This is a genomic window from Mycobacterium sp. NGS15 (assembly GCF_059813245.1).
Genome location: NZ_JCALEF010000005.1, coordinates 1 through 55153 on the forward strand (window position 1 = coordinate 1; position 55153 = coordinate 55153).

The 55153-nt window shown below is 62.2% G+C and carries 61 protein-coding genes and 2 pseudogenes (1 of these 63 cut by a window edge); 37 read left to right on the plus strand and 26 right to left on the minus strand.

What is annotated here, in order from left to right; all coding sequences use genetic code 11:
- The 6 genes and pseudogenes from AC5Y5C_RS14400 to AC5Y5C_RS14425 form a co-directional block, all read left to right on the plus strand.
- Positions 1-577: pseudogene (locus AC5Y5C_RS14400) on the plus strand (mammalian cell entry protein); the annotation flags it as partial.
- A gap of 26 nt (positions 578-603) precedes the next feature.
- Complete coding sequence (locus AC5Y5C_RS14405; protein WP_499973280.1) at positions 604-1347, plus strand: SIR2 family NAD-dependent protein deacylase; 744 nt, start codon at positions 604-606, stop codon at positions 1345-1347.
- 26 nt (positions 1348-1373) lie between these two features.
- Positions 1374-2246, plus strand: a complete 873-nt coding sequence (locus AC5Y5C_RS14410; RefSeq protein ID WP_499973282.1) for a P1 family peptidase — start codon at positions 1374-1376, stop codon at positions 2244-2246.
- A 181-nt stretch (positions 2247-2427) separates the two neighbouring features.
- The gene (locus tag AC5Y5C_RS14415) at positions 2428-3561 is read left to right on the plus strand and encodes a phosphotransferase (RefSeq protein WP_499973284.1); all 1134 of its coding nucleotides are present in this window, start codon (positions 2428-2430) and stop codon (positions 3559-3561) included.
- A gap of 11 nt (positions 3562-3572) precedes the next feature.
- A complete protein-coding gene (locus AC5Y5C_RS14420) occupies positions 3573-4472 on the plus strand; it encodes a TIGR03619 family F420-dependent LLM class oxidoreductase (RefSeq protein ID WP_499973287.1) in 900 nt (299 codons plus the stop codon).
- On the plus strand, positions 4465-5382 hold the full coding sequence (locus tag AC5Y5C_RS14425; RefSeq protein WP_499973289.1) for an SDR family NAD(P)-dependent oxidoreductase: 918 nt from the start codon (positions 4465-4467) through the stop codon (positions 5380-5382). Before AC5Y5C_RS14420 ends, AC5Y5C_RS14425 begins: the two co-directional genes overlap by 8 nt.
- Before the next feature lie 36 nt (positions 5383-5418).
- Here the strand turns inward: AC5Y5C_RS14425 and AC5Y5C_RS14430 are convergent, their stop codons facing one another.
- Positions 5419-6306, minus strand: coding sequence for an SDR family NAD(P)-dependent oxidoreductase (locus AC5Y5C_RS14430; protein WP_499973291.1), 888 nt, complete (start codon positions 6304-6306; stop codon positions 5419-5421).
- A 127-nt stretch (positions 6307-6433) separates the two neighbouring features.
- On the opposite strand from AC5Y5C_RS14430, the gene AC5Y5C_RS14435 reads away from it, so the two are divergent.
- A complete protein-coding gene (locus AC5Y5C_RS14435) occupies positions 6434-7030 on the plus strand; it encodes a TetR/AcrR family transcriptional regulator (protein ID WP_499973293.1) in 597 nt (198 codons plus the stop codon).
- Positions 7031-7042: 12 nt separating this feature from the next.
- Here AC5Y5C_RS14435 and AC5Y5C_RS14440 read toward each other — a convergent pair whose 3' ends face one another.
- Complete coding sequence (locus AC5Y5C_RS14440) at positions 7043-7234, minus strand: PASTA domain-containing protein (protein WP_499974523.1); 192 nt, start codon at positions 7232-7234, stop codon at positions 7043-7045.
- A gap of 110 nt (positions 7235-7344) precedes the next feature.
- Positions 7345-8883: an acyl-CoA synthetase gene (locus AC5Y5C_RS14445; RefSeq protein WP_499973294.1), complete on the minus strand. Its 1539-nt coding sequence runs from the start codon at positions 8881-8883 to the stop codon at positions 7345-7347.
- A 144-nt stretch (positions 8884-9027) separates the two neighbouring features.
- Here AC5Y5C_RS14445 and AC5Y5C_RS14450 point away from each other — a divergent pair, with 144 nt between their 5' ends.
- From AC5Y5C_RS14450 to AC5Y5C_RS14460, 3 genes are all read left to right on the plus strand, one after another.
- Positions 9028-9183, plus strand: coding sequence for a hypothetical protein (locus tag AC5Y5C_RS14450; protein WP_499973296.1), 156 nt, complete (start codon positions 9028-9030; stop codon positions 9181-9183).
- Positions 9184-9187: 4 nt separating this feature from the next.
- Complete coding sequence (locus tag AC5Y5C_RS14455; RefSeq protein WP_499973298.1) at positions 9188-10318, plus strand: YeiH family protein; 1131 nt, start codon at positions 9188-9190, stop codon at positions 10316-10318.
- A gap of 128 nt (positions 10319-10446) precedes the next feature.
- The gene (locus AC5Y5C_RS14460; RefSeq protein WP_499973300.1) at positions 10447-11166 is read left to right on the plus strand and encodes a DUF2275 domain-containing protein; all 720 of its coding nucleotides are present in this window, start codon (positions 10447-10449) and stop codon (positions 11164-11166) included.
- On the opposite strand, the gene AC5Y5C_RS14465 is transcribed toward AC5Y5C_RS14460, so the two are convergent.
- Positions 11155-12564: a PepSY-associated TM helix domain-containing protein gene (locus AC5Y5C_RS14465; RefSeq protein ID WP_499973302.1), complete on the minus strand. Its 1410-nt coding sequence runs from the start codon at positions 12562-12564 to the stop codon at positions 11155-11157. The genes AC5Y5C_RS14460 and AC5Y5C_RS14465 overlap by 12 nt on opposite strands.
- A gap of 76 nt (positions 12565-12640) precedes the next feature.
- On the opposite strand from AC5Y5C_RS14465, the gene sigC reads away from it, so the two are divergent.
- Positions 12641-13192, plus strand: coding sequence for an RNA polymerase sigma factor SigC (gene sigC / locus AC5Y5C_RS14470; protein WP_499973303.1), 552 nt, complete (start codon positions 12641-12643; stop codon positions 13190-13192).
- A gap of 79 nt (positions 13193-13271) precedes the next feature.
- Here sigC and AC5Y5C_RS14475 read toward each other — a convergent pair whose 3' ends face one another.
- Positions 13272-13934 carry an NAD(P)H-binding protein gene (locus AC5Y5C_RS14475; RefSeq protein ID WP_499973305.1) on the minus strand — a complete coding sequence of 221 codons (663 nt, stop codon included), beginning with the start codon at positions 13932-13934 and terminating at the stop codon, positions 13272-13274.
- 138 nt (positions 13935-14072) lie between these two features.
- On the opposite strand from AC5Y5C_RS14475, the gene AC5Y5C_RS14480 reads away from it, so the two are divergent.
- Positions 14073-15065, plus strand: coding sequence for a CobW family GTP-binding protein (locus AC5Y5C_RS14480; protein ID WP_499973307.1), 993 nt, complete (start codon positions 14073-14075; stop codon positions 15063-15065).
- A 153-nt stretch (positions 15066-15218) separates the two neighbouring features.
- Positions 15219-15686 (plus strand): hypothetical protein, encoded by a 468-nt coding sequence (locus AC5Y5C_RS14485; protein ID WP_499973310.1) that lies wholly within the window; start codon positions 15219-15221, stop codon positions 15684-15686.
- Between the two features lie 30 nt (positions 15687-15716).
- Here the strand turns inward: AC5Y5C_RS14485 and AC5Y5C_RS14490 are convergent, their stop codons facing one another.
- Positions 15717-17195, minus strand: coding sequence for a cytochrome P450 (locus AC5Y5C_RS14490; protein ID WP_499973314.1), 1479 nt, complete (start codon positions 17193-17195; stop codon positions 15717-15719).
- 116 nt (positions 17196-17311) lie between these two features.
- On the opposite strand from AC5Y5C_RS14490, the gene AC5Y5C_RS14495 reads away from it, so the two are divergent.
- Entirely contained in the window at positions 17312-17935 is a 624-nt protein-coding gene (locus AC5Y5C_RS14495; RefSeq protein WP_499974527.1) for a TetR/AcrR family transcriptional regulator, read from the plus strand.
- On the opposite strand, the gene AC5Y5C_RS14500 is transcribed toward AC5Y5C_RS14495, so the two are convergent.
- Positions 17906-18781 (minus strand): DUF4349 domain-containing protein, encoded by an 876-nt coding sequence (locus AC5Y5C_RS14500; RefSeq protein WP_499974530.1) that lies wholly within the window; start codon positions 18779-18781, stop codon positions 17906-17908. The two genes, AC5Y5C_RS14495 and AC5Y5C_RS14500, sit on opposite strands and share 30 nt — an antisense overlap.
- A gap of 137 nt (positions 18782-18918) precedes the next feature.
- On the opposite strand from AC5Y5C_RS14500, the gene AC5Y5C_RS14505 reads away from it, so the two are divergent.
- Positions 18919-19803, plus strand: a complete 885-nt coding sequence (locus tag AC5Y5C_RS14505; RefSeq protein WP_499973317.1) for an SDR family oxidoreductase — start codon at positions 18919-18921, stop codon at positions 19801-19803.
- Here the strand turns inward: AC5Y5C_RS14505 and nadE are convergent.
- Both nadE and AC5Y5C_RS14515 read right to left on the minus strand, forming a co-directional pair.
- Positions 19800-20621: an NAD(+) synthase gene (gene nadE / locus AC5Y5C_RS14510; RefSeq protein WP_499973319.1), complete on the minus strand. Its 822-nt coding sequence runs from the start codon at positions 20619-20621 to the stop codon at positions 19800-19802. The genes AC5Y5C_RS14505 and nadE overlap by 4 nt on opposite strands.
- Before the next feature lie 22 nt (positions 20622-20643).
- On the minus strand, positions 20644-21258 hold the full coding sequence (locus AC5Y5C_RS14515) for a TetR/AcrR family transcriptional regulator (protein WP_499973321.1): 615 nt from the start codon (positions 21256-21258) through the stop codon (positions 20644-20646).
- Positions 21259-21373: 115 nt separating this feature from the next.
- On the opposite strand from AC5Y5C_RS14515, the gene AC5Y5C_RS14520 reads away from it, so the two are divergent.
- Positions 21374-21934 (plus strand): NAD(P)H-dependent oxidoreductase, encoded by a 561-nt coding sequence (locus AC5Y5C_RS14520; protein ID WP_499973323.1) that lies wholly within the window; start codon positions 21374-21376, stop codon positions 21932-21934.
- Positions 21935-21938: 4 nt separating this feature from the next.
- On the opposite strand, the gene AC5Y5C_RS14525 is transcribed toward AC5Y5C_RS14520, so the two are convergent.
- The gene (locus AC5Y5C_RS14525; protein WP_499973325.1) at positions 21939-23255 is read right to left on the minus strand and encodes an MFS transporter; all 1317 of its coding nucleotides are present in this window, start codon (positions 23253-23255) and stop codon (positions 21939-21941) included.
- 126 nt (positions 23256-23381) lie between these two features.
- On the opposite strand from AC5Y5C_RS14525, the gene AC5Y5C_RS14530 reads away from it, so the two are divergent.
- On the plus strand, positions 23382-23765 hold the full coding sequence (locus AC5Y5C_RS14530) for an SDR family oxidoreductase (RefSeq protein WP_499973327.1): 384 nt from the start codon (positions 23382-23384) through the stop codon (positions 23763-23765).
- A 19-nt stretch (positions 23766-23784) separates the two neighbouring features.
- On the opposite strand, the gene AC5Y5C_RS14535 is transcribed toward AC5Y5C_RS14530, so the two are convergent.
- Positions 23785-24981, minus strand: coding sequence for a tyrosine-type recombinase/integrase (locus tag AC5Y5C_RS14535; protein ID WP_499973330.1), 1197 nt, complete (start codon positions 24979-24981; stop codon positions 23785-23787).
- A 195-nt stretch (positions 24982-25176) separates the two neighbouring features.
- On the opposite strand from AC5Y5C_RS14535, the gene AC5Y5C_RS14540 reads away from it, so the two are divergent.
- On the plus strand, positions 25177-25788 hold the full coding sequence (locus tag AC5Y5C_RS14540) for a TetR/AcrR family transcriptional regulator (RefSeq protein ID WP_499973333.1): 612 nt from the start codon (positions 25177-25179) through the stop codon (positions 25786-25788).
- Between the two features lie 142 nt (positions 25789-25930).
- Here AC5Y5C_RS14540 and AC5Y5C_RS14545 read toward each other — a convergent pair whose 3' ends face one another.
- A complete protein-coding gene (locus AC5Y5C_RS14545) occupies positions 25931-26497 on the minus strand; it encodes a recombinase family protein (RefSeq protein WP_499973335.1) in 567 nt (188 codons plus the stop codon).
- Between the two features lie 262 nt (positions 26498-26759).
- On the opposite strand from AC5Y5C_RS14545, the gene AC5Y5C_RS14550 reads away from it, so the two are divergent.
- Together AC5Y5C_RS14550 and AC5Y5C_RS14555 are read left to right on the plus strand one after the other, a co-directional pair.
- Positions 26760-27242 carry a hypothetical protein gene (locus tag AC5Y5C_RS14550; protein ID WP_499973337.1) on the plus strand — a complete coding sequence of 161 codons (483 nt, stop codon included), beginning with the start codon at positions 26760-26762 and terminating at the stop codon, positions 27240-27242.
- A 128-nt stretch (positions 27243-27370) separates the two neighbouring features.
- Positions 27371-27514: pseudogene (locus AC5Y5C_RS14555) on the plus strand (helix-turn-helix domain-containing protein); the annotation flags it as partial.
- Positions 27515-27519: 5 nt separating this feature from the next.
- Here AC5Y5C_RS14555 and AC5Y5C_RS14560 read toward each other — a convergent pair.
- Together AC5Y5C_RS14560 and AC5Y5C_RS14565 are read right to left on the minus strand one after the other, a co-directional pair.
- Entirely contained in the window at positions 27520-28041 is a 522-nt protein-coding gene (locus tag AC5Y5C_RS14560; protein WP_499973340.1) for a hypothetical protein, read from the minus strand.
- A 282-nt stretch (positions 28042-28323) separates the two neighbouring features.
- Positions 28324-28830, minus strand: coding sequence for a hypothetical protein (locus AC5Y5C_RS14565; RefSeq protein ID WP_499973342.1), 507 nt, complete (start codon positions 28828-28830; stop codon positions 28324-28326).
- A gap of 269 nt (positions 28831-29099) precedes the next feature.
- On the opposite strand from AC5Y5C_RS14565, the gene AC5Y5C_RS14570 reads away from it, so the two are divergent.
- Complete coding sequence (locus tag AC5Y5C_RS14570) at positions 29100-29576, plus strand: YbaB/EbfC family nucleoid-associated protein (protein ID WP_499973345.1); 477 nt, start codon at positions 29100-29102, stop codon at positions 29574-29576.
- 51 nt (positions 29577-29627) lie between these two features.
- Here AC5Y5C_RS14570 and AC5Y5C_RS14575 read toward each other — a convergent pair whose 3' ends face one another.
- Both AC5Y5C_RS14575 and AC5Y5C_RS14580 read right to left on the minus strand, forming a co-directional pair.
- Positions 29628-29924 (minus strand): WXG100 family type VII secretion target, encoded by a 297-nt coding sequence (locus AC5Y5C_RS14575; RefSeq protein ID WP_499973349.1) that lies wholly within the window; start codon positions 29922-29924, stop codon positions 29628-29630.
- Positions 29925-30227, minus strand: coding sequence for a WXG100 family type VII secretion target (locus AC5Y5C_RS14580; protein ID WP_499973352.1), 303 nt, complete (start codon positions 30225-30227; stop codon positions 29925-29927).
- 117 nt (positions 30228-30344) lie between these two features.
- Between AC5Y5C_RS14580 and AC5Y5C_RS14585 the strand changes: the two genes are divergently transcribed.
- Both AC5Y5C_RS14585 and AC5Y5C_RS14590 read left to right on the plus strand, forming a co-directional pair.
- Complete coding sequence (locus AC5Y5C_RS14585) at positions 30345-31694, plus strand: WXG100-like domain-containing protein (RefSeq protein ID WP_499973354.1); 1350 nt, start codon at positions 30345-30347, stop codon at positions 31692-31694.
- Positions 31678-32640 (plus strand): pentapeptide repeat-containing protein, encoded by a 963-nt coding sequence (locus tag AC5Y5C_RS14590; RefSeq protein ID WP_499973357.1) that lies wholly within the window; start codon positions 31678-31680, stop codon positions 32638-32640. The genes AC5Y5C_RS14585 and AC5Y5C_RS14590 overlap by 17 nt, the downstream gene beginning before the upstream one ends.
- Before the next feature lie 153 nt (positions 32641-32793).
- On the opposite strand, the gene AC5Y5C_RS14595 is transcribed toward AC5Y5C_RS14590, so the two are convergent.
- From AC5Y5C_RS14595 to AC5Y5C_RS14605, 3 genes are read right to left on the minus strand one after another with little or no spacing between them, the layout of a single operon-like run.
- Positions 32794-33189: a hypothetical protein gene (locus tag AC5Y5C_RS14595; protein ID WP_499973359.1), complete on the minus strand. Its 396-nt coding sequence runs from the start codon at positions 33187-33189 to the stop codon at positions 32794-32796.
- Positions 33190-33192: 3 nt separating this feature from the next.
- Positions 33193-33612 carry a hypothetical protein gene (locus AC5Y5C_RS14600; protein WP_499973361.1) on the minus strand — a complete coding sequence of 140 codons (420 nt, stop codon included), beginning with the start codon at positions 33610-33612 and terminating at the stop codon, positions 33193-33195.
- 26 nt (positions 33613-33638) lie between these two features.
- Complete coding sequence (locus AC5Y5C_RS14605; protein WP_499973363.1) at positions 33639-33842, minus strand: helix-turn-helix transcriptional regulator; 204 nt, start codon at positions 33840-33842, stop codon at positions 33639-33641.
- Positions 33843-34450: 608 nt separating this feature from the next.
- Here AC5Y5C_RS14605 and AC5Y5C_RS14610 point away from each other — a divergent pair.
- The 10 genes from AC5Y5C_RS14610 to AC5Y5C_RS14655 all read left to right on the plus strand — a co-directional run bounded on the left by AC5Y5C_RS14610 (position 34451) and on the right by AC5Y5C_RS14655 (position 44444).
- The gene (locus AC5Y5C_RS14610) at positions 34451-34882 is read left to right on the plus strand and encodes a Rossmann-fold NAD(P)-binding domain-containing protein (protein WP_499973365.1); all 432 of its coding nucleotides are present in this window, start codon (positions 34451-34453) and stop codon (positions 34880-34882) included.
- Between the two features lie 447 nt (positions 34883-35329).
- Positions 35330-35572 carry a redoxin NrdH gene (locus tag AC5Y5C_RS14615; protein ID WP_043080283.1) on the plus strand — a complete coding sequence of 81 codons (243 nt, stop codon included), beginning with the start codon at positions 35330-35332 and terminating at the stop codon, positions 35570-35572.
- Between the two features lie 28 nt (positions 35573-35600).
- The gene (gene nrdI, locus AC5Y5C_RS14620) at positions 35601-36041 is read left to right on the plus strand and encodes a class Ib ribonucleoside-diphosphate reductase assembly flavoprotein NrdI (RefSeq protein ID WP_499973368.1); all 441 of its coding nucleotides are present in this window, start codon (positions 35601-35603) and stop codon (positions 36039-36041) included.
- A 62-nt stretch (positions 36042-36103) separates the two neighbouring features.
- Positions 36104-38185, plus strand: a complete 2082-nt coding sequence (gene nrdE / locus AC5Y5C_RS14625; protein ID WP_499974532.1) for a class 1b ribonucleoside-diphosphate reductase subunit alpha — start codon at positions 36104-36106, stop codon at positions 38183-38185.
- 403 nt (positions 38186-38588) lie between these two features.
- Entirely contained in the window at positions 38589-41792 is a 3204-nt protein-coding gene (locus AC5Y5C_RS14630; RefSeq protein ID WP_499973369.1) for a hypothetical protein, read from the plus strand.
- On the plus strand, positions 41789-42184 hold the full coding sequence (locus AC5Y5C_RS14635) for a hypothetical protein (RefSeq protein WP_499973371.1): 396 nt from the start codon (positions 41789-41791) through the stop codon (positions 42182-42184). Before AC5Y5C_RS14630 ends, AC5Y5C_RS14635 begins: the two co-directional genes overlap by 4 nt.
- Before the next feature lie 184 nt (positions 42185-42368).
- Positions 42369-42731, plus strand: coding sequence for a hypothetical protein (locus AC5Y5C_RS14640; protein ID WP_499973373.1), 363 nt, complete (start codon positions 42369-42371; stop codon positions 42729-42731).
- Between the two features lie 27 nt (positions 42732-42758).
- The gene (locus AC5Y5C_RS14645; protein ID WP_499973376.1) at positions 42759-43142 is read left to right on the plus strand and encodes a hypothetical protein; all 384 of its coding nucleotides are present in this window, start codon (positions 42759-42761) and stop codon (positions 43140-43142) included.
- Between the two features lie 76 nt (positions 43143-43218).
- A complete protein-coding gene (locus tag AC5Y5C_RS14650) occupies positions 43219-43650 on the plus strand; it encodes a DUF2628 domain-containing protein (protein ID WP_499974536.1) in 432 nt (143 codons plus the stop codon).
- A gap of 32 nt (positions 43651-43682) precedes the next feature.
- The gene (locus AC5Y5C_RS14655; RefSeq protein ID WP_499973378.1) at positions 43683-44444 is read left to right on the plus strand and encodes a DUF3298 domain-containing protein; all 762 of its coding nucleotides are present in this window, start codon (positions 43683-43685) and stop codon (positions 44442-44444) included.
- 40 nt (positions 44445-44484) lie between these two features.
- Here the strand turns inward: AC5Y5C_RS14655 and AC5Y5C_RS14660 are convergent, their stop codons facing one another.
- From AC5Y5C_RS14660 to AC5Y5C_RS14670, 3 genes are all read right to left on the minus strand, one after another.
- A complete protein-coding gene (locus tag AC5Y5C_RS14660) occupies positions 44485-44973 on the minus strand; it encodes a hypothetical protein (protein WP_499973381.1) in 489 nt (162 codons plus the stop codon).
- A 428-nt stretch (positions 44974-45401) separates the two neighbouring features.
- On the minus strand, positions 45402-45986 hold the full coding sequence (locus AC5Y5C_RS14665; protein WP_499973383.1) for a hypothetical protein: 585 nt from the start codon (positions 45984-45986) through the stop codon (positions 45402-45404).
- A 192-nt stretch (positions 45987-46178) separates the two neighbouring features.
- A complete protein-coding gene (locus AC5Y5C_RS14670) occupies positions 46179-46964 on the minus strand; it encodes a hypothetical protein (RefSeq protein WP_499973385.1) in 786 nt (261 codons plus the stop codon).
- Between the two features lie 360 nt (positions 46965-47324).
- Here AC5Y5C_RS14670 and AC5Y5C_RS14675 point away from each other — a divergent pair, with 360 nt between their 5' ends.
- Positions 47325-47819, plus strand: coding sequence for a TspO/MBR family protein (locus tag AC5Y5C_RS14675; protein ID WP_499973387.1), 495 nt, complete (start codon positions 47325-47327; stop codon positions 47817-47819).
- Here AC5Y5C_RS14675 and AC5Y5C_RS14680 read toward each other — a convergent pair.
- From AC5Y5C_RS14680 to AC5Y5C_RS14695, 4 genes are read right to left on the minus strand one after another with little or no spacing between them, the layout of a single operon-like run.
- Complete coding sequence (locus AC5Y5C_RS14680; protein WP_499973389.1) at positions 47816-49183, minus strand: cryptochrome/photolyase family protein; 1368 nt, start codon at positions 49181-49183, stop codon at positions 47816-47818. The two genes, AC5Y5C_RS14675 and AC5Y5C_RS14680, sit on opposite strands and share 4 nt — an antisense overlap.
- Complete coding sequence (locus AC5Y5C_RS14685; protein WP_499973391.1) at positions 49180-50538, minus strand: TIGR01777 family oxidoreductase; 1359 nt, start codon at positions 50536-50538, stop codon at positions 49180-49182. Before AC5Y5C_RS14685 ends, AC5Y5C_RS14680 begins: the two co-directional genes overlap by 4 nt.
- Positions 50539-50576: 38 nt before the next feature.
- Positions 50577-51239 (minus strand): SOUL family heme-binding protein, encoded by a 663-nt coding sequence (locus AC5Y5C_RS14690; RefSeq protein WP_499973395.1) that lies wholly within the window; start codon positions 51237-51239, stop codon positions 50577-50579.
- 22 nt (positions 51240-51261) lie between these two features.
- On the minus strand, positions 51262-52155 hold the full coding sequence (locus tag AC5Y5C_RS14695; RefSeq protein ID WP_499973397.1) for a cyclopropane mycolic acid synthase family methyltransferase: 894 nt from the start codon (positions 52153-52155) through the stop codon (positions 51262-51264).
- 195 nt (positions 52156-52350) lie between these two features.
- Between AC5Y5C_RS14695 and AC5Y5C_RS14700 the strand changes: the two genes are divergently transcribed.
- The 3 genes in view from AC5Y5C_RS14700 to AC5Y5C_RS14710 are tightly spaced (each overlapping or abutting the next) and all read left to right on the plus strand, a layout consistent with a single transcriptional unit that may run on beyond the window.
- Positions 52351-53664: an NAD(P)/FAD-dependent oxidoreductase gene (locus tag AC5Y5C_RS14700; protein ID WP_499974538.1), complete on the plus strand. Its 1314-nt coding sequence runs from the start codon at positions 52351-52353 to the stop codon at positions 53662-53664.
- On the plus strand, positions 53661-54398 hold the full coding sequence (locus tag AC5Y5C_RS14705; protein ID WP_499973399.1) for a DUF1365 domain-containing protein: 738 nt from the start codon (positions 53661-53663) through the stop codon (positions 54396-54398). Before AC5Y5C_RS14700 ends, AC5Y5C_RS14705 begins: the two co-directional genes overlap by 4 nt.
- A protein-coding gene (locus tag AC5Y5C_RS14710; RefSeq protein ID WP_499974541.1) for a class I SAM-dependent methyltransferase crosses the window boundary here: on the plus strand, positions 54395-55153 show its 5' portion. The gene runs 516 nt beyond the window's last position; 759 of the gene's 1275 nt are visible here — the first part of the coding sequence; it begins with the start codon at positions 54395-54397; its stop codon lies off the right edge, out of view. The genes AC5Y5C_RS14705 and AC5Y5C_RS14710 overlap by 4 nt, the downstream gene beginning before the upstream one ends.

The following is a 55153-nucleotide window of genomic DNA, read 5'->3' on the forward strand; positions in this document are numbered from 1 at the left end:
GGGTGTGATCCAGTCTTTGCAGGGCGATCAGGCCTCGATCACCGCGCTGGTGGATCAAACTTCTACGTTGACAAAGACATTCGCGGGCCGTGATCAGGTTCTGGGCAATGTGATCACCAGTTTGAGTACCGTGACGGGTAACTTGGCGCAGCAGAACGACAGTCTCGACAAGGCCATCACCAACACCAGGAAAGTGGTGGCCGACTTCGACTCTCGCCGCCCCGAGCTGGTCGACTCGGTGGGCTCGCTGGCACACAATCTGCACCGTCTCTCGGCAATAGCGAACGATATCTCGCCAGCGTCAGATGAGATCATTACTCGCCAACCCGGCTTCGCCAGACACATGGTCGAAATCGAGCCGAAACTGGCCTTCCTCGGCGGTAACCTGCCGCTGCTGCTCAAGGGCCTGGCCCGCATCACCGGTGACGGCGCCTACGGCAACGCCCACTTCTGCGATCTGAACATCACCGGCTTCTTCCCGGGCCTGAACGACGTGGTGCCGATCATCGTCAACGCGGCAACCCCAGGCAACGTCACCCAACACACCCCGCGATGCAGGAACCTCGCCGATGGATAGACCCGTCGTATAGCAAAATGGCTGTTGTGACACAGGTACCCGAGGCGCTAGTGGCCGCCGCGACGAAGGCACGCACTGTCACGGTGCTCACCGGCGCGGGCATGTCCGCCGAGAGCGGACTGCCCACCTTCCGCGACGCTCAGACGGGACTGTGGTCGAAGTACGATCCGATGACTCTGGCGACACCGGAAGCCTGGAACGAGGACCCGGGGCTCGTGTGGGCGTGGTATCAGAATCGACGCATCCAACTGATGGCCGTGCAGCCCAATGACGGGCATCGTGCCTTGGCGCAGTGGGGATCTCATCGCGATGTCCGGATCGTCACGCAGAACGTCGATGACCTCCACGAGCGCGCCGGCAGCACGGAAGTCACCCACGTTCACGGCAGCCTGCTCAAATCTCATTGCGACACCTGCCAGACCGGTTTTGACGTCAGTGTCGCGGTACCCGAATCCGAGCGGGTTGCTCCGCCCGGCTGCGATTGCGGCGGCAGAGTCCGGCCGAGCATCGTGTGGTTCGGGGAGATGCTGCCCGAGGTCGAGTTCGGGCATGCCGTCGCACATGCGCAGAACTGCGAATTGATGCTGCTCATCGGGACCTCCGGCATCGTGTATCCGGCCGCGGGCCTGCCGCAGTTGGCACTGAGTCGCGGGACGACGGTTGTCGAGATCAACCCACATGAGACCGACCTATCCGATCGTGCGGATCTCGTCTGGCGGGCCACCGCTGCCACGGCGCTGCCGGCACTGGTGGAGGCGCTGTCGCTCTAAGAGCGGGCTGAGTACCGTTGGCCTGTATGGGAAACACGCGAAGTATCGGCATCCCCCGAGTGGGTGTGGGGCACTGGACCAATGATGTAGCGGAGACCGGCTGTACCGTCATTTCCCTGCCGCCGGGCACGTGCGCGTCGTGCGAGGTGCGTGGTGGTGCGCCGGCCTCCCGCGAGCTCGCCGCCTTGGCTCCGGACAAGTCGGTGGTCGCGATCGACGCGGTGGTGCTGACGGGCGGTTCCGCCTTCGGGCTCGCCGCCGCCGACGGCGCCATGCGGTTCCTCGAGGAGTCGGGCAGGGGGGTGCCCACGCCGGGTGGGCTCGTCCCGGTGATTCCCACGCTTGCGCTCTTCGATCTGGCGGTCGGAGAAGCCTCGGTTCGCCCCACCGCAGACGACGGATATGCGGCGGCGCGAGACTCGGCCGACGGGCAACATTTCCAGGTTGGGCGAGTCGGCGCGGGTACCGGCGCCTACACCTCGCACTGGCGCGGCCCGGACGGACGCCGGCATGGCGGTATCCGGTACGCCGAGGTTGCTGCCCAGGGGGTGATCGTCGGTGCGCTGGTGGCGGTAAACGCCTACGGCGACGTCGACCAGGGTGGGCAGGACGTGTCGCTGGATCCGGTGGTGGCCCTGTCTGAGGTTTTCGGATTCGGCGATTCGCGTCAGCACACCACGATTGGCGTGGTCATCACCAACGCCCAGCTCGGCAAGGTGGGCTGCCATATCGTCAGCCAGGGCGCGCATGATGGACTATCGCGTGCGATCACGCCGCCGCACACGCGATTTGACGGTGACGCCTTCATTGCCGCCGCAACCGGGCAGGTGCCCGCGCATGTCGATGTGGTGCGGTTGATGGCCCTTGACGCGGTGGCGCGCGCGATCCGTTCTAGCTGAATACACATATTGAGGTGATTTTGTCGCGCGTAGCTGGGCGCTAACCCGTGGTCTTCCATAACCGTGCCCAGCGAGCCGCGCGCTCAAACCCACCCTTGCGCCGGATGCGTTATTTCGGATAACGTATCTGTTGAGGCGAGGATTCAACTCAATGTCGAGATGAATTCGAATGGAGGCGTGGGTGTTTGGGGCCGTCCGAGCTGCGGGATCACTGGTCGACCAGTCCGCCCGGTACGTCGTGGACCGCGCGCTTCCCGCCCGCACTATGCCGAAGACGGCCCAGGATGTCACCCCTGTATGGATGGCAACGGCCCTGGGATTTCGGCCGGGAGACGTCGAACGCGTCACCGTCGCCGACGAGCATCACGGCACCGCGAGCCGCGCTCGTCTCGCCATCGAATACCGAACACCGGGCATCGGTCCGGAGACGATCTTCCTCAAGTTTGCGCCCACTGCCTTCGTCGGTCGGCTGTTCCTGAACGCCCTCGGGCTCGGTGAGCGGGAAATCGACATCTACCGGAAAATACTGCCCGAGGTACCCGAGGTCGCCCCGAAAGGCTATGTCACTCAGTGGGATCGTCGTCGTGGTCGGGGAGTGCTGCTCATCGAAGACCTCGCCGCCCGCGGCTGCCGGCTCGATGACGTTCGCGCGGGCTGCGCGCCACAGGACGCCAGCCGGGTTCTCGCCACCCTCGCGGCGTTGCATGCTCGCTTTTGGAACAGTCTCCGTTTCGGGGGCGACCTGCACTGCCTCATCAACTCCGGGGCCCAGCGCGCCATCGCCGAGCAAGTGAAGGCGGCCGCACTGAAACGCTCGATTAACGGTGTGCCGCAGGATGTTCAGAAGGACGCTCGAATGCTGGACCAACGCGGTGATGCGGTGGACACCTTCTGGGCAGGCATGCCCGGGACGCTGACACACGGCGATACCCACCTGGGCAACATCTTCTTCAACCCGGACGGTAGCGCCGGCTTCTTCGACTGGCAGGTGGCTACCCGTGCTCCGGCAATACGGGACGTCGCGTACTTCCTGATCTCCTCGCTGACTCCGGGTATCGCACGGTCCCATGAACGCGAGCTGCTCGACGAGTATCGGGGACGCCTGGCAGAGCACGGCGGCCCGGATCTGGATCGCCGCGAGCTGTGGGAGCTGCACCGTGCAGCGGCCACCCATTTCTACATCGGCGCCATCGTCACCGCGGCCTTCGGGGATCGCTTGCAGGCAGGTGATATTGCCCGTGTCGGTGTCGAACGGGCCGTCGCTGCCGTCACGGCGCTCGACTCGTTCGACGTCCTAAGCCGTTTCCTCAACTGATCGGAGCACTCATGCGTTTCGGTGTCGCGCTACCGCACTTCTCACATCTGGCCGCGCCCGGTCCGATCACCGAGATCACCCGCGCCGCAGAAGACAGCGGCTACCACTCGGTGTGGGCAAGTGATCACGTGATCGTGCCCGCGGAAACACCCTTCCTGCCCGATGAACTGACCGAAATTCTGGCCACCCTGGCCTACCTCGCCGGTAAGACCACTCGGGTCACCCTGGGGACCAGTGTTCTTGTCTCGCCGTACCGCCCGGCGGTGTTCACCGCGAAATACCTGTCGACACTCGACGTCCTCGCGGAGGGACGGCTTGCCGTCGCCGTCGGGGTGGGTCGACTCGAGCCCGAATTTAAGGCGCTCGGAATAGCTTTCACTGACAAGTGGTCGCGGACCGATGAGGACCTCCGTGTCTGGCAGGACTTGTGGACTTCCGACACCTCGAGCTTCGACGGTCAGTGGACGAGTTATCACGACATCCGGATGTTCCCCAAGGGGCACGCAGGCCGGAACGGGCCGCCGGTCTACTTCGGCGGAGGCGGGCCACGCGCCATCCGCCGGGCGGCGCGCGCCGACGGATGGCACCCCATCGTGCTGGGTGCACCCGAACCGCCGTCGGAGATTTCTCAATACGTGCAGGCGTGCCGTGACGCCGGGCGCCCGCGGGGCCAGGTGCAGGTGCGGTACATGGCGGGATATCCGACCGTCGACGTCGACGCCTGGCCATTCAGCGGTGACCCCGACAAGCGCCGCCGACAGGCACAGCGTTTCGCCGAAGCCGGCGTGGACGAACTGATCATCGACGCCACCATGCTTGCTCTGTCGAATCTCTCAGCAGGACATATTACTTCGCTCCTCGAGCGATTCGCACATGAAGTCATCGAACCGATGGGAGCAGCCAATGAATGACATCCGATTCGACGGGCGGGTGGCGATCGTCACGGGTGCGGGCGGTGGGCTCGGGCGCGAGTACGCGCTGCTGCTCGCCGGCCGAGGTGCCAAAGTCGTTGTCAACGATATCGGTTCGCCCGACGAGCTTCTCGGCACGGGAAGCTCCGATAGCCCCGCCAATTCGGTGGTCGCCGAGATTCAAGCGCTCGGCGGTGAAGCGATCGCTGACACGAATACTGTCGCCACTGGGGATGGTGGACGTGCCATCGTCGGAACCGCACTGGACGCATGGGGTCGGGTCGACATCGTCATCAACAACGCGGGAATCATCGGGCCTATCAAGACATTCGCCGAACTCACCGATGAGGATGTCGATACCGTGCTCGGTGTTCAGCTGCGTGGGCCGTTCAACGTGTTGCGCCCGGCATGGAAGGCGATGGTCGACAAGGGATACGGACGGATCCTGAACATCTCCTCCAGCAGCATGTTCGGACAGGGTGAGGCCTGCACCTATCCGACGGCCAAGGCCGGAATGATCGGTATGACAACGAACTTGGGACTTGCTGGACCGGCGTACGGCATCAAGGTGAACGCGCTGCTTCCGGTGGGGTTCACGCGGATGGTGGAGAACATGCCCGAGCCGGCGCTGACCTGGCTTCGCGACACGTTTCCCGCCGCAGCCGTGGCGCCGGTGGCGGCCTTCCTGGTTTCTGCGGAGGTTCCATGTTCCGGTGTCAGTTTCAGTGCGGGCGGTGGGCGATTCGCGCGGGTGTTCCTTGGCGAGACGTACGGAGTTACCTCCGCGCAGCTCACCATCGAGCAGGTGCGCGACAGATTCGAGGCGGCCATGGAAACGGCCGGTGGCGTTACCGTTGCCAACGTTGGTGACGAACTCGCACTCTACGCAGCCGCGTTGGCGAAGCAGTGACGCCTCACGCCGGATAAGCCACGAAATGATCGCCTCCTAGAGACCCACGAGATCACCGGATCGCCGCCACAGCTCCTGCTGGGCTTGTTGGTCCGAGCGGATCCGGACGGCGGGTAGCGCGCCGAGGCCGGGGGTCGAGGTGAAGAACTGCCCAGTGGTCGTCGAGAGGTCGTCGTCGAGCACCAACCGGATGCCCATACGGGCTCCCTGATCGGGGCGCCGCACGAACGGTGTGCGCGAGGCCAGACCTGCCGCGGTGGTAAGGATGCGGCTGTCCCGAACCAGTCCCGTCGACACCATGCCGGGGCAGAAGCAGTTGGCCGTCACGTCGGTGCCCTCGAGCCGTTGAGCGAGTTCCTGGGTGAACAGGATGTTCATCAGTTTGGACTGTCCGTACCGGACCTCGGAGCCGATCGCGTTGTAGCGCCTCGGCTCGGCGAATCGCTCCAAGTCGATGCGTGGCCATGAGCGATGCGCTTCGGACGCGGTGATGACGATGCGTGCCCGATCCGCGGCGATGATCGATTCGAGCAGCAGGTTGGTCAGTAGAAACGGGCCGAGGTGGTTGGTCGCCGTCATCAGGTCAAAGCCGTCCACGCTGGGCTTGCCGGACAGCGAGTGCATGCCTGCGTTGTTCACCAGCGTATCGATCCGGGGGTGCGTTTCGGCGACCTCGCGGGCCGCTGCCCGCACCGACTCGAGATCGGCGAGGTCGGCTTGGATGTACTCCGGTGCCGTGATCGCGCCGTTCTCGGCCGCTAGTTCGCGGATGGTTGCGGTGGCCTTGTCCGGGTCCCGGGCCAGCAGGGTCAGCATCGCCCCGCGCCGCACCAGAGCACGGGCAATCTCCTTGCCGATCCCATTCGTCGCACCGGTGATGACGATCCGTGAACCGGCGATCGGGCGATCCGGGTATGTGTTCATTCCCCTCCTCAGTGAGTGAACCTTGCGTATTCAAATACAAGCTGTATGTGAATGCAGTGAGCATCCCAATGGGGTGCTGTCGTGTCAAGGGCCCTGATGGCCGAGCAGGTGTCGGTACATTGACCTGGTGCCGAAACGCCTCAGCCGAATGGAGTCACAGGAGCTGACTCGCGCCAAGCTGATTGAGTCGGCAACGCAGCTGTATTTGCAGAATGGATATGCGGCGACATCCACGGATCAGGTGGCTGAGGCGGCAGGGTTCAGTCGGGGCGCTCTGTACTCGAACTTCAAGAGCAAAGAGGACCTGGCGCTCGCCGTTCTCGACACGCATACGGAAGAGCAGTTCCAGGAGATCATGGCGGTGGCCGCTGATATGCCACCCGAGCGGTTCACCCGTTTTGAGACCTGGTTGACCAAGTCCATGGGGGATCGGCGGTGGGCATTACTCAAATCCGAAGTCGCACTGTCGGGCCGGGCCAACCCCGAACTGCGTCAGCAGCTCGCCGCGAGAGACCAAATGGCCAGGCAAGCTCTCGCGGCCCTGCTGGGGCACCTGGAGGCAGAAAGCGGAAATCCGCTGCCGGCGCCACCGGATACCCTGGCGCGCGCAATTCTCGCGTTGGCTAAGGGAATAGCGATCGAGGGATTGGTCGATGACGACCTTTCGCCTGACTGGATCATCGACCTGCTCAAGAAGAGCCTACCGCGGGCGATACTCGAATAGTGTTGTCGCGCCTTATATCCCGAAGGTCAGAGTGATCTTGGCTCCCGGCACAAGGTGCGCCCCGGCCGAGGGATCTTGCGCGATAATCCGGGATTTCTGATGGGCGTCATCGACGGGAACCTCTTTGGTCGCGACGCTCACTCGGCCCAACTTACGCAAAATCGGGTTCACATCGGTCCACTGCAACCCGACCAGCTGGGGCATGACGCCCGGCTGAATCGATGGGACGGTGGTACTCGATGGTCCTTGCTGAGTGGCGGGCATCGAGCATCCTCCGAGCAGCCCCCCGGCGATGCAGATCGCGGCCACTATTCTCATCGAGCCCCTTCCCAATACTTCTGGCGCAGCAGTCCTTTGGCCAGCTTACCGGTGGGGGTGCGCGGAAGGGTATCGGTGAAGTCGAAGCTGCGTGGCACCTTGTATCGGGCGATCCGTTCGCGCAGGAACTCGGTGAGCTCGGCGGCGAGCGCCTCCCGATTTGCTGACGGGTCGGCGGGCTGCACCACGGCCTTGACCGATTCGCCCATCTCGGCGTCGGGCACCCCGATGACGGCGACATCGAACACCTCAGGGTGTAATGCCAGGGAATTCTCGATCTCCTGCGGGTAGATGTTGACACCCCCGGAGATGATCATGAACGCCTTGCGGTCGGTGAGAAACAAGAATCCGTCGCCGTCGACGTACCCGATATCGCCCGTCGTCGTCCACGTGCTGTGCGTGGGATGGCAAGCACCACGGGTCTTTTCGTCGTCATTGTGATACGTGAAGGGTAACTCCTCGCGTTCGAAGTACACCAGCCCGGCCTCGCCGGTCGGCAGTTCGGCACCCTCTTCGTCGCAGATATGCAGCACCCCGAGTGCGGGGCTGCCGACCGAACCCGGGCGTTTGAGCCAGTTTTCGCAGTCGATGAAGGTGACGCCATTGCCTTCCGTCGACGAGTAGTACTCGTAGAGGATCGGCCCCCACCAGTCGATCATCGAATGCTTCACCTCGACCGGGCAGGGCGCGGCGGCATGGATTGCGACCTTCAGAGTGGAGACATCGTGCTGGTCACGAATTTCCTTGGGCAACTTAAGCATCCGCACGAACATCGTGGGCACCCATTGGCTGTGGGTAATGCGATACCGCTCGATCGCGGCCAGGGCGGCCTCGGGATCGAAACGTTCCATCACCACCACGGTGCCGCCCATCGATTGCACAAAACCGGAGAAGCGCAGCGGGGCCGCGTGATACGCGGGAGCGGGGGACAGGTACACCGTGTCGGCATCGAAGCCGTAGAGATGCGCGAAGAGCATGGACAGCGGGTTGGGCTCGTCGACCTGCCGGTTCGTCAGTGGCACCTTGATTCCCTTGGGGCGCCCAGTGGTTCCCGAGGAATACAGCATGTCCGATCCCGCGGGCTGGGAGGGCAGCGGTTCGCGTGCCGCGCCGGCGAGGGCGTCTTCGTATGAGTCGTAGCCGGTCACCTCTCCGCCGAAAGCGAGGCGCAGCGTTACCGCCGGGATATCCCCGAGAATCGCCGCGGCCTGTTCACGCACACCGGCGGCGGCGACGAGTGCGGTGGACCCCGAGTCGTTGATGATGTAGCTGATTTCCGCCGGAGCCAGATGATGATTCACCGCGGTGATGTAGAGGCCCGACCGCAGGGCAGCCCAGTACACGACGAACACCTCGGGGACGTTGTCGCTGAGCAGGGCAACATGATCGCCCGTGCGCAGCCCGCTGTCGTACCAATGCCGGGCCAGCCGTCGGGACTGCTCGTCCAATTCTCCGTAGGTGAGCGTGGTCCCGGAACCTGCCATCACGACGGCGGGTTTGTCGGGGAACTGGGCGGCGTGGGTACCTGGATACACGGACGAGGACCTTCCGACGGCGTTGTCTGCGGGCGTCGTCGACTGTACTTGACAGGGTGTCAAGTTTTGATGCCGCACCCCGCCTCGACTCAATGCGAGCGGATGTCTTGTGAGCCTGGTGGCGCCCCACGAAGATTCTGGTCCGTGACCGACGAACAGCCCGGCGCCGCGGCACCCGCCGACGGCCAGCCCGCGACCTCTCTCCTCGCGCGCATCGGCGTCGACTGGTGGGCAACCATCATCGCCGGTGCGATCGCGCTACTCGCGGTGGCCAACGTGCTGCCCAAGATTCCGTGGTGACCCGATGACGTCAAAGACCGAGACGCAGACCGCCGACGACGCCTACGACAACCCTGAGGCGAGCTTCACCTCCACCCGTCCTCTCGACTACGTACCCGGCATCCTGCTGCTCGTCGGTGTGGGTCTACTAGGCAAGTACGCGCAGATCTGGTGGAAGGACCTGGCGAAGGCACAGCACTGGACCGTCCCCGACGTCGAATATGTGTTGTGGGCCATCGTGATCGGCCTGCTGATCACCAACACCATCGGGCTGCATCGCATCTTCCGGCCCGGCGTGCAGACGTATGAGTTCTGGCTTAAGATCGGCATCGTCGCGCTGGGTGCACGGTTCGTGCTGGGCGATGTCCTCAAATTGGGTGGCACCAGTCTGGTGCAGATCCTGATCGACATGACGGTCGCGGGCGCTATCATTCTGCTGGCGGCCAAGTGGTTTGGTCTGAGCGGCAAGCTGGGATCTCTGCTGGCCATCGGAACCTCGATCTGCGGGGTATCGGCCATCATCGCGGCTAAAGGCGCCATCCGAGCGCGCAATTCGGATGTCAGCTACGCCATCGCCGCTATCCTTGCGCTCGGTGCGGTGGCGCTGTTCACTCTGCCGGCGATCGGCCACGGGCTGGGCCTGACCGACTACGAGTTCGGACTGTGGGCCGGCCTGGCCGTCGACAACACCGCCGAGACCGTCGCCACCGGACGTCTCTACTCCGAGCATGCCGGCGACATCGCGACGGTGGTCAAATCCACGCGCAACGCGCTCATCGGATTCGTGGTGCTCGGGTTCGCTCTTTACTGGGCGGCCCGGGGCGAGGCGGACACCCTCGCGCCGGGGATCAAGGCCAAGGCCGCGTTCGTATGGGACAAGTTCCCGAAGTTCGTGCTGGGCTTCCTGGCGGTGTCCACCGTCGTCACTCTCGGGTGGCTGACTAAGGGCCAAGTCAACAACCTCGTGAACGTCTCCAAGTGGGCATTTCTGCTGACCTTCGCCGGGGTGGGACTGAACACCAACTTCCGGGAAATCGCCCGCAGTGGCTGGCGTCCGCTTGTGGTCGCGGTAATCGGTCTCGTGGTCGTGGCTGCGGTGTCTCTGGGCCTGGTTCTGTTGACCTCGCGGGTGTTCGGGTGGGGAGCGCACGTATAGATCCCCTGCGGCCGCGCTGAAGATGGTGACCATGCAGCGGACTCGAATCAGCTGCTCGCGGCGCTTTAGGCGCCCGCAGATCAGGGGGTCTTTACACCCAACTTCACGCGATAGGCGACGATGGAGCGGTGAACTGTCAGGAAGTGCGCGAGCAGCTGTCGGCGTGGGTCGACGGTGAGCAGGCAAGCGTCGCGCGCAAGCGTCTGGATGAGCATGTGCTCTCCTGCGCGTCCTGCCGGGAATGGCTGGGGCGGGCACGGGGGCTGGACCGTCAGTTCGCCTACGCGCGTTCGGCTCCGACCCACGACCTGACCGGGCAGATCTTGGCTGCCGCCGCTGTCGAACCCCTCACCCGTACGGCCCGGTATGCGCACTGGGCCCGTCACAACATCAACCGGTGCGCGCTGGTGCTCATCGGGCTGCTCCAGCTCGGTGTAGCCGGTATGCAGGTCGCCGGCATCGACTTCGGAATGGTGTCCTCGCATCACCACGGTGCGATGACCGGTGCGCACCTGATGAACGAATCCACCGCCTGGGTGGTGGCCCTCGGTGTGGCCATGGTGATCGCCGGTGTACGTCCCGCCGCCGCAGCCGGAATGGCAACAGTGCTGGGCGCATTCGCGCTTGTACTGACCGGATATGTCATCAACGATGCCGTCAATGGCCAGGTCACGCTGGCGCGCATCATCAGTCATTCGCCGGTGCTACTCGGATTGATCTTCGCGCTGCTGGTCCTGCGCGACTACCGCGCCGGACGCACTCCGCCCAATCAGCACCGTGCCGTGTTCCTTGATGAAGTGGCTTCGGGGGAGCGGCATCTGCGCTCCACGGATAACTCAGCCGCCTGATACCCCGGCCCGGCGGGCGGCCACGAACCCCCATACGAGGTCGATGGCGAGGAACACGGCCAGCGAGATTCCCAGCAGCGGCGTGAACCAGCCAATCCCGATGACCACCACGGCAAGGGCCAGCAGCTCCAGCGGCTTGAGGGCGAGCAAACCGCCGCGTCGCGGGGGCACCGGCCAGCGCTTGCTCGTGGTCGGGCGCCTGCGCCACCACATCAGGTAGCCGCGCGTGATGACAGTGATGAGCCCAATCACAATGAGCGCCACCAATATCTGGTTCGGGATCCCGAACAGGATGCCCATATGGCCGTCGATCGCCCACTCGGTCGACTTCTGCAGTAGCGACCAGTCGGCGAAATTGCTGCGCCCGGTGATCTCCCCGTTGGCTGGATTCACCGTGACGGCATCGAGGTAGGTAGGGAGATCGCGCTTGCGCTCCGATACCAGCCAGGCCGTGTTGGCCTCGGGAGGTGGCGTCATCCACAACGGGCCGCGCAGCCCGGCTTCGCGCACCGTCTGCAGTACCGTGTTGACGCCGGCGAGCGGATCGCCTGTTGATGTGGGGACGGCGCCGTGGTGTTCGTGTCCGGTCATCGGCTTGGCTACCGTCGGGTCGAGCTCCGTGGACAGTGCGGGCCGGATCGCCTGGGTGATGTTGCCAATATTGGTGCCCGCATACCGCGACCAGGTGAGGCCGGTCACCGAAAGCGCCAGCAGTCCAACGACTATCCAGATACCGATGGCGCCGTGCCACGTCAATCTGCGACGGCGTGGGGTGGCGTCGCGATCGGGGAGGGCGATCCTGCTCAGCCGCCCGGTGCGGCGGCGATAGCCGATCCACAGGAACAGTCCGCCGAGAGCGACCACCCACAGCCAGCTGGCAGCGAGCTCGCTGTAGTTGCGCCCGAACGCGTCCAGATGCAGGTTCCGGTGAAGTTCGTCGAACCAGGCGCGCACCGGCAGCCACTCACCGTACGTGGTCAATGTTCCGCGGATCTGCCCGTTGTAGGGGTCGACGAATACCGTGCGCGAGTAATCGGCGGGAACGTCGGCGTTGTCGGGGACGGCCAGCACCACCCGGGTGGTGTCGTCGGGGAGTGCTGGTGGGCGGATGGACGTCACCGTGCCTGCCGGCTGTGCCGCCGTTGCCGCCGCCACCTGTTGAGACATCGGCAGCTGCTGGGATCCGACGGAATCGACCTTGAGCTCGTGTCGGTACACCGCGGCGTCGACCTGCCCCACCAGTGCGTATGCGAGCCCGGTCAGCGCTGCAACCAGCAGGAATGGTCCGACCAGCAGCCCTGCATAAAAGTGCAGGCGCAACACGATCGGTGCGAATCGTCCCCACACGCTGTCGGGTTGGGACTCTTGAGCCTCCGGCCGATCCTCGGTATATGTCACGGGAGATTGGTCGGATGAAACAGCTAAAGAGTTCCCGCTGTTCACCCCGGAAGGTCTACGACATAGAGTAGGAGTCGTGGCCACCGGCACCGACGACGAGCAGCTACTTGAGCTTGCGCTGTCCGCCGGTCGTGGTGACCAATCCGCCCTCGAATCTCTGGTGAAGGCAACCCAGTCCGACGTGTGGCGATTCGTCGCCTATCTGGCCGATACCGGTGTCGCCGACGATCTCACCCAGGAGACGTACCTGAGGGCACTCGGCGCCCTCCCACGCTTCGCCGGACGCTCGACGGTGCGCACCTGGCTGCTGTCCATCGCGCGCCGCGTGGTGGCCGACCACATTCGCCACCTGAAGTCTCGGCCGCGTATCGCACACGGGGCCGATCTCGAGGAAGCCTCACTGCGTCGCCCGGCGCACCGGTTCGAGGAGTTGGTGGAACTCAAGGCGCTTCTCGCCGCGCTCGATGATGATCGACGCGAGGCGTTGGTGCTGACCCAGGTTGTCGGGTTGTCCTACGCGGAGACGGCCGACGTGTGCGGCTGTGCGATCGGCACCATCCGGTCGCGGGTGGCCCGTGCCCGCGACGAGCTGATCGGCTGGGCCGAGCCCGAGAATTTGACCGGCTAGCGCGACAAGCGCTCGGCGATCTCCCGGAGGTTGGCCTCCATTCCCGCGCCAGTCCTGAGGGGCCGGGACCGAGCCTGCTCTAGAGTGCGTGCACCGCGCTGGGGATCGGGGTGGCCCCCTCGGTGAGAAACAGGATGTCGTGCGCCGAGTTCGGCGCGGTCAGCAGTTCGGCGGTCACCGCCGCTACGTCGGCGCGGGGTACCGAACCACGCTCAATCCTGCTCGCCGACAAGGTGACCGAACCGGTGGGCTCCTGGTCGGTGAGCAGACCGGGACGCAGGACGGTCCAATCCAGGCCGTCACGAGCGCGCAGGTCCTCCTCGGCGGCCGTCTTGGCGATCACGTAGGCGATCCACGACTCGTCACCTTCGGTTGGCGGGGGTTCACCGGCGCCGAAAGCGCTGATCTGAATGAATCGGCGCACCTGCGCATGCTCCGCGGCGTCGGCGAGTAGTACGGCGGCGGCGCGGTCCACGGTGTCCTTGCGTGCTGGACCGCTGCCCGGTCCGGCGCCCGCAGCGAAGACGGCCGCATCGGCCCCCGCCAGGGCGTCGGCGACTGTTCTCACGTCGGCCGATTCCAGGTCGAGAACCAGCGGTTGCCCGCCCCATGCCCGGACATCGGCGGCATGGTCAGGATTGCGAATCAGCGCGACGGCGGCATCGCCACGCGCAGCGAGCAGGCGGATCAGATGCGCGGCGATCTGTCCGTGGCCACCGGCGATGACGACTTTCTGCGGCATGGTGTTCCTCTCGTAAGTCCACGACCGGTAACTCCGACGGTACTTCGCGCATTCCCGTCCAGGGGGTCATCTCCACCATGAACTAGTTGCCGGCCTTACCTACACTGGTGGCGTGCGGAGAAGTGTCGAGAACCCAGCTTGATCCCGGTCACCATCGTCTCCGGTTTCCTGGGTGCCGGTAAGACGACGCTGCTGAACAACCTGTTGCGCAACACCCTGGGTGTGCGAATCGGTGTCGTAGTCAACGACTTCGGGGCCATCAATATCGACGCCATGCTGGTTGCCGGTCAAGTTGACTCGACCATGACGATGTCCAATGGATGCCTGTGTTGCACCGCTGACGACGATGAGCTCGCCGGCATGCTGACAGCTCTCGCCAGCCGCGATATCGATGCCATCGTCATCGAGGCGAGCGGGCTCGCTGAGCCCTTGCCGCTGGTGCGCATGGTGCTCGCGGCGGCGGCCGAGGACAGCCGGATCGGTTACGGGGGACTGGTCACCGTCGTCGATACCGCCCAATACGAGGACGTCGCGGCCCGGCACCCGGAGATCGCCCAGCACCTCTCCCTCGCAGATCTAGTGGTCCTCAACAAGATTGACCTGGCCGATGCAGCAGACCGCACTCACCTGCGCGCTGTCGTCAAGGAACGCAACCCTCGCGCGTCGCTCGTGGAGACCACCGGCGCCGATGTCGACCCCCGGCTGCTGTTCGATAAGAAGGAACGCCCCGCGCCGATCGGTCAGCTCTCGCTGGAGGACCTCATCCGCGAGGATCACGGCCACCATCAGCATGCGCATCACCATTACGAGACCGTCGAATTCGCGACAGAGCAAGCTCTGCATCCTCGGCGCCTGATTGAGTTCCTCGACAGCCAGCCCGCCGGTGTGTACCGCATCAAGGGCGTGGTGCGGTTCGGTGACAAGACGCTCGCCGTGCACACTGTGGGGGACCACATCAGCGTTGAGGACGCAGCGAAGGCAACAGGTTTCTCACAGGGGGCGAGTTTCGTGCTCATCGGCACGCACCTGGATGGCGACACCATCACCGAGCGCCTACACGCTCTCGTCGACGATCCGCCGGATCCCGATCACGAACGATCGATGCTGGTCCTGGGAAAGTATTTGCGCTAATCAGAGGCCGCGTCTAGTGTTTCCTCTGTGCAGCACTTCTCCGGTCAACTCGTAGTAGCAACCCGCAGCGGGGTCTGATTCAGACCGACCCCTCGCTGTGGGTCGAAGCTACTGCCTGTCGGTCACCTTCCCTTTCGGATGAAAGACCGGCACATGCACTCCTCAACAACAATTTCCCCGCAGCTCGATCCTTCAACAGGTCCTGATCCGTTCGCGGACCGCTTCGGCGTCCCGTTGCCGCGCGGTCTGCGCGAAGAGGCCGGCGACATGTCGTGGGCCTCGTTCTGTCAGACGTACGAGCGCAGCGGGGGATCGTTGAGGCTGGGCCAGTGGTCCGAAACCGACGGGGTCTACCAAGCGACGCTCGCGATCGGTGAGCACATCGAATCATCGACGGCTGCCGCGTGCGGGCCCATGGCGGCGCTGACCGCCATGCTGTCCGAGCGCGGGATACCGATGGAGACTCTCAGCTTTCATCAACTACATGACGGCGACCAGACGTGCACCTTCGTGTGCGGTACCAACGGCACCAGCACCGCCTGGGCGATGGGCCGTGCGCACGATGCCACCACGTCGTCGCTCAAGGCGGTCACTGCCTGCGCCAACCGTCTTGGTTGCTAGCCTCCAGCGCACTCAGCGCACTCAGCGCACTCAGCGCAAGGGGCGCAGGACGATTGGCATGCCGTCGATCGGCAGCGGCATACCGGCGTAGTCCCACTTGGCCTCGTAGTCGGGATGGGCCAACTCAAAACGGTACTGCCGCAACAGTCGGTGCATGACGGCCTTGATCTCCAGCTGGCCGAACACCATGCCGATGCACTTGTGCGCACCCCCGCCGAACGGCGAGAAGGCATATCGGTGACGTTTGTGCTCGTTTCGCGGTTCCGCGAACCGGTCGGGATCGAACTTGTCCGGATCCGTCCACAATTCGGGCAGCCGGTGGTTCATACCGGGCCAGATGTTGATCATGGTTCCGGCCGGAATGTGGAACCCGAGCAGATCGGTATCGCGCACCGCGGAGCGGATGTTGAAGGGCAGTGGCGTCACGAGACGCAACGCCTCGTTCATCACCAGATCGAGGCTTTCCAGCTTCTCCAGTGCGTCGATGTCCAGCGGGCCGTCGCCGAGACGGTCCGACTCGTCCCGAACCCGTTCTTGCCATTCGGGATTCGCGGCCAGGTAATAGGCCATCGTCGTGGTGGTCGACGTGGTGGTGTCGTGCGCCGCCATCATCAAGAAGATCATGTGGTTGACGATGTCGGTGTCCGTGAAGGCATCGCCCTCATCGGTCTCGGCGTGACACAGCGCCGTCAACATATCCGCACCTGATTCCTTGTGGCGTGCAATGCCGACACGCTCGGCGAAGTACTCCTCGAGCAGCTTGCGTCCCTGCAATCCCTGCCACCATTTGAAGGGAGGCAGGCCGAAGCGGAAGATGGCGCCACCGGCGCGGGTCGTCGCGACGAACGCCTTGTTGACCTTCTCGAGCCGCTCATGTTGGGAATGCGGCTCATTGCCCATGAACACCACCGAGGCCACATCCAGGGTCAGTTCCTTGATGGCCGGATAGAACAGGAAGCGGTTGTCGTTGGTCGGCCACTGGGCGACGATCTCGGTTGCGACCGAATCGATCTGCTCCACGTAGCCGGCCAGACGGCTGCGCAGGAACGCCTGCTGCATGATCAGACGATGTTCGCGGTGCTCCTGGAAGTCCAGCAGCATCAGCCCGCGGCTGAAGAAGGGCCCGATGACCGGAACCCAGCCTTGCTGTGAGAAGTCCTTGTTGGCATTGCTGAATACCGCCTGGGTGGCGTCGGGGCCCAGCGCGGCGACGATCTTGCCGATGGGGGTCTGTGACCAGCTCACCGGGCCGCGTTCTTGATACATGTTGAGGACCCAGTCGATTCCCCCGCGGAACATCTCGATCATGTGCCCGAGCATCGGCAGGCCCTGATCACCCATTACCGGCTTCAAACCGCTTCCGGGCGGCGGCGGCGCCAGTTCGGTCAGTGGCCAGTCGCGATTGTTGAGGTAGTTCTCGACGTATGCCATGCCCGGCAGGGTGTTCATGGTGGGAAGACGTCGTTTGGCCTGGTCGATGAGGTAATCGGTGCTGCTGATCGTCGCCATTGGGCGTGGCTCCTTCGCTCGCGACGAGCACTTCGGTGTGCTCTAGATCATCTTCGCCACAGAACTTGACGGGTGTCAAGTTCTGTTCATACGGTGTTTCAGTGCAAACTGTGCAAGTGGTCAGTCCAGCGCGCAGTGGCACGCAGACCCGTGGTGATCGTCAGCGCGACGCGATCATGACGGCTGTTGCCGAACTCATCGCGGAAAACCACAGCTTCGCCGAGCTGTCGGTGAGTGCGATCAGTGAGCGAGCCGGCGTCGGCAGGTCGGGGTTCTACTTCTACTTCGACAGCAAGTATTCGGTGCTCGCGCAGATGGTCGGCGACGCCTTTGCGGAACTCGACGAGCTCACGCACTACTTCGCGCCGCGGGGCGAGGAGGAGACTCCCGAACAGTTCGCCAACCGCATGGTGGGTAGCGCCGCGGCCTCCTTCGCGCATAACGACCCGTTGATGAAGGCGTGCCAGGAGGCGCGCATCACCGATCCGACGATTGCCGGTTTGCTCGACGACCTCACCGACGTGGTCATCGAGAAGATCATCAAGATCGCCGAGATTGAAGTGAATGAACGTGGCGCGCAGCCGATTTCGGAGGATCTGCCCGCGCTCGTGCGATCATTGGTGGCGCTCACCGCGTCCACCGTGTCGGGCGACAGCTCATTCGTCGGGCGTGACACTGATCCCGCGCGGGCGCTTAGGGTTATCGAGACCCTATGGCGTGTCAGTCTTTTGGGGCGATAGCGGCGCGGTCCCTGATCGACGCTGCTGCACTGCCCGGCGAGCGCCGTAACCGATTCCGCCGAGCACGGCCAGCGCGCCGAGCCAGGGGAGCAGCAACCCGAACAGCAGCAGCACGCTATTGCCCGCCGCGACGAGCCCATCCCAGCCACGCTCGATCTGTCCGGAGAATCCCTGGTACTCGGGAGGTGTCGGAGGCAGGCCGGCTTCTTCGGCGAGGAATGTGACGGTGACCGAGCTGTAGGCCACTTGTTCTCCGAGCTGGTTGCGCTGTGCCCGCAGGCTGTCGAGGTCGGCTTGACGCTTGGACAACTCGGTTTCGGCCCGAATCAGGGCTTCGGTGTCCTTGGAATCGCGCATGATCCCCAGGAGCCTGTCGACGGAGGTCTGTAACGCGGCGATTCTGGCATCCAGATCGACTCGCTGCGAGGTCACGTCATCGCTCTTGGTGTCGGCCGACTTGACCTTGCCCAGTTCCTTGAGATCGCGAAGAGCGCCGTCAAGCTTGGCGGCGGGCACTCGCAGCACGATGGAGGTGCGCGCACGGCTTGATCCGGATCCGGCGTCCTCGGAGCGGCTCTCCACCCGGCCGTTGGCCGATTCGGCGAGGGCGGCCGCCTTGTCGGCGGCTTCGGACGGGTTGGGCACGGTGATCGTCATGGTCCCGGTTTTGACGATGTCCCGTGTGGCCGCTGTCGGCGGGCCGTATTGCGGGGCCTGTTGCATCGAGCCACGCATGGGCGCCGCCGGGGGTTGGGTGTAGGTGGGAGCCGCGGTGGCGGAGGGGCCACCTTCCTGAGGAGCTTGGCTAAGGCTGCGTGAGCCGCCCCCGCATGCCATGGCGGCTATCAGCACTACTGCAATTGTAGTTGCCCAGGGTAACCAACTGCGGCGAGATCGGGTGCCATCCATCGTCATATTCCGAAGGTACCGTTTGCTAGTGGACCGCGCAGAAATTCAGGAATCACGGCCGGTACGGTTCAGTAATGGCATACGACTTCACCGGTAAGCGATGCTTCGTCACCGGGGCCGCCAGCGGGATCGGCCGGGCCACCGCGCTGCGTCTGGGGCGCGAGGGCGCCGAGCTGTTTTTGACCGATCGCGCCGCAGACGGGCTCGAGTCCGTTGTCGAGGAGATCAAGGCCGCCGGAGGGAAGGTCAGTGCCTACCGGGCGCTCGATATCTCCGACTATGACGCGGTGGCCGCCTTCGCGGCCGACATCCTGGCGACGCATCCGAGCATGGATGTCCTACTCAATATCGCGGGGATCTCCGTGTGGGGATCCGTGGACAGGCTTTCCCATCAGCAGTGGCGCTCCGTGGTGGATATCAACCTGATGGGGCCCATCCACGTCATCGAGAGTTTTGTGCCCGCGATGATCAAGGCGCGTGGCGGTGGTCAGATCGTGAACGTGTCCTCGGCGGCCGGGCTTGTCGCCCTGCCGTGGCATGCCGCCTACAGCGCCAGCAAGTATGGACTGCGTGGCGTTTCGGAGGTGCTGCGCTTCGATCTGGCTCGCTACAAGATCGGCGTCACCGTGGTGGTGCCCGGCGCCGTCAACACTCCACTGGTACGCACCGTCGACATTGCCGGAGTGGACCGCGAGAACGAGAACGTGGCCAAGTGGATGAATCGGTTCGTCGGCCACGCGGCCACGCCCGAGACGGTGGCCGACTGCATTGTCAAAGGCATCCGCCACAACCGCTACCTGGTGTACACGGGGATCGACATCCGCGCGCTCTATCTGTTCAAGCGAACGCTGTGGTGGCCCTATAGCGTTGCGATGCGGCTCGTCAATCACGCCTTCACGAATGCGCTGCGTCCCGGATTCCAGAAATCGGATTCCAATCCGCCCTCGCCGGGCTCCTAGCGCCACCAGCCGTCGAACGGGGTGACCGGCACGGTCCGCTTATGCCGGGTCTGCAGGTACCACCGTTCGATACGGTCGGCGGCCTCGACGGTGACCGCTTTGCCCTCCAGGTAATCGTCGATCTGTGCGTACGTCACGCCGAGTGCGGCCTCGTCGGGGAGTGCGGGCCGGTCATCTTCCAGATCGGCAGTGGGCACCTTGTGGGAGATGCTCTCCGGGGCGCCGAGATGAGAAAGAATTTGTGCGCCTTGTCGTTTGGTGAGTCCGGTGAGCGGGGTGACGTCGACACCGCCATCGCCGAACTTGGTGAAGAATCCCGTGACGGCCTCGGCGGCGTGATCGGTGCCGACCACGAGCAACCGGTGCTGACCGGCGACGGCGTACTGGACGACCATGCGTTCCCGGGCCTTGATGTTTCCGCGCACGAAGTCCGACGGTGTCTCGCCGAGTGCATCGGCGACAGCATCGGCTGCGGCATCGGAGGCGCCCTTGACGTTGATGACGAGGGAGCGGTCGGGATCGATAAACCTAAGGGCCACTTGGGCATCGCTCTCGTCGGCCTGGACGCCGTAGGGCAACCGCACGGCGATGAACTCGGCCTGCGTCCCTTCGAGCCGTGACTCCTGCGCCGCCAGCTGGCATAACCGCCCGGCCAGGGCGCTGTCCTGTCCACCGGAGATGCCGAGCACGAATCCCGCTGTCCCGCTGACTCTTAGATAGTCCTTGAGGAATCCCACCCGTCGCGACACCTCGGCTGCCGGATCGATCGTGGGGGAGACGTCGAGGGCAGACCGGATCTCTTCGCGAAGGGTGCTCATTGCCCGACTGTAGAACGCTCGGTCAGCGTGCGCACACCTTGCACGCCAGGTCCTCCCACGCGTCGCCGAGCTGGGTCAGTGACTGGCCGTTGGCGGTGGTGGCGAAGTGCACGTACCCCGGATCGATGATCGACATCAGGGCATGGGTCTGTGCGTCGAGGTCTCCGGTGCATTCGAGCTGGCTCAGCAGCATCCGGATGTGCGCGCGGACCAGCAGGGTGGGCGGTGCGTTGTGCCAGGCGTCGGCATCGGCGGTGGTGGCGCGTGCGAGGTCGAGGTGGCGTTCCAGGAAGGCGAGCCGGGCGCGTCCGAACGCTATGAGCCGGGTCAGCGGAGGTGCATCGGGTCCCAGGGGCGGTGGCCCGAACATGAATGCTTGCTGTTCGATGTGCTCTTCGTGGTCGAGCAGTGCCAGCAGCAGTCCGGTGCGGCTGCCGAATCGGCGGAAGAGGGTCCCCTTGCCGACGCCTGCCGCGTTGGCGACGGCATCCATGGACATATTGTCCGGACCGACGTCGTCGAGGATCTGCTGTGCAGCTTCCAGGAGGAGAACGCGGTTGCGCGTGGCAACGGCACGTTCCCGGGCAGGATTCTGCGCAAGGTCGACAGAAAGCAGGGGTATTTCTTGACCAGGCATAACTCCTCGATAATAGCGCCGGGGAACAATGCGGACCGCAGTCCGTATTATAGAACGTGACAGAGACACAGGATGTAGGTACGACAAACGTGCCGTTCTGGTGAAAGGTGTTCCCATGGCCGAGAAAGTGGCAGAGAAGAACGTGCTGGCAATTGTCGGAAGCCTGCGTAAGGCATCGGTCAATCGGCAGCTTGCTGAGGCTGCGGCTGAGAACGCGCCGGCGGGTGTGAGTGTGAGTATTTATGAGGGGTTGGGCGATCTTCCGCATTACAACGAGGACTTAGATGGTGTGGGTGGTGCACCTGCGGCCGCCGAGGCTTTGCGGGTGGCTGTTGCCGCTGCTGATGCGGTGTTGTTGGTCAGCCCCGAGAACAACGGCACTATCTCGAGCTCGCTGAAGAATGCGATCGACTGGTTGTCGCGCCCCTTCGGTTCTAGCGTCTTCAAGGGCAAGCCGACCGTCGTGATCGGGACTTCGGCGGGCCGCTACGGCGGTATCTGGGCGATCGATGAGACGCGCAAGGCGGCCGGGATTGCGACGGCGAACGTGCTCGAGGACGTCAAGCTCGCGGTGGCCTCCTCGGCTTTCGATGGTAAGCACCCGCGTGAGCATGCCGAGACGGTTGCCGAGCTGACCAAGGCACTGGACGCATTGACAGCCGATTCTGACAGCTAATGTGTCACCCGCTTGTTGATCCGGCCCATGTTTCTTTCATGGCGGAGACGGAGGCGACGCTGATGGCGCATATCACCAGCAGCATCAGTCCGACGGCCCAGCTGCCCAGAGTGCTCTGCAGGGGGCCGGCGATCAACGGCGGGATGGCGCCCCCGAATACGCCGGCCACGTTGAACGCCACGCCGGTGCCGCTGTATCGGGTGCCCACGGGATAGGACTCTGGAAGGAAGCTCGCCATCGGTCCGAACGCGAGCCCGAACAGCACATAGGTGAGCACCATGGCTGTCAGGTAGGCCCAGAATGGACCACTTGCCAGCAGTGGAGTGACCAGTAGGGTCCACGGGAGTATCAGCGCCATGCTGGTCAAGATCACCCGGCGCCGGCCCAGTCGGTCGCTGAGGATTCCACCCACCGCGGCGGACACCATGAGGATCACGGCCCCGAGCACACCGGCGGTGAGTATGGCCGCGCGAGAGAAGTGCAACTCCGATCTCGCGAATCCGGGGAAGTAGGTATTGGTCATAAAGGACAGCGTGAAGATGATCAGCATCGTGCCGCAGGTCAGCACCAGGGTGCGCGGGCTCTCCGTCATCACGTGCCGCAGAGGTGATTTCACCAGCTTGTCCTGAGCCTTCGCCTGGGCGAACTCGGGTGTTTCGGCGATGTGGAGCCGGATGTACAAACCGACCGCGACCAGGAGGCCACTGGCGATGAAGGGCACCCGCCATCCCCACGACAGGAACGCCGGGCTGTCTTCCCCGACCGTGACGCTGACGATGAGGAACACGAGACTGCTGAGCAGTAGCCCGGTTGAGCTTCCGATGGGCACGGCCGTCGCGGCGCGGCCGCGAGCACGGCTTGGTGAATACTCGGAGGAGAGTAATGCTGCCCCACTCCATTCGCCGCCGACCGCGACGCCTTGCACGAGTCGCAGCAAGACAATGGTCGCCGGTGCGGCCGCCCCGATCGAGGCGGCGCCGGGAACCATGCCGACCGCCATGGTGGCGAGCCCCATGGCGATGAGGGTGACTACCAAGGTGCCTTTACGGCTGAATCGATCTCCGTAGTGGCCGAACAGAGCGGCGCCTACTGGCCGGGCCAGAAAGGCCGTGCTGAAGGTGGCTATGGAGGCGAAGAGCGCCAGTGAATGGCTGAGATTTGGGAAAAAGACGGCCGGGAAGACGAGTGCGGCCGCTGTGCCATAGATATAGAAGTCGTAGAACTCGATGGCCGACCCGACCGCACTGGCCATGAACACTCTGCGGGAGCTGACGTCTCCGCCCGTCAAGGGCTGCTGCGGCTCCGCGGGGGCTGACGTCATCGCGGGGTGATCGGGCTCGGTTCCATGCGTGGCAGCTTAGGGTGCGCTGGCGCTAGGCCCTGAACCTGCGGAACCTCTGACTGAGGCCAACGGCGAGTGTCGGTGATGCCCAGTAGCCTGCCGGGCATGACCGTTCTCGTCACCGGCGCTACCGGAAACATCGGCCGGAAGGTTGTCGACCATCTCGTTGCGCTGGGCGTCAGCGATATTCGAGCCTTGACTACCTCGCCGGAGAAGGCCGCGTTGCCGGATGGCGTGACGCCGGTCCTCGGGTATCTCGGCAAGCCCGAGAGCCTTCAGGGCGTGTTCGAGGGCGTCGAACGGATGTATTTGGCGCCGCTGCCGTCCACGGCGGCGGTGGTGCTGGAGATGGCGCACGCCGCTGGGGTGCGGCACGTGGTGGCGCTGGCGGGCGATGCGTCGTGGTGGGCCGAACAGGCCTCGGTCGTCGAGAACAGTGGCGTCGGCTGGACACAACTCGGTCCGGGGGAGTTCATGGAGAACTTTTAAAATACCTGTTCATGGCGGATTATGCAGCTTTCGTACGCACTACGTACGCACTGCCGTTGGCTTGGTCGAAGATGTCGGCGGCTGCGGCGCGGGTGCGGTCGGCGGCGTTGGGCCACAGGTGTGCGTAGGTGTTGAGGGTGACGCTGGCCGAACTGTGTCCTAGTGCCCGTTGGACGGTGACGACATCGCATCCTGCCGCGATGAGACCGGAGGCGAAGTAGTGCCGCAGGTCGTGCAGGCGGTAATCGGCGTTCGCTGTCGTACGGGCTTGGCCCCACCACTGCTCGATGACATGGAAATGGACGGGGAGTTCGGCTGTCTTGCCCGGAAATAGCCATGCATCGGGCTTGGCGTCCGGTAGGTAGGTGTCGATGTGTGCGCGCAGCAGTTTGAGTAGGCCATCGGGTGCGTAGACGGTGCGTTCTGACTCGTACTTGGGTGCCCGAATCTCCAAGCCGCCGTCACCGCGTTGGAGTTGGCGCAGAACGTGTATTTCGCGCTTGTCGAAGTCGATGTCACCTATTTGGGGTGCGGCTGCCTCTCCAGGGCGCAGACCGGCGAAGGCGCACAACGCGACATAGGCGACGTAATTGTCCGTGGTGCCCGCAAGCAAGCTGTCCACTTCCGTAGGGGCAGGAATGGTCATCGCCGCTGAGGCCTTGCGCTGCCGGGGCAGTTTCACGCCGTCTGAGACATCGTGGGCGAGTTTGCGTTCCCGGACAGCGGCCCGGATGACATTGCGTACATTGGTGACTCTGGTGCTGATGGTGGATGCCTCTAAGGGCTTATCCTGCATGGTCTTTACCCATGCCTGCACATGGGCTAGTTCCAGGTCCGAGAACGGGATGTCTTTGAACGTCGCGCAGTTCACGGCAAGGTCCATCGCGCGCCGCGTGCCGTGCACCCACACTTGATCCTTCGACCATTGTTTGTAGAACACGGCCAGAGTGGTTTTGCGGTGCTTGGCGTCGATATGGGTACCCGAGACGATGGCTGCGGTTTGATCATTGAGCCATGCCTCAGCGGGTGCTTTGGTGGCGAATCGTTTGGTTTGTTCCTTGCCTTGCGGGGTGATGTACCAAGCGCGCCAGCGCGATTGCTTGCCCTTGGGGTTGCGTGGGGAGCTGCCGGGTACGGCCAGTTTGGTGGGGGTGCCGTCTGGCCGGTACCACATGTCGGCTATCCCGCGTTTCCCTGGTGTGCGCTGTGCTGCCATGAACAGAAACCGTACGCACATACGCACATAAAACGCAATATCGCAGTCAATCACCTGAATTGAAATTGAAAGTGTGCGGACTGTTTTTGGGTGGGGAGAGAAGCACTGATTTGCAGCAGTGTCAGGGTGTGCGCGGCTCTGGGGGTACCCGCCAGGCAAACGTCGGGTTGGGCGATGGCGCTTTATGCTGGTGGTATGGATGAGCAGGGGCAAAGTGTTGTGGTGGGTGCCGTGGGCAAGATGCGTCGTAGGCAGGCCCTCGATACTGCTGTTGTGTTGTTGGGCACCGGGGGTGAGCGGGCGATGGCGTTTCACGGTGTGGATGATGCGGCGGGAATGCCGAGGGGTAGCACGTCGAATCATTTCCGCACGAGGGAATTGCTGTTGGTGGGGGTGTGTGCCGAGGTGTTGGCGCGACGAGCACGCATATTCATCGACTCAGCGTGGCCCAACGGACTGGGCAACCCCCTGGCGGCAGGCGAGCTGGTCAAGTCCCTAACGGGTTACGTGCTTGATGCCACCGACCCGTCAATGACCGCTAAGGGTGTGGTGGCGCGTGCACATCTGTCATTGGCCGTGCTGGCTCAATTCCACCCTGAGCTACGCCAGATGCTCGCGGCCAGCGATCAACGTCTACAGCACTCCCTACACACGGCTCGACGTGTCATCAATCCAGCTGCCCTCGAATGGCATACCGCGATGATCACCGACTACCTCTTCGGTGTCATCACGGCCCAGATCACCACCCCACGCGAGAAGTTCAACCCGCGCCGTGGAATCGCAGCCCAGCTCGCCGCTTTCTCCTGACCCGGCACGGGTGCACAAGCACCGGCACCTCATGCCGACTTCTTGCCCGGTAAAGGGCGCTCACAGTATGAGGACCCTTGCGCGGCTATACCGAGTCGTTGCAGGGCATTCCGCACCGGAAGGGAACCGGCGCAGGTCAGCCCTACCGGGCGGCGGGTTGGGTGGTTTTGTAGTTGTAGACCGATTGACGGCTGATCCCGTACTCACGCGCCAACGCCGTCACCGGTTCGTGGCTGTCCAGTCGTGCCCGCAACTCGTCGGCCTGCGCATCGGACAGAGCGGCTTTGCGGCCCTTGTACTTCCCGGCAGCCTTAGCCAACGCGATGCCCTCACGCTGGCGTTCTAGGATCATGGACCGTTCGAATTCGGCTACCGCCCCGAGCATCGAGAGCAGTAGCGTGTTCATGGGTGAGTCTTCTCCGGTGAAGGTCAAAGATTCTTTGACGAACTCCACCCGCACACCCTGTCCGGTCAGCTCCCGCACGATGCGCCGTAAGTCCTCCAGATTGCGTGCTAGCCGGTCCATGGAATGCACCACCAGCGTGTCCCCGGTACGCAGGTATTCGACCGCACGCGCCAACTCAGGACGATGCACGTCTTTACCGCTGGCTTTGTCCGTGAACATCTTGTCTACCGCGATGCCGTCAAGTTGGCGGTCGGTGTTCTGATCCACCGTGCTCACTCGCTGGTATCCGACACGCTCACCCATCGCACTGCCCTTTCGCCGCTATCCACACCAAACTGTCCAATAGGACTCTAAGATATGCATAGACACATGTCAATCAATGCCGATAAATACTCTATTTGGACACTTCGTGATGGCTGCTGAGGTGTCAGGTATGGGTGTACCCCAGATCGACACCGCTGCGAAGTCGGCGGGGCGCAGCGTTACAGGTTGGGCGACCTGAGGCCCCTTAGCGCTGATACGCAGCCCGGCTTTCGTTGTCATAACCGGTCGTTAGCATCCGGGTATGACTCAATCACTGGCTACATTGATCGCTGCAATCGTTGCCGCCGCTGGTGCTGTGTGTACAGGTGCTATGTCATGGAGAGCGAGTTCTCGCAATAGTCAACTTCGTGCGGATGAGGCTCACCGAGACGAGCTGAGAGAACAGCGTGAAGCGGCGATAGAACGGGTTCTATCCGACGATTTGGTGCGACAGCACATGGGGCTTATTCAGTTGCGACACCTGAAAGAGAATCCTTCGTCGTCCGTGAGGGAAGTCGAGTTGATTCAGAAAATCGGTGACCGTGCGTGCCAGGCCATAATAGGCAAGATTGTCCTGCGCACTGCCGACGAGATGTCAGAGTTGGCACAGGAAAACTCAGAATATCGAGAGGGTATAGAGGCGGCTGCTCAGAACCTGCGGAGACAGGCCCACGTGCTAATTGGAGGCGGAAAGATCGCATCTTGCGATACTGGCGATACTGGGATCAGTCAAATCCCGGCATGAACATTGGTACAGCTATCTAGTTTCTATGACTCGCGGGCGGATCTGCGAAAGCTAAACTTTGAGGCGGTCGGCTAAGTGGGGAGCAACAAATAGCCCCTTTGTGGAGCTTCCGTTGGTCCAACTCCCCGCTTGGTCGGCCGATGTCCCTTAGCGCCCAAAACATCGCCTTAGCGGCCCGTATGTACGCCTCGGGGGAATCAGCCACCACCATCGCTAAAGCGGTAGGTGTCAGCAGGGCCACCGTGTACTGGGTGTTGACAGACGGGAAATGATCAGATTAGTCCCAGATATTCCACAAGTCGTTGTAGTTCAGACGCCTGAATTTTGAGCCCCTAAGAGAGCGTCGTTCTATTGCGCGGAGAAATCGCACATAAAAGGGAATCACTCCTTCTTTATCTTCGTAAGAACTGTTGCCGCGATCCAATCCTGTTGAGCCTGGTTTGTGTGGGTACTCGACCTCAATTCGACGAAGTTTACGACGCAATTGTCGATGACGGCTACGGACAGGTGCTGTAGTCCAAACAACAATTACGGTTGCTCGACGTCTTTCCCAATGCCATTGATCAAGTTTGCCTTCATACGTGAAACCTATATCAAGTTTCACGGCCGAGCCTGATTTCAGGACAGGAATACGATGTGTCCAGTAGTCAATTGAGAATGGCGCATCATCGCGGCCTTCTGGTGATATTGCTACGTCGCAATATGAACCGAACACTCGCACGTCGTATGCGATTCCATCGCCGTGATTGCTGAGCAACAACCCACCCGAAAGGATTTTCTGGTGCCACTTGCTGTCCACCCTGAATAGTCGATAGTGACCTTCTGAGGTAATATATGGAATTCCCTCTAGTGTGATCATCGGCCGAGCGCGATCATAATATCGAATTGCCAGCGTAACAGACACCGATACTAGTGCGGACAAGGGCAGCGCTTGCAAGAGGTAGTGACTTGTCATGCCTTAGTGTAGTGCGCCGAGTAGACGCTAATCCATTTGGTGCAAGCATCATTCGATGAGAAGGTTGGCACCGAACAGCCCACCGTACTTCGGCAACCTTTTCACCAACGATCAGTGCACGGGCGATTACTCCCGGATTTTTCCGCCGTCGATGTCATTGAGAAGATCACGTATGAGGCGAATCTTTCCTACAACGCCCATGCGTTGACCATTTACTAATGAGAAGTTTTCTTTGGTAGGAGGATCGGGGTATCGAATTCCGATGATCCCGTTTCTTAGGCTGTCTATTTCCGCTCTTAGCGGGTCGGATTTGTAGGATCGGGCATTCCAACGTACTCCTCGTTGATATTCGATCTTGAGTGGCCCAGCTATACCGTTTGCCAGTATGCTGCCCAGCGCATCAGCGTAGTTGTATCGTTCGGCAACTAGGCTTTCTAGAACTGGTTGGTAATCGATGGTAATGCCATCTTTTGCTACGTCATTGATGGTATCTAACAGGGTGCGCAGCTCCCTGCGCAGGCGAAGTTGCTCATCATCGACAGGTTTTCTCTTATTGAGTTTGTGTTCTGACCAACTGATGATCAAACTCAGAATACTTATCAAGATCGCGGCTATAGACAGCACGTTAGACACGTGGGTATTGTACGAGTTTGTTCATGCCGAGGCAGCCGGAACATGCCGGTTTCCATCCCCTTGGGCTAATTGGGCGGCACCCTCGCGCGCACCGATTGGGCTAATTGAGCGACACCTCGCGCGCACTGAGAGGGGGTGGGGAGGTACCCCTCAAGGCCCTTAGTGCACGCCTCACTCGGCCAGCGCCCCGTCTCTCTCTATCAAAATAGCTGGTGGAGGCACTAGGGCCTACCTTGGCGGGCTTAGGTTTGCGGTTGTAGCGTCATGGTATGGACTTTGACGTGTCGGTGGACGTGGATGCGGCACGTCGGGTGGGGGACTGGCTTGCCGATGCGGTCGGCAAGATCGAGGGAACTGCCAAGGTCGGTGCGCATGCGATCACTGGTGGGGTGGGCAAGGTCACGGTGTCGGCGCAGGGCCGCTTGCTGAGACTTGAACTGACGCCGCAGTCCGCGCCGCCACGTGCGGATCGGTTGGCGGCGTGGATTGAGCAGGCTTATGTGCAGGCGTGTGAGTCTGCGGTGACGCAGGTGCGTGAGCAGATCAAACGGGTAACCGACGCCAACCCGGAATTGGCAGGCATGTTTGATCAGCTGGACCGCGATTTCGGGAAGCTGTCCACGACGCTGCGTGCCCCTAAGCCTCGTGCGGTACGGGAACGCGAGGAACAAGCGCCGCCTGGGGATTGGGACGAGCAGGAGTGGAATCCGGGGGCAGATCCGTTCGGGCGCAACCGAACCCGATAAAACACCACCTGTACCCGTAACCCTTAGCGGCTTAGCGCTTAGCTGTTTGGGTTAGTGGCCCCACATTTTCAGGTTGGCGTTGATCGCGCTGCTGTAGTTGCCGTGCGCGGTCTGGGCACCTTCTCGGATCTTGCGCAGTCCCTCTTGTAGATCCTCGACTCCGGAGCGCCATTGGGCTTGCCAGGCTTTGTGGGCGCGTTCGGTTTCTCCGGTCCAGGGCATCGTGTTCACGTAGCCGTCGATGAGTTCGACGTTGGCGTCGGTGCCTTTGGTGAACTGATCCATATGGGTGATCAGCGCATCGAGTGCTTCCAGATCGACTTTGTAGGCGTCATCGTCGCTGCCCATCTACAGCCCCTGTTCGTCAACAGTTTTGAAAGTGTTGGCCCCTGCGGTGACTACGTTGAGCACCCAATCCAGGGCGCCGGTGATCTCGTGCACGCCGCGTTGCCACTGCTGCCAGCCTTCATCGAGTTTGTCGGCAGCGGTGCCGGTCCAGGACCCACCCACCACCTCGTCACCATCGGTTTTGAGCCGGGTGAACGCGCCCTTGATCTCGGTGTTCACATCGGCGATGTCGTTGGTTGACCCGATCACGCCCGCGTACTGCACATACAACCCGTCACCGGACCCGGTATCTGGTGCTGCCATTGCTGCCTGTCCGCCCCTCTGTGGTGGTGTGTGCAAACTAGTCGTGTTGCCTGGTGCTGGTTTACGCTGACCTGAGCAACTAGCAGTCTAAGGCCGGACGTGGAAGGGGGCGCGGGGATGGCTCCGGTTGATGTTGATCCTGAGGTCTATTACGCCGCCTCGAACTGGGTCACGTTCAGCGGTTTCAACTTCGAGTCTCTGCTCAAAAGTATGCACACCAGCATGTCCCAATCAGCCGGGATGGCGGGTACCGATAACACCGGCAAAGAGTTCAGTACGGGCTATGACCAGGCGGTCAAAGACGCCGTGACGATTCTGGCTGGTCTAGCGGATATGACCAACAATGCCGGGGACATCATCAAGGTCAACGGCGATAACCACAAAGCCGCTAACCAGGCCTCTACCGGAAACGGCGGAACCACCCCGCAAGCATCGGTGCCATCACGCTCTACGACCCAGGTACCGAGTATTCCATCCGCTTATGGGGGTGGTGGTTCGCAGCCTACGGGGCTCGCGGCGAAGGCGTGGAGCTTCATTGAAAGCATGGTCGGCTACATCTGGCCCGATGGTGATGAGCACACACTGACCTTTGTCGGTGGGGTGTGGACCGGCACCGGCAGCGCCATCGAAGATGCCGCAAGCTATCTGGACAAAGCCAAAGCGATGCTCGCCACTCAACAATCCCCCGAGATTGCGCCTGCCACCGCCTATTTGGATGATCTCAAAGGCAAGTACAGCCAAGTAGCCTCTGCGTGCCGGGAGCTGGGCACCAGCTGCACCGATCTCGCCAAAGCCATCGAAGACGCTCACCGAGAACTCATCTCCGAGCTAGAACAATTCGCCGCAGAGTTTCTGGTCGGTGAAGTCATCTCCCTGGTCCTAATCGAGGTTGGCGGGGAACTATGGGGCAACGCCATACTCGCGGCCCGCGCCACCGCCGTGGCCCGCCGCTGCGCCGCCATTATCGAAAAACTCATCGAACTCGGCAGGGCAGCCGCCCGCGCTGCTAAAGCCGCCGCCGAAAAAATCGCCCACCTACTCGGCCAAATGAAAAGCGTCGTCGCCGCGCTTGTTAAGCGCTCCAATGTCGACCGAAATGTTGAAGCCCTCACTAAATACACCAAACAAGCACTCGATGAGTTTGCAAAGGGCGATATTAGGCTAACGGATAAGCAGCTTGCAGACACTGCCCGATACAACGCCCACAAGGGTACTGTGTTAGATATGCGTGTGAAACAGCTGGTAAGTCAAGATCATAGCTTGGATGATCTGACTAGCACCGGGCAATTCAAATATGGCCCTGACTTCGTAAATACAAATCCAAAGGCTGGCGAGTTGCCTTGGTATGATGTGACGACAATGAAGAGTTGGGCAGCCCACGCCAAGTATGAAGCTACGCATGGCGGACCTGGTGGAGGAATTATCTATGACGCGCCAGAAGGAGTGATCTTTGTCCCGCCAAAGTAAGGAGTTGCAGACTCGCTGGGATAGTTACGACGCCGAGGACGTACTCCAAGCATTGATCAAAGGCAAGCCGGTGTCGCCCTTTGGCGCCATAGATGGGCGTGTTGATCTGCGCGGCATCACGATTGATCAGCCCGGCTCCGTGCGTGAGAGTGAATATTTTAATCGAATATCTAAAGTGTTCCGGTTCACAGGGCGATCTATTTCTAATGTAGATTTATCCTACTCGGTACTTCCTGAATGGCGAATTGCTGACACAAGAATTGAAAATTCCGTTTTCGCAGGAAGTCGATTGCCATCCTTGCGTGTGTACTCATCCGAGTTTGCGGATTGCACGTTTATGGATAGTGCGTTAACCGGGGCGTCTTTGACAGGTAGGTCAGGCCGTTCTACTGAAGCTAGCTCTAAATATCTTAAATGTGACTTTACGCGAGCCGATTTACGTAAGGTTAGTGTTGATGGCGGATATTTCGTTGGCTGTAGTTTCCGCCAGAGTCGTTGGCGAGATACCCGGACGATGTCGGCTGTTTTCGAAGACTGCGATTTCAGTGGAGCTCTTCTGCAATCTGTCCATTTCGACGGAAGAATGTTGGGCGGGCCAGGTAAACCTAATCAACTTGGCCATAATTCCATGCGAGGATGCAATTTTTCAACTGCTAAATTAGAGGATACAAGCTTCTACGGGGTGGATTTCCGAAATTTAACCCCTCCTGCAGGTGAACAGTATCTGCTGTATAGCCAATTTCCCTCGCGGACGGCTCACGCATTAGAGCTTTTGAAAGCTAAGTCAAACGATAGTCAAATTGATGAACTTGCTTATCGCCTATTGGAGAATACAACGACAGGGTACGATCTGTTGCCTGGTGACGCAGTTGGGTTGATTAGCCGTGACAATTTCCCGCCCGACATAGCTGGGAAAATTCTCACGGCAATGGGTTCGGCCACATAAGTAGTAGTAGGTCCCCTATTGAGAAGACTTAAGAGAGCGTGTGTGTTGTTGCTGGTCAGGGGCTTGGTGATGGGTGCTGAACACCCATGTGGTGGGTACTGAACACCCATAAACAGGCTGTTCGTGGGTGCTCAGTACCCATGTCGGGGGTTTCTAGGCTGCCGATACCCGCCGCTTAGCGCGTTTCTGTGCGTTCTTACGTTCGTGCACCGGGCAGGGCTTGGACTCATTGCCCAGTGGCCCGGAAATTTCGTGGCTAGGCACGATCAAACACTCATTGCAGGAACCCTCCGCCAACCATCCGTGCCGGACGGCGACCTTGATCGCGTCGCGGATGGTGGCGGAGTCGCGTCTTTTGAATGGTTTCCCGTCCTTGGGCGGTGTGCCCAGAATCCACGACAAGCCGCCACGTTCGAAGACGGCATGCCCGTTAGCCTCATGGCGTCCGTAGGCCAGGCTGGCAAGGCGCAGCCACAACGGAATGTTGGGATTGGCAGATTTGTCCTCCCATCCCCGCTGGTAGTGCTTGGCCCACATTCGCATGCCCATGAACTATGAACCTTCGGTCTGTGTGTGATCGGCGTCGATGTGCTGACGGGAAAACAGCGGCATGCTCGCCCCGGCACTCGGCGTGTACGAACCTGTCACAGGCATGCCGTAGGCGCGGAACGCTGCCAGCGTCACGCCCATGTGTTGTGCGGCCTCGGTCTCGGTCAACAGCGCCGGTGTGTGTTCGTCGGTGCACTGATGGCACCACCGTGGACTTACCCGCCCGTAGCGGTCACGGGGAAACTCGCCTGCGGGCTTGCGTGTGCGGCAGTCCTGGCACACCTTGCCCGGCAACTGGTTCTCCCCGAACAATGCACGCTGTTCACAGCCTCGCGTTCCTGAAAAATTGCGCTGTGCCGCACGCGTAGCGGGGGCCGAGGCATAGGACACCGGAGACGCAATCGCGTTGGCTGTGGCGGTCACTGGGGGCGCAAGAATCGTAGTCGCAGTCACGACACCGCACCCACGGGCATACCGCCGATCTTGGCGTGTCGCCAGGTGTCGATGTCGGCGCGCAGCCACTTGCGACGGCGACCGAACTTGCCAGATGGCGGCAAGGTGCCGCGTTGTTGCCAATATCGGACAGAATGAACGCTGACCCCGAGAAGATCAGCGATACCTTGGGCGTCAATGTAATCAGTGGTGTTACTCATAGTCGAACTTCCTTGTCTTACTGTGTGGTTCACCGGAAGGCACGCCAAACACACCCCCTGTGCGGGAAGGCTGTCCCACGGCGCGAAACCGGCAGCAGGCGGCACGGTGCCGCTGCTCAACTGCTCTCAGTAGGAAGTTGCTGTATGTGTCCACCAACTGGACACCAGGTGAACCAGACACCCCGAGCCCCGATGGTCCGACGTGCTGACTGCGGATCGCCCTTGCGAGCGTTCACCATTAACCGCGACTACCCACCCTAGTCGAACTAGCGTTCGAGTTCTAGCGGACACGCCAGCGGCATCACGGCTCTCGACGCTAGGCGCGCCTTGCTCCGTTCACTGCAACCTCCTTGCGTGGGCCTTCGTATCGGCTCAAGCCCCTCACGCGACCCAGAGTTTCATGGCATCCGGGGTTCATGTGGGTGCCAGTAGGACGGGACGGTGGCGCCTTGCTGCGGACGCAAGTCCGTACGCAAAACATACGCACAATAGCCACCAATACCCGTCACCGCCCCATCGTTTCCAGCAGCAATATATGTCCATTGAACTGCATAGATAGGACATTTCCGTCAGTATCCATTATTTGCCATTCCTCAACTAATGAGTTCATGGAGAACTACGCGATGTGGGCTGAACAGATCAACCGCACCGGCGCGGTCCACGAACCGGAGCGCCACGTGGTCCAATCGCCCATCGCCATGGATGACATCGCGCGGGTGGCCGCGGCGGTTCTGTGTTCGGGAGATGGGCACCTGGGCAAGAAGTACCCGATTACCGGTCCAGAGGCGGTGACCCGCCAGCAGCTGGTGCAGACCATCGCCGAGGTCGCCGGTGTGGATGTGCGCTATGTGGTCAGCTCACCTGAAGAGGCGGTACGCGAGCTGAGGCCGACGATGGGGGATCGGGCTCAGTGGTACGTCGACACCCTGACCGACCCTGAAGGCGAACAGCCGGCGAACACGTTGGTGGCCGATCTGACTGGGTACCCGGGTACCACTTTCGCGCAGTGGGTTGCCGCCAACGTGGGACTCTTCCGCTAGATCGGGATCTGTCCCCAGATTCGTCCACAGAACTCCACAGTTTCCACAGACTCGCCGGGCTACAAGGTTTGCCCAGCGGTAGGTGATCTGCTAGCCGATGCCGGTGCCCGGAGGTGGGCACCACATGTGGTCCAGCCACCGACAGATGCCCGGACACACCACGGATACGACACGCCCGCGTTTCCTGTATGAGAGGTCTCACGACCAGGGAATTTCATGAATGTTGTTCAGAACATCTTGTATAGGTTCCGATTGTCGGACACTAGGTGTAGTGTCTGGAACACCGAAAGGCCGGGAATCACTCCGGGCCGCCCGGCCCGGATTCCCGCCAGATCTTCTGGCCGAGCCCGGCGCTCAGCCACCACGGGCGACGCGGAATTTTCCGGGGTGCTGGACTGCTGAAAACTTTGTTGAGATGTACACGATCCATTCGCTGAGGAGCTACGCATGAGCATCACCGTCTACACCAAGCCCGCCTGCGTACAGTGCAACGCGACGTACAAGGCCCTCGACAAGCAGGGCATCGAGTACAGCGTCGTGGACATCACCGAGGTTCCCGAGGCGCGCGATTACGTGATGGCGCTTGGCTACCTGCAGGCGCCCGTGGTCGTGGCCGGTGACGATCACTGGTCGGGTTTCCGTCCGGACCGCATCAAGGCGCTCGCTGGCGCAGTCGCAGTGTCTGCCTAATAAGTAGTAAGTAGTACGGGAGCCGGGCATGGCCCATCTGGTCTATTTCTCCAGCGTGTCGGAGAACACCCACCGCTTCGTTCAGAAGCTGAGTGTTCCCGCCACCCGGATCCCGCTGCGTGGCGATATCCAGGTTGATGACCCGTATGTCTTGGTCGTGCCGACCTATGGCGGTGGTCATCCGGTTCCCGGCCAGGCCGGGGGATACGTCCCTAAGCAGGTCGTGAAGTTTCTCAACAACGAACACAACCGGTCCCTGATCCGCGGGGTCATCGCGGCCGGGAACACCAATTTCGGTGCGGAGTACTGCTACGCGGGCAAGGTCATCTCGGCCAAGTGCGAGGTGCCATATCTGTACCGCTTTGAACTCATGGGCACCGTAGACGACGTGCAGCAAGTGCTCGCCGGACTCGACGAATTTTGGAAGGACACACCGTGGCGCCAACCGCGACAACTGCAGAACCAGTGACCGCCGGAACACGAGGGCACGGCGCCCCATCGGACGAGCTGGACTATCACGCCCTCAACGCGATGCTCAATCTGTATGACGCCGAGGGCAAGATCCAGTTCGAGAAGGACGCCGCGGCGGCGCGGCAGTACTTCCTGCAGCACGTCAACCAGAACACGGTCTTCTTTCACAATCAGGACGAGAAGCTCGACTACCTGATCGAGAAGGAGTACTACGAGCGCGAGGTGCTCGACCAGTACTCGCGCAACTTCGTGAAGTCGCTGCTGGATCGGGCTTTCGCCAAGAAGTTCCGGTTCCCGACGTTCTTGGGCGCCTTCAAGTACTACACCTCGTACACACTGAAGACTTTTGACGGAAAGCGCTACCTTGAGCGCTTCGAAGACCGTGTGGTCATGGTGGCGCTGACCCTGGCTTCGGGTGACACCACGCTGGCCGAGAAGCTCGTCGACGAGATCATCGACGGACGCTTCCAGCCGGCCACCCCGACCTTCCTCAACTCGGGCAAGAAGCAGCGCGGCGAGCCGGTGTCCTGCTTCCTGCTGCGCATCGAGGACAACATGGAGTCCATCGGGCGCTCCATCAACTCGGCACTGCAGCTGTCCAAGCGCGGCGGCGGTGTGGCCTTGCTGCTCACCAACATTCGTGAGCACGGCGCACCGATCAAGAACATCGAGAACCAGAGCTCGGGCGTCATCCCGATCATGAAGCTGCTGGAAGACTCGTTCTCCTATGCCAATCAGCTCGGTGCCCGCCAGGGTGCCGGGGCGGTGTACCTGCACGCACACCACCCGGACATCTACCGCTTCCTGGATACCAAGCGCGAGAACGCCGATGAGAAGATCCGCATCAAGACGCTCTCGCTGGGTGTAGTGATCCCGGACATCACCTTCGAGCTGGCCAAGAAGAACGAGGACATGTACCTGTTCTCGCCGTACGACGTCGAGCGCACCTACGGCGTGCCGTTCGCCGACATCAACGTCACCGAAAAGTATTACGAGATGGTCGATAACGGCCAGATTCGTAAGACGAAGATCAAGGCGCGTGAGTTCTTCCAGACCCTCGCCGAGCTGCAGTTCGAGTCGGGTTACCCGTACATCATGTACGAGGACACCGTGAACCGGGCCAACCCCATCGAGGGCAAGATCACCCACTCAAATCTGTGCTCGGAGATCCTGCAGGTATCGACGCCCTCGTTGTTCAACGACGACCTGTCCTACGCCAAGGTGGGCAAGGACATTTCGTGCAACCTGGGCTCGCTGAACATCGCCAAGACGATGGACTCCCCGGATTTCGCGCAGACCATCGAGGTGTCGATCCGCGCGCTGACCGCGGTGTCGGATCAGACGCACATCTGGTCGGTGCCCTCGATCGAGCAGGGCAACAACGACTCTCACGCCATCGGTCTGGGGCAGATGAACCTGCACGGCTACCTGGCTCGCGAGCGGATCTACTACGGTTCCGAAGAGGGTGTGGACTTCACCAACATCTACTTCTACACGGTGCTGTACCACGCACTGAAGGCGTCGAATCGTATTGCCATCGAGCGCGGTAAGAGCTTTGGCGGCTTCGAGAAGTCGAAGTACGCCAGCGGCGAGTTCTTCGACAAGTACACCGAGCAGGTGTGGGAACCGGCGACCGAGAAGGTCCGGCAGCTCTTCGCCGATGCCGGAATTCGCATTCCGACACAGGATGATTGGCAGCGGTTGAAGGATTCGGTGCAGCAGCACGGTATCTACAACCAGAATCTGCAGGCGGTGCCGCCGACCGGATCAATTTCTTACATCAACCACTCCACGTCATCGATCCACCCGGTGGCCTCGAAGATCGAGATCCGCAAGGAAGGCAAGATCGGCCGGGCCTACTACCCGGCGCCGTACCTGACGAACGACAACCTGGAGTACTACCAGGACGCGTACGAGATCGGCTACGAGAAGATCATCGACACCTATGCTGCGGCCACGCAGCACGTGGATCAGGGGTTGAGCCTGACGCTGTTCTTCAAGGACACCGCCAGCACGCGCGATGTCAACAAGGCGCAGATCTACGCCTGGCGCAAGGGAATCAAGACGCTGTACTACATCCGGCTACGGCAGATGGCGCTGGAAGGCACCGAGGTCGAGGGCTGCGTCTCCTGCATGCTGTAGGAGTGTTCTAGACGAGAAGCGGGTCAGGGAACATCCCTTGGCCCGCTTCTTTATTTCGGGGATCGTGTCCCCGCAACGCGTTCAAGACAGACTGCATTCGCAGTGCGTGATCGGTAGGGACTATTCCCGGCGGCCGAGCTGCAGTCTCTACCCGACCTGGTACGCCTGGGAGCTGCTCTGTCGGTGCAACACGCGCCTACGACGCCGCGCCCCGACTGAGATCGCTGGCGATTACGTTCCGCGCCTTCCAAGGCTTTCCGCAACGACACACCCCGCACATAGTTCCGACGAGCTGGTCACGGATCCAATGGTGCGAAAAAGTTTGCTATCAATGTGGACAGGCGTCCCTATCTGGGCGTAGTGTCACGTGCCAGGGATATTTGCGTGGAATCGAGGGGGCGATGTGTCGGGGTACGAACGGTCGACTGAACAGCTGACAGCGGTGACCGATTGCGATGATCTGGCCCAGCCCGCCGTAGCGATGCAAGAGTTGCCCGCACGTGAAGTTGATCCTCGGAAAGGCGCCGGAAACGGCCCCGGGCGTCGAGTGGCTGCTTTCGCTGCCGGCTGCGTCCTTGTGGTTGGTGCAGTGGCCGCGTTGCATAGTCTGTACCGCGGTGGCGACGGCGCTGCGGAGCTGATCGGCTGGGCCGGGTTGTTGCTGTTGGGCATGACGGCTCTCGGCGGGGGTGTGAAGCTCGCGATGTGGGGCGCCAGGCCGGTAATCACGGTGGTGTGCGAGGAAGCCAAGGCGCGTTTGTCGGAGCCTCTTCTGGCGATCGTGGCGGCCGCCGCGGTGATCGTCGGGGCGCTGGGGATGTGGTGGGTGTTCCGGGGCGGATATTCCACCTGGTGGCAGCACCTCACCGGTGAGAGCCAGTGGTCGCTGGCGCTTGGGGTGGGCCAGATGCTGGTGGCGGTGCTGGCCGGTGCTGCGCTGTTCACCGGAGGCGGGTACCTGACTGGCTTGGCCAAGGAAGCGCTTACCGACTCAGGTCTGCTCATTGAGCGGGGCCGGACGACCGGCAAGCGCCGCGCTCAAGAGGGGCTGTGGCATCCCGGTTTGGTGGCGGCCTTGATCGCTGGTGGTTTGGGGTTGGTGCTGCTGACAGCGGGGGTCACTCCGCGGTTGTATGTGTGGATTACCGGACCGGATGTGCTTCCGGCAGCGGCGGCGATTGCAGCCACGCTGGTGTGGGCGATCGGCTCGAATTTGGGGTGGTGGAAAGGCCTGGCCGGTCTCTACGTGTGGGCTACGGATGCTTCGCAGAAGGCTGGTGCTGTCGCGGGTGTGGTTGCGGTGTTGATGTTTTCGGCCAGTGGTCTGGGTTTGGGGTGGTTCACTCCGGCCACGGTGCCGCAGGCCCATGCGGCGTGCCCACCCGATTGCGGTGGGCCGGGCGGTAGTGACGGTCCTCCCGGGGGTGGGCAGATGTTTCAGCCACCGAGCCAGGGTGGGCCGCAGATGCCCGATTATCAGGGCGGGGTTAATCAGCCGCCGATGGATCAGAACGGCTCGGTATCGATCTATAACACGCAGGCACCCTCGATCAGCAACAACGGCGCCAACGGGTCCAGTGGGCAGCAGGGTCCTCAGCAAGGCTGGGATCAGCCCGCACACGGCACCCAACCCCCGGATTACCAGAACGCCACCCCGTACACCCAAGGACCGGGGCGGCCCAACCCCGACTACAACCCTGGCGGACAGTCGAACCCGGGATCGCAAGGCGGGCAGCCGAATCAGGGTGTACAGCAGCCGGCGCAACAACCGCAGCAGGCACCCCAGAATCAGCCGCCGCAGCAGAACACCGGGCAGCAGCCGGATCAGCAGCCGCAGCAGTCGGATCAGCAGAAGATCGATGATTTGACGCGCCAACTGCAGGAGAAACAGCAGCAGTCCAAACAGCTGCAGCAGAACAAGCAGAACCAGAAGCAGCAGCAGTCGACGAAGTTCCCGTCTAAGGACAAGAAGAAAGACGACAAGGACGAGCAGGACGACCGCGACGATCAGTCGCAGAACACGGACCTGGCCTCGCTGTTGATGGGTGCAGCGTCCACGCGGCGCCGCAAGCAGGACGAGCAGCAGGATCCGGACACTCAGGCGCTTGGCCAGGATGCATCTCAAGCGGTGCAAGGGCTTCCGGGTGATGTGCAGACCTATGTGCAGTCCGGCCAACAGATCGGTGAATCATCTGGGCAGGCTGCGCAGGGCTTCGGCTCGGCTGCGCAGGCCGGTGCCTCGCTCGCGTCGTCGGCGCAGTCCGGTGCGGTGAACCCGCAAGACGCCATCACCCTGGTGCAGGGTGTCTCACAAGGCATTCAGGGCACCGCTGATGCGATCAACGCGGGCTCCCAGATCGTGAAAACCGCTCAGGGAGAAGCCGATCAGGTTGCCCAGGCGGTCGGCGACGCCAACCCGCAACTGAAACCGCAGACAGAACAGTTCACCCAACTCAACGATCAGGCATCACAGGTGACGGACGGTGTTGGGCAGATGGCCAGCGGTGTCTCCCAGCTGACCGGCGCGGTCAACTCGGCGAGCGGCATGGGCTCGGGCGGGCTGCCCGACACCAGCGGCGCCAGTGACTTGCTGTCGGGAGGCGGCACGGCCATACCTATGAGTGGCGGTTCCGGGCTGGGCGGGCATCTTGCTCAGGCCCCAATGGAGCCACCGCCAACGCCGACCCCGCCGAACTACCCTGAAGTACCAAGGACGGTCACACCGACCCCGCCAACGCCGTCAAATAGCCCCGAGGTTCCCCGGACGATTACGCCCGCGCCGCCATCGACCAGCCCGTCGGTGCCGCCGTCAAGTAGTTGGCCGACTCCTGAACCCCATCTGGCTCCACCTGTTACCGCGCCCGGGCCGGTACCGGAGCCGCCTCCCGCTACCTCGGCGGCACCACCACCGCCGCCAAGTAGCACTCCAGCACCTGAGTCGCCGGCTCCACAATCAACGACGCCTGCGCCTCCAGCTACAACAACAACTCCCGCTCCTCCGCCTGTTGACGTGAACAAGTTGCGGGACTTAGGTTATGACGATATTCAGATCGCTAATATCCAGAAAATTGTCCAAAGCGGACAGGGTATGTCGGACCATGGCATCAACCGGAATGCCGTCATCACCGCGCTGGCGGTATCCCTAGATGAGAGCAGCTACTACAACCTGCCCAATGATGGCTCGTACTACATACCCGGTTCACCTATCTGGAACCAGTGGACGAAGATGGCAGCTAACAACCCGAATATCGCCAATGGCGGCCACGATCCAATCGCGTCAGGAATGACCGTGGATCGGCTCCGTGAATCTTTGAACTTCCCTGGCGCGCAGACATACCCAGATGGTCATGTGCCCAGCGACCACGCGTCACTGGGTCTGTTCCAGCAGCAGTTGGACATGTGGGGCACGATGCCGGAACTGCTGAATCCCGCCACGTCCGCCCAGAAGTTCTATTCAGCGTTGTTGAAAGTTCCCGGTTGGCAGGACATGAGTAACCTCGGCGTGTTGGCTCAAAGGGTGCAGGGATCGTTCTCCGCGGACGGGAGCGTTTATACGCGGTACATCGCCGATGCCACGAAAATTGCTGACGTGCTGGGTGTCCAATGACGCGGGCACACGTCCTGGCGACGTTTTTATTGGCAATCCTGCTTGTCGTGGGTGTGATGTGCATTGTTCCCGCCACGGCTCATGCAGCCCCGGAGTTGTGTGACACCGGACAGGACACCGTCAGCAGCTTCGAAACACCCCGTCTAGTGGTGGCGATCTGCCAGTCAGGCAACGACTTTCAATACCGGCAACTAACCAAGCAAGACCAAACCAGGCTTGATCTACCCGCCCACGAGTTCCCGATCTACGGCAAGTGGGCAGCCGGCAGAGCATTCGAAGCCCAAGACGACGGATGCACTTACCAGATATTCACCTTTAGCGAACACATAGGGAACTTCGGCGCAAATTGTCCTGTGCCGTTGTCTGAAGACGGATTGCCGCTGCCGGGATGACGATGTGTGTTTGGCCCGACCGGAGAAGTGCGTCAGGCCGCAGCCGCTACAACCCCTGGTGGGGCCGGTTGCCCGGTGCGGTTGTCGCTGCCGCACAGTTCCGTCAAGGCCTGATGTCTATTGTCGATCAGCTCGCTGCTGCTCAACGAGCAGGACAGTCAGTCCCACAGATTAAGTACCTCCCATGATGCGCTGGGCAGGTTGGTGGCTAGGGCCGCTGTTGGGCACGATCAGCGCCTACGCGGTCTATGTGTCGCTCAGGGAGATTTGGGGCTACTGCCGTATCGGTATCAACGCGAGCGCTAGGGGGTTCGAGCTCATCTTCAGTGAGGTCCCCCGGACGCTGTTCATCGTCGCGGTCCTGTCCGGTGTCGTGTATGCGTTGCTGTGTCGGGTGCCGGTCAAATGGTCTATAGCGCTGGCTGTCGTTGGATCTGTGGTCACGGCGATCGCGGTCGTGTGGGTGACAGTATCGGTGAGGCATTATCCGTACTCCGATGGTTACGAGTGCATTCCGCCTTGGTGGCCGAGTTGGATACCGCTGTAGGGATTAGGGCAGGAGGGTCGGCGGCAAATGATGTTGCAGTCTGAGAAGGTTTTCGTCGGTGCACTGACTTGTGTTGCGCTCGGGCTGCTCAGTTTGGCTGTGGTGGCTAGAGTGCTGTCGGAGATGCGGCGTGCTTGTGATGTCGATTCAAGCGTGGGCGATGGGTTCGGGTTCTTGATTGCAGCGCCATTGATCCTGTTCGGAACGATGGCGGTAACCGGAGTCTTGTTCGCGCAGACAGTCGTTCTGGTTCAGCGTGACTGGTCTGTGTATGTCGCCATCGGAGTGGCGGTGCTGGCTGCTGCCGTTGTGGTTGTGGCGGGGGTGGGTCAAGCCTATAACCCCGGCCGCTATGACGTCGGCCAGACATGTCCTAGCGGCGTCCCAGCGTGGTGGCCTTTCCCGGTATGAGAAGGGAGTGCTCAAGAGCATCAGAGGCTGACGCGATGATGTCTCATTTTCAGTGGTCTAGATGGAGAGTGTTGAGATGAACCAGGCTGACGATCGCACTGAGTTGGCTTCGATTTGGCAGTGGCGGTTCGGGTTCTATGACCAGTTCGGGCATCCGGGTTCGACGCCAGAATCCGAAGCGGCTTACAAAGCGCTCCCGTACGGTGCGCGATTGATGCTCGGCAGCAATCTGCTGGCGTTCTTCTTCGGCCCTGTCTACTACTTCGTTAAAGGCATGTGGCGCAAGGGTTTAACCATTGCGGTGTTCACGCTATCGGTTGTCGCCGTGCAGTATGCGGTGGGCGGATCTGACGGGGTCTATCAGGCCGTCAACTTGGCCATGAGTGGCGTGCTGATGGTAACGACGAACTACACCTATTACCTCGACGAGGTCAAGGGCAGCCAATCATGGAACCCTTTCGAAGGCATGAAACGGTGGAAATGGCGAACGGGCCCGTCGCCGAAATAGCCGGCTACCCTGCAAAGGTTCGGAGGTCCAAAGTGAAACGCCACCTCTGGACCGTCAGCGTCGCCACGCTGTGTGCCGTGCCGTGGGTCCCCGCGTGCAGTACAGCGGCAGCACCCACCACCGTCCACGGGACAGCCCTAGCGGTTACCACCGCGCCCTCCGGTGCCGCAGACGCGACAGGCCAGTCCGGCGGCCACCAATATTCGGTGCGGACGGAAGCGCTCGAAGGATCTACCGACGACCACACCGGGACGTGGAAGGCACAGTTCGGTCAACTCGTTGGCGGTGATGAACGAGTAGCCAGTGCATTCAATGGCGCGAGCCGCCATTCGGTAAACGGGCTGATTGAGGACGCCCGATCCGAGGCACGAAGCGACAGTTGGGGTCTGGACGCCAACTCGACCATCTCCTTCCTGCCGTCCGCGGTGTCACAGGTGACCGTCGGCGTGTACTACGCACGAGGGGCAGCACATCCCGTCTACTACATCGCCACCGTTGCCATCGACAGCCGAGACGCCCAACCAATCACCTTGCAAGACCTGTTCACCAACAAACAAGACGGGCTGAACCGACTATCGGAAAAGTCTGCGAGCATCCTCGGAATCGACAACAACAACACGCCCGGACTACGGGCCACCGATAAGAACTTCGCAAACTGGATCCCCACCGCTGAGGGTTTCGAAATACACTTCGCCGACTACCAACTCGGACATGGCCTGAGAGTCACGACCATCCCATGGTCCGACCTAACCGATCTCCTGACGCCCAAAATGAATGCACTCACACAGAACTAGCCTTTCGCCGCCCAGGGGCAGGTGCGACGAGGTCGTTCAGTCAGTGATCGGGGTGGGCTGTTTGACCGCGAAGGTCGATCAGCTGTAGGTCTGACGTGTATCCCTCCACCGGGCGGAGCACGTAGCCTGCTGGGATCTGTCCTGCCTCGTAATACGAGATGAAGATGTCAGCGGCTTCTTCGGAGTTGAAAACCTCTGGGCCGCTGACATATTCAGCGCCACGAGGCAACCGTATCGCCACATCCAGGAGTGCAGTCCCATCGTGCGGATGCCCGATCGCGTACCGCACCCATTGCGCGCCCCACTCGGCGCCGCCCGGCTTACGAATCTCGATTGCGATCGCTGATGCGCTGTGTCCAGCCGCCTGCAGGTACTCGGTGGTGGCCTCGCTGGCTACGTCCTTGTACTCCTTGCCAGGTGGGAGCGCGTAGAGCAACAAGCTCCAGTTGCCGTCCTGTCCGAATGCCCCCAGCGGACCGAGGAACTGCAGCGGTCCAGCGCCGCCGTCCATCTCTGCGACGCTACCCATGCGCTGAACCTAACCCCTCATCCTGCTAGATGCTCGGCCGCGTTCGGCCACACACGCCCTTGCGGCGGATGTATTCGCGTCGGGCCCAAGCGATAGCGATCGCCCATCCGGTCGCACCCAAAACTGTTGCCCCTAAAGCAACTACCCGATTGTGGACGATCTGGCCGTGGAGGTCGTATCCGCTGCTGGGCGTATGTTCTGGGGAACCAGTGAGCAGTTGTTCTTTGGTTCTTCCGTAGTGGTGGCAGCGATCCCACTGGCTCATGGGTTTGTGATCGCATGTAGCTGGATGCAGATACATGACTGGTGCTATCGCCAGGAAAAGCGTGCACATGGGTACTGCAATCACTAGATGCCAGTCCGCGTAGGGGTTTTTCGACTGGAACGGACGACGAATGCCATCTTCTGTGTGTTTGCCCATCCGGGTTCTATTGCAATCGAGGCGGGTACGGATACGGATTCCCGTACGGGTGCTGTGGTGGTGGTGATTTGCGTCGGCGGGATGCGGTGACGCCGAGCACGATGGCTCCAGCTCCTACGAGCGTGATGCCGCCGATAGGGCCCGCGAGGGCAGCGGTGATGGCGCCGCCCCCTGCGCGTGGTCCAAGTCCGTAGGTGATGTCCGAGTACCCGGCGCAGCTGACGGTGTAGTTGCCTGTCTGGTGGGCGCTGACCACGTAGAGGGCATGCCATTGGTTGATGCTCATGGAGCCGTTGTAGCGGCTGACGGTGGCATCGTTGTTGTTTTCGTCGCGGGCCACGCAGCGTGTGTTCTGAGTCAGCTTCGGCACGGGTTCTACATCGGCGACGTAGATGATCATCGAGTCGCCTGAAGCGAATTGCACAGTGGCAGAGCCATTTGCGTCGAACTGGCTCGTGGGTCCTTTGAGGGCGTAGACGAGTCCTGTGACGAATAGGCCGATGCCGCCGATCAGCCCAACCGCGACCAGTGCCGCGCCGATGGCGTACCAGTAGCGCGGTGTCGGCCGGTGCCGCGCGGCGGGAGCGGGCAACTGCGGAGACGGTGGTGGCGGTCCCCAGGGATACGCGCCGGCGTGTGGCGGAGGCGGTGGTGGCTGCGTCCAGGAAGCACCAGGATCATTGTCTTGCACCGCGTAACCCCCGTTTTCATCCCACCTGTTCAGAACGTGTATGAGAGTAGCCGACAGGTCGGGTGGGTTACGGGAGTCGGTTCTGGTATCCGATCAGTCGGCGCGTAGTTGTTCCAGCATTGCGGGTCGGAGTTGGTCGGCGATCCGCGCCCACGGCACGACGATGGGGGCGTAGTCGCCTGCGGCATGCGCGATGGGCACGTACACCTCCAGGCCGTGGGAGGTCGGTAGCCACGCATCGGCGAAGTGGGTACCCGTGACTGTATCCACGCGTTTGGTGGTGTCCAGTTCGGGGAGCAGGCTGCGCAGGCGGTCCAGTGCGGCGGAGTGGTCGAGGTATAGATCGTCGATGGTGATCGGTGTGGCTGTCGTGGTTGCGATTACCACGGTGCCCAGGCTGCGGTTAGGGTGCGCTGCGCCCTTGCCGTACCAGAGGAGCACGATCCGGCCCGCGACGGCACCGGCGCCGATGCGGGTCACTCCGCTGCGATAGCCGCCGAGGAGCTCACTGTCGCCCACGCTGATCTCCTGAGAGGCCAGCGGCATCCCGGCGCGGGAGGCATTCATCGACTCGTTGAATCGTTTCGTGACGGCGGGGTTACCGCCCGATAGCGTCGGGATCGAAACCTTCTGTCCCTCTGGTGTTCCCGGTGTTGCGGTGATCGACGGAATGTATCCGTGGGTGGGGGAGGCGAGGGCTCCTGTGGGAGCCGGGCTGGTCCAGCGCGGCGAAGATCCGGGCGTCAGGGATGCAGCAGAGGAGGCCGCCGAGGGCGAGGTTGAATCCGAGGACGCTGCGGGCGTGGAACCCTGACCGCAAGCAGCAGCGGCAAGCAGCGCTGCGGCGGTAGTTGCCGCCACTGCGATCCGCACGCTCACGAGCGATTCTCCATGCCGGCACCATACTCGTCGGATTCAAGGAACGGCGCGAAGGCACTGCGCGCTGCTGTGAAACAGCCAAGACGTGCATACAGCTCCATGTTCGTTGCGGAAGAGGTGGGTTTTTCAGCGAAGGAATTGTCGATCGGTGTATCGAGATCGCTTAGGCCCGTGGCGCGTCGGCTCTACTGGAATAGCCCGAATTCCGAGCCCCCGCTGACGACGTGTGCGGTCCTCTCGACCGCGGTGGGGCTTGTGTACTGCCCACCCGGCTGGACGCGCGAGCCCAACTAGCGGGCTTCGGTGCCACGATTTGGCCATGACCACCGATCGACGTGCGATTTTGACTACTATGGCGATATGACTCAAGGGATTTCGCGCCGGTGGCCCAGAGAATGGGCCGGGCTTGCCGTGTCTGTCATTGCGGTGACCATCGCCGCGGGAATCGGCGGGGCGGCCGCGGCGAGTGCCGCGGAAAGCTATGGGCGTCTGCAACAGCCCGGTTGGGCTCCACCGGCCTCACTGTTTGGTCCCATGTGGACCGTGCTGTACGCGTTGATGGCGGTATCGGCATGGCTGGTATGGCGTTCACATCCCTCACAGGAAAACCGTGTACCGCTGACGGTGTACGGCGTGCAACTCGTCCTGAACATGACCTGGACACCGCTGTTCTTCGGGCTTGGCTGGCGGGGCACGGCATTCATCGAGATCCTCGTGCTGTGGGGGTTCATTGCCGCAACGGTGGCGCTGTTCTGGCACAGAAGCCGTTGGGCCGCAATCCTGTTGCTTCCCTACGTGGCATGGACGGCATTCGCGGCGGTGCTCAATTTCTCGGTGTGGCAGCTGAATAGCTAGTGGCCTTGCCTGGCCCGGTACCGGTGCAGGGCGATGTTTCTTTCCTCTGCGTGATCGAGGATGGTAGCCGGGTATCCGCGACTGTGCCCGTCGGAGTGCTTCCAGGGCATGAGGGCTGAGGCGCCGGGCAGGTGCCGTAGTTCGGGGATGTATTTGCGGATGTAATCGCCGTTCGGGTCGAACTTTTGTGCCTGAGCGGTGGGGTTAAACACCCGGAAGTACGGGGCGGCGTCTGTGCCCGTTCCTGCGACCCATTGCCAGCCGTGTGTGTTGGATGCACTGTCGGCGTCGATGAGGTGGTTCATGAAGTGCTTGGCCCCGTGCGGCCACCAGACGTGGAGGTCCTTGGTGAGGAAGCTCGCGGTGACCATCCGTACTCGGTTATGCATCCAGCCTTCTGCGAGTAGTTGCCGCATACCTGCGTCAACCAATGGGTATCCGGTTTCTCCGCGTTGCCAGGCTGTAAAGCCGTCGCCGGGTTCGGTATAGGTTAAATGCGCTAGGGCATCGGTTAAGTCGGCGCGTGCGGAGTGTGGTTGGTGGTAGAGCACGTCGGCGTAGAAGTCTCGCCAGGCCAGCTCCGAAACGAACTTGGCGCCGTCTTGGCCTGGGATGGCTGCCAGGTCGGCGAGCAGCGTGCGGGGATGGATCGCCCCGACTTTCAGATAGGGCGAGATCCTGGATGTGGCATCCAGATCGGCGCGGTCACGGTGCACGGCATATCCGGTGAGGTCGTGTGTGAGGAAGTGTTTCCACCTCGCGCGGGCCGCCACCTCACCCGCGGGAAGCATTGGGGTGCTGCAGCTTTGGATCAGTTGGGTAAGTAGCGACCTGACGGGTCCTGATTGGGCCGGCTCGGGAGACTTGTTCCAGGAAGGCGTGGTTTTCAGGCGGGCGGGGCGCGGCCAGCGGTGCTCGCGCCACCCGCGTTCGAACGCGGTGAATACCCGATACGGAGACCCGTCGGCTTTGGTGATCCGACCCGGCGTCACTGCATAGGGTGAGCCCGTCTCGATCCAGTCCACGCCGATCTTGGCCAGCGCGGCCGATACCGACGTATCCCGGCGCCTGCCGAACGGGGTCGTCTCCCGGGTTACGTGCACCTCGGTTGCGCCGACACGTTCCGCGAGCTCTGTAAGGACCTGTTCGGGCGCGCCGGAACAGAGGCAGAGCCGCCCGTCGAGTTGGTTGTCAAGGTCAAGAACGTTGGCAGCAAGCCACGCATCCCGCGGGCGTGGTGCGCTGCTCAGCAACTGCGGGTCCAGGATGAACACGGCAAGCACGTCGCTGCTCGCGGCCGCGGCCAGGAGCGCGGGATTGTCGGCCAACCGCAAGTCGCGGCGGGCCCACCAGATGACCGTCACGAGCGGATATGGCTTCCCAAGAGGTGGCCCAAGGCAGGACCGATATTGGAGGCTCGGAACACATGCTGACGGTCCAATAGCGTTGTGGGAGAAACACGCTGACTTGCCATCGCGAGACCTTCGGCCCCCTCACGCCCGAGCAGCAGGGCGGGGCCGAAGGCAGGCACTGGCACCACCGCGGGGCGGCGAACTGCCTGAGCCAGCGCGCGTGTGTATTCAGCGTTGCGAACCACGCCGGGCGACACGGCGTTAACGGCGCCTGATAGGGAAGCGTCCCACAGGCACCGGTGATAGATGTCCACCAAATCGTCTATGCCGATCCAGGGCAACCACTGGGTGCCAGAGCCCAGTCGCCCACCCAGACCCGCCCGGAAAAGCGGCAGCAGGAGCTTCAGAGTTCCGCCGCGTGGTGACTGAACAATGCCGGTGCGGACAGTGACAACCCGAGTGCCGGCGCTCTCGCCCGCCGCGGCCGCCTGCTCCCAGTGCGCGACCACGTCGGAAAGGAAGTCCGCGGCTGGCGGTGGTGAGCTTGTCTCGGTGAGCGTTTCGTCACCTCGGTTCTTGCCGTAGTACCCCACCGCTGAGGCGCTGACGAACGTGCGGACACCCGCTGATGCCGCGGCCCGCGAAAGTAGGCGAGTGGGCTCGATTCGGCTTGAGGCGATGAGCTCTTTGTGGCGTTGAGTGAAGCGTCCGGCGATGGTGGCACCCGCCAGGTGGATGACGGCGTCCACGCCTTCCAGCGTGGCGGGGTCGGGATCATTCGGCTCCCAATTCCGCTCGGTACCCTGCATCGGCTCTCCGCGCACCAGGCGGATCACGCGGTGCCCGCCCGTGCTCAGGAAGGCGGCGAGCGCGGTACCTACTAGGCCGGATGCCCCGGTAATTGCCACTGTGGAGGCGTTCATTCCATGGTCGGCGGCTCTGCGGTGTGCGGCCAGATCCCCGGTGAGCTGCCGATGGCGGTATGCGATGAGTTCAGCGAGAAACCTTCCGGGAATGGGGGTTTCGATCGTGTCGTGCACCCGTGTGCTGCGTTCACCCAGTGGCTCGAACTCGTGGATATGCCGCCAGGGCAACAAACCGCTTACCCCCGACCGCGGCCCCGTCGCCACAGCTTCGTCGACGAATCGCCGGCCGGGCAGAAAAGCTTCTTGATCGTGCCGGGCGACCCAGCGCAAGCCGACCGGCAAGTCCAGGACGGCAGTCCCGTCGCACAGCGAGGCCGCTTCGGTGCGAAGTTCCACCGGTGCCCAGGGTGCTGCCAAGCGACTGAACGCGCCAGGCCTGGAGTGCCAGGCGAATACGTCCTCGACAGGCGCGTCGATAGTGACCGAACCACTGATGCCCATAAGTCTCCAATCGTGGGGAAGGCTGGTTTCACTGTCCTCTATGTGGGCCTTCGGGGAGGCACGTCCTCACGCCGTACGTGGACGGGAACTGCGACCTCGTTGCGTCGCGCGCAGGGAAGGGTCCACGGCGGATCGTAAAACCAGGCTTGCGGTTCCCCTGAGGTTTGTATGCCCTTGTTGCGCAGGGTATCGAGCAACTCATCGGTGCGGGTGGCGACGGTGGCCGCCGATCGGTCACCGCTGAAGCGCAGCACGGCGAGCGTTTCGGCGGGCACTTCAGTGAGCCGAATGCTGTCATCGCCGGGAGTGGGCAGGCTCGACAGTGTCCATTTCGCCGGCATGTAAAACCGGATTATTGAACCGCCAGTAGCGCTTGCTAATTGGCCGACAGGGGCTGTCATGGCGATGGTGTCGTTCTGTTGCGCCACCGGTGCGGTCATGGCGATCTTGGCCTGCCGGTGGTTCTTGCCGAAAATGTAACCCGCAAGGCGGCGAAAGCCTTCGCTGCGTGCCCGGTCATCATCCGCCACGACGGTCGTTTCGGCCGCGACTCGGCCGCTGTACTGCCTGATCTGCACCGAAGCCGTCAGTGGCCGTGACGAGTATTCCGGTTCTTCGGTGCCCGTCCGGACCCCGAAGATATTGCCCGCCCCTTTGAGCAGTTCGACGCCCAAGGTTTGGAGCGTCACGATGGCGCTCATTTGTTGCTCCTTTCGACTGTCGCTACTTCTCGAGATATGGGAGGTGCAGTTTGGGGAGGGTGAACTGTGCGACGTCGATGTAGCCGATGCGGAAATACTTCGCACATCCGGTGAGGTACTTCATGTACCGCTCATACACAACCTCGTCCTGGATGGCGATGGCCTGATCCTTGTGGTCTTCGAGTGCCGCCGCCCACAGGTCCAGGGTCTTGGCATAGTGCGGCTGCAGTTGGTGTATACGCGTGCAGCTGAAGCCCGCCCGCTCGGCATGCTCGCGCACCATGTCGATGGAGGGCACTCGCCCGCCGGGGAAGATCTCGGTGACCATGAATTTGATGAAGCGCGCCAGCTCGAAGCTCAGCGGCAGGCCCTTGGCCACGATCTCCTTCGGGTGCAGTCCGGTGATGGTGTGCAGCAGCATCATGCCGTCATCGGGCAGCGCGTCGAAGGCGAACCTGAAGAAGTCGTCATAGCGGTCGAAGCCGAAATGCTCGAACGCCCCGATCGACACGATCCGGTCGACGGTGCCGTCGAACTCTTCCCAGCCGTGCAGCTGGACGGTCTTTGACCGGGTGCTCGAAGATGCCGCCAAAAGCTTCTCGACGTGCGCCTTCTGGTTCCTACTCAGCGTCAACCCGATGACGTTGACGTCATACTTCTCCAAAGCACGGTTGATGGTGGCGCCCCAACCGCATCCCACATCCAGCAGCGTCATCCCGGGCTCCAGCTGGAGCTTGCCCAGCGCCAAGTCGATCTTCGCTATCTGCGCCTCCTCGAGGCTCATATCGTCGCGCTCGAAGTAGGCGCAGCTATATGTCTGGGTCGGGTCGAGAAAGAGTCGGAAGAAGTCGTCCGACAGGTCGTAATGCGCCTGAACATCGGCGAAATGTGGGCGCAGGCGCGGTGATTCTGACATTTGGGCGGGACCTCTCATAGGGGGTGCGAACGTTCAGGAATAGCCGCGCTCCGGGGCATGTGTGCAGAGCTCAGTTGTCATTCGGTACCGAATGCCTTCCGGATGGGTCGGTTGCGCAAAAGGTTGAGCCGGCGCCGAGACGCTGCTCACAGCGGGCATACCCATCCATGGGGCGGTTTACTCCGAATAGTGGGTATGAATGCGGTGTCCGGCCCGAGTGATGCGAGGTCCATCGCCGTCATCGGCAGTGGCGTGGCCGGGTTGACCGCAGCCCACGTGCTCTCTGCCTACGACCGGGTCACGGTGTACGAGGCCGACGAGCGTTTCGGCGGCCATGCCCATACGCAGGTCGTCGATACCGGCCACGGCGTGCCGATCGCGGTCGACACCGCGTTCTTGGTGCACAACGACCGGACCTACCCGACCCTGTGCCGATTATTCGAGGAACTTGGTATCGATACGGCGGCGACAGATATGTCGATGTCGGTGCGTGACGACAGCATTGGCCTGGAATACGCCGGTGCGCGGGGTGCACGTGGTCTGTTTGCTTCGCCCGCCACCGCACGTCCCCGCTATCTGTGGATGTTGGCCGAGATCAAGCGGTTTCACCACCATGCGCGCCGATTGCTCGCTGACCCCGACGCAGACGACCAAGCCCTGAGTCTCGGGGATTTTGTTCAGCAGTTCGGCTTTTCACAGTTCTTCCTTGGCCGCTTCCTGACACCACTGGTGGCCGCAGTGTGGTCGTGCCCGCCCGGACAGGCCATGGCGTACCCGGCGCAGTACTTGTTCAGGTTCCTGGACCATCACGGCATGCTGTCGGTGTTCGGGTCGCCGCAGTGGAAAACAGTCACAGGGGGCTCACGCACGTATGTCGGGGCTGTGGTGCGCGGTGTACACGAGGCGTTCACCGGCGCCCCGGTCATCCGGATCGAGCGCATCCCAGAGGGTGTTGTGGTATCGGCCGCGGGACACGCGCCGAGGGTGTTCGAAGCCGCTGTGATCGCAACGCATCCCGATCAGGCGCTGGGCGTGCTGGCACAGCCGACCGCTGCCGAGCGTGCGGTGCTGGGAGCCATGGGTTACGTGAGTAATTCCGCACAACTACACACCGATGGGTCCTTATTGCCGCGTCACCCGCATGCCCGCGCGTCGTGGAACTACTTGAGCAGGGGCGGTGCCCAGGACGTTGTGGTGACGTACGACATCACCCGGTTGATGAGATTGCCTGGCACGCGCAGGTTTCTGGTAACCCTGGGCGGGGAGCACCTAGTGGACCCCCGGTCGGTGCTTGCCGAAATGACCTACCGGCACCCGGTCTACACGTCGCAATCTGTTGCCGCCCAACGCAGATTGCCGAGTCTGAACGACGGTCGCATCGCTTTCGCCGGTGCGTACCACGGCTGGGGGTTCCATGAGGACGGCGCCGCCTCGGGCCTACGCGCAGCACAGGCGTTGGGCCGGGAATGGCTGGCCGGTAAGCGCGAGCATCGGGTGGGCGCACGATGAATTCGGTACCCATGGTTCCTTGCTTATACCGCACCCGGATCATCCATGTGCGGCGTTCGCCGGTGACGCACCGGTTCACCTATCGCGGCTACTGCTGGTACATCGATATCGACAGGCCGCCGCGCCTGCCCCTCGGCCTGAGCACCTTCGCCAGTTTCCAAGCACGGGACCATTTCCGGGGCGATGACGACGACACGCTGCGTCAACGTGTGGACGGATTCTTGGCCTCGCACGGGGTAGACCTGGGCGGCGGTACGGTCACCGCCCTGTTGCAGGCACGGGTGTTGGGACATGTCTTCAACCCGCTGAGTCTGTACTGGTGCCACGATCGCCAGGGCAATCTCGCACACATCATCGCCGAGGTCCACAACACCTACGGCGGGCGACACGCATACCTTCTGCCTCCGACTGCTAATTCTGAAGTGGCCAAGGAGCTTTACGTGTCGCCCTTCAACGGCGTTGACGGGCGATACCGGGTAAGTGCTGCCCGTCCCGGCAATACGTTGAACATCAGTATCTCGCTACAGCGCAGCGGGCAGCGGCCGTTCTTCGCCGCGGTCCGCGGCACCCGGCGCAGGGCCCGGGTGGGTGAACTGTTGTGGTTGCAGGCCATTGCGCCCGTGGCGCCGCTGATGGGTGCGCTGGCCATCCGTATCGAAGGGATCAGGTTGTGGCTGAAAGGGCTGCCGGTGGTGGAGCGCACATCTACATGCGAGAGGGAGAGGGCAGCGTGAACGGGCATCTCGATGGCGCGACAACCGATGTGCGCGATATCGAATCGCCCCGCGGTCCGGAGATCGCGCCGGTCCCTTCCGGACCGCTGACGGCGGCACGAGCAGTGGTAGCCGACAAGATGCTGCGTCGTGCGGCCGCGCGGCTCCCGGTGCGGTTGGTGTATCCCGATGGGTCCGTCGTGGGCGCGGCAGATGCATCCCTGCCCACTCTGAGGGTTCGGCGGCCGGCGGCGCTGGCACGACGCCTGGGCCGTTCCGGCTTGATCGGATTCGGCGAGGCATACATGGCCGGAGACTGGGATTGCGACGAGCTGGCAGGCCTTCTCACCCAGTGGGCCGCATCGATGGACGAGCTGGTTCATCCTGTGCTGCAGCGCTTCCGACGTATCGCAGTACCACGTGCCCCTCGGACGCAGCGTAACGAGCGCCCGCAGGCCCAGCGCAATGTTGCGCATCACTACGACCTGTCGAATGACTTCTTCGCCCTGTTCCTGGACGAGACGATGACTTACTCGTGCGCCCTGTTCCGCCACATGCCAGCTTCAGCGGAGATACTCGCGGATGCCCAGCGTCACAAGATCGACCGCCTACTGGACCACGCAGAGGTGGGGCCCGGCACCCGGGTTCTCGAGATCGGTACGGGGTGGGGGCAACTGTGCTTGTCGGCAGCGGCTCGCGGAGCGCATGTACGGTCGGTCACTTTGTCGAGTGAGCAGCAGAAACTGGCCCAGCAGCGGGTACAAGCCGCCGGACTG

Bases quoted from the DNA above. Each gene is read 5' to 3' on its own strand.
- AC5Y5C_RS14520 (WP_499973323.1), top strand. From the start codon at position 21,374: ATGGCCGAGAAAGTGGCAGAGAAGAACGTGCTGGCAATTGTCGGAAGC.
- AC5Y5C_RS14705 (WP_499973399.1), top strand. From the start codon at position 53,661: ATGAATTCGGTACCCATGGTTCCTTGCTTATACCGCACCCGGATCATC.
- AC5Y5C_RS14615 (WP_043080283.1), top strand. From the start codon at position 35,330: ATGAGCATCACCGTCTACACCAAGCCCGCCTGCGTACAGTGCAACGCG.
- AC5Y5C_RS14485 (WP_499973310.1), top strand. From the start codon at position 15,219: ATGCACTCCTCAACAACAATTTCCCCGCAGCTCGATCCTTCAACAGGT.
- AC5Y5C_RS14685 (WP_499973391.1), bottom strand. From the start codon at position 50,538: ATGGGCATCAGTGGTTCGGTCACTATCGACGCGCCTGTCGAGGACGTA.
- AC5Y5C_RS14640 (WP_499973373.1), top strand. From the start codon at position 42,369: ATGATGCGCTGGGCAGGTTGGTGGCTAGGGCCGCTGTTGGGCACGATC.
- AC5Y5C_RS14650 (WP_499974536.1), top strand. From the start codon at position 43,219: ATGAACCAGGCTGACGATCGCACTGAGTTGGCTTCGATTTGGCAGTGG.
- AC5Y5C_RS14635 (WP_499973371.1), top strand. From the start codon at position 41,789: ATGACGCGGGCACACGTCCTGGCGACGTTTTTATTGGCAATCCTGCTT.
- AC5Y5C_RS14675 (WP_499973387.1), top strand. From the start codon at position 47,325: ATGACTCAAGGGATTTCGCGCCGGTGGCCCAGAGAATGGGCCGGGCTT.
- AC5Y5C_RS14595 (WP_499973359.1), bottom strand. From the start codon at position 33,189: ATGGGCATGCGAATGTGGGCCAAGCACTACCAGCGGGGATGGGAGGAC.
- AC5Y5C_RS14440 (WP_499974523.1), bottom strand. From the start codon at position 7,234: ATGCCCCAGCTGGTCGGGTTGCAGTGGACCGATGTGAACCCGATTTTG.
- AC5Y5C_RS14545 (WP_499973335.1), bottom strand. From the start codon at position 26,497: ATGGGTGAGCGTGTCGGATACCAGCGAGTGAGCACGGTGGATCAGAAC.
- AC5Y5C_RS14575 (WP_499973349.1), bottom strand. From the start codon at position 29,924: ATGGGCAGCGACGATGACGCCTACAAAGTCGATCTGGAAGCACTCGAT.
- AC5Y5C_RS14695 (WP_499973397.1), bottom strand. From the start codon at position 52,155: ATGTCAGAATCACCGCGCCTGCGCCCACATTTCGCCGATGTTCAGGCG.
- AC5Y5C_RS14540 (WP_499973333.1), top strand. From the start codon at position 25,177: ATGGATGAGCAGGGGCAAAGTGTTGTGGTGGGTGCCGTGGGCAAGATG.
- AC5Y5C_RS14535 (WP_499973330.1), bottom strand. From the start codon at position 24,981: ATGGCAGCACAGCGCACACCAGGGAAACGCGGGATAGCCGACATGTGG.
- AC5Y5C_RS14420 (WP_499973287.1), top strand. From the start codon at position 3,573: ATGCGTTTCGGTGTCGCGCTACCGCACTTCTCACATCTGGCCGCGCCC.
- AC5Y5C_RS14455 (WP_499973298.1), top strand. From the start codon at position 9,188: ATGACGTCAAAGACCGAGACGCAGACCGCCGACGACGCCTACGACAAC.
- AC5Y5C_RS14580 (WP_499973352.1), bottom strand. From the start codon at position 30,227: ATGGCAGCACCAGATACCGGGTCCGGTGACGGGTTGTATGTGCAGTAC.
- AC5Y5C_RS14525 (WP_499973325.1), bottom strand. From the start codon at position 23,255: ATGACGTCAGCCCCCGCGGAGCCGCAGCAGCCCTTGACGGGCGGAGAC.
- AC5Y5C_RS14505 (WP_499973317.1), top strand. From the start codon at position 18,919: ATGGCATACGACTTCACCGGTAAGCGATGCTTCGTCACCGGGGCCGCC.
- AC5Y5C_RS14605 (WP_499973363.1), bottom strand. From the start codon at position 33,842: ATGAGTAACACCACTGATTACATTGACGCCCAAGGTATCGCTGATCTT.
- AC5Y5C_RS14700 (WP_499974538.1), top strand. From the start codon at position 52,351: ATGAATGCGGTGTCCGGCCCGAGTGATGCGAGGTCCATCGCCGTCATC.
- AC5Y5C_RS14515 (WP_499973321.1), bottom strand. From the start codon at position 21,258: ATGCCTGGTCAAGAAATACCCCTGCTTTCTGTCGACCTTGCGCAGAAT.
- AC5Y5C_RS14645 (WP_499973376.1), top strand. From the start codon at position 42,759: ATGATGTTGCAGTCTGAGAAGGTTTTCGTCGGTGCACTGACTTGTGTT.
- AC5Y5C_RS14410 (WP_499973282.1), top strand. From the start codon at position 1,374: ATGGGAAACACGCGAAGTATCGGCATCCCCCGAGTGGGTGTGGGGCAC.
- nrdE (WP_499974532.1), top strand. From the start codon at position 36,104: ATGCTCAATCTGTATGACGCCGAGGGCAAGATCCAGTTCGAGAAGGAC.
- AC5Y5C_RS14610 (WP_499973365.1), top strand. From the start codon at position 34,451: ATGGAGAACTACGCGATGTGGGCTGAACAGATCAACCGCACCGGCGCG.
- nadE (WP_499973319.1), bottom strand. From the start codon at position 20,621: ATGAGCACCCTTCGCGAAGAGATCCGGTCTGCCCTCGACGTCTCCCCC.
- AC5Y5C_RS14490 (WP_499973314.1), bottom strand. From the start codon at position 17,195: ATGGCGACGATCAGCAGCACCGATTACCTCATCGACCAGGCCAAACGA.
- nrdI (WP_499973368.1), top strand. From the start codon at position 35,601: ATGGCCCATCTGGTCTATTTCTCCAGCGTGTCGGAGAACACCCACCGC.
- AC5Y5C_RS14585 (WP_499973354.1), top strand. From the start codon at position 30,345: ATGGCTCCGGTTGATGTTGATCCTGAGGTCTATTACGCCGCCTCGAAC.
- AC5Y5C_RS14475 (WP_499973305.1), bottom strand. From the start codon at position 13,934: ATGCCGCAGAAAGTCGTCATCGCCGGTGGCCACGGACAGATCGCCGCG.
- AC5Y5C_RS14690 (WP_499973395.1), bottom strand. From the start codon at position 51,239: ATGAGCGCCATCGTGACGCTCCAAACCTTGGGCGTCGAACTGCTCAAA.
- AC5Y5C_RS14530 (WP_499973327.1), top strand. From the start codon at position 23,382: ATGACCGTTCTCGTCACCGGCGCTACCGGAAACATCGGCCGGAAGGTT.
- AC5Y5C_RS14430 (WP_499973291.1), bottom strand. From the start codon at position 6,306: ATGAACACATACCCGGATCGCCCGATCGCCGGTTCACGGATCGTCATC.
- AC5Y5C_RS14550 (WP_499973337.1), top strand. From the start codon at position 26,760: ATGACTCAATCACTGGCTACATTGATCGCTGCAATCGTTGCCGCCGCT.
- AC5Y5C_RS14570 (WP_499973345.1), top strand. From the start codon at position 29,100: ATGGACTTTGACGTGTCGGTGGACGTGGATGCGGCACGTCGGGTGGGG.
- AC5Y5C_RS14425 (WP_499973289.1), top strand. From the start codon at position 4,465: ATGAATGACATCCGATTCGACGGGCGGGTGGCGATCGTCACGGGTGCG.
- AC5Y5C_RS14660 (WP_499973381.1), bottom strand. From the start codon at position 44,973: ATGGGTAGCGTCGCAGAGATGGACGGCGGCGCTGGACCGCTGCAGTTC.